This is a genomic window from Blautia sp. HCP3S3_H10_2 (genome assembly GCF_052122375.1).
In the GTDB taxonomy this organism is placed as follows: Bacteria; Bacillota; Clostridia; order Lachnospirales; family Lachnospiraceae; genus Blautia_A.
Genome location: NZ_JBQKCL010000017.1, coordinates 1 through 57,671, shown reverse-complemented (window position 1 = coordinate 57,671; position 57,671 = coordinate 1). Strand labels below are relative to the sequence as shown.

The 57,671-nt window shown below is 42.0% G+C and carries 48 protein-coding genes, 1 tRNA gene, 1 rRNA gene, 5 pseudogenes and 1 riboswitch (1 of these 56 running past the window's edge); of the genes and pseudogenes, 44 read left to right on the top strand and 11 right to left on the bottom strand.

What is annotated here, in order from left to right; all coding sequences use genetic code 11:
- Window positions 1-2,284 carry the 3' portion of a leucine-rich repeat protein gene (locus ACTQWB_RS16045; protein WP_441502440.1) on the top strand. The gene continues 266 nt to the left of window position 1, outside the view, so 2,284 of the gene's 2,550 nt are visible here — the last part of the coding sequence; its start codon lies off the left edge, out of view; its stop codon occupies window positions 2,282-2,284.
- Window positions 2,285-2,390: 106 nt separating this feature from the next.
- On the opposite strand, the gene rsmG is transcribed toward ACTQWB_RS16045, so the two are convergent.
- The 6 genes and pseudogenes from rsmG to ACTQWB_RS16015 form a co-directional block, all read right to left on the bottom strand.
- Entirely contained in the window at window positions 2,391-3,125 is a 735-nt protein-coding gene (gene rsmG, locus ACTQWB_RS16040) for a 16S rRNA (guanine(527)-N(7))-methyltransferase RsmG (RefSeq protein ID WP_441502441.1), read from the bottom strand.
- 100 nt (window positions 3,126-3,225) lie between these two features.
- Window positions 3,226-5,109, bottom strand: a complete 1,884-nt coding sequence (gene mnmG / locus ACTQWB_RS16035) for a tRNA uridine-5-carboxymethylaminomethyl(34) synthesis enzyme MnmG (protein ID WP_441502442.1) — start codon at window positions 5,107-5,109, stop codon at window positions 3,226-3,228.
- A gap of 78 nt (window positions 5,110-5,187) precedes the next feature.
- Window positions 5,188-6,561, bottom strand: coding sequence for a tRNA uridine-5-carboxymethylaminomethyl(34) synthesis GTPase MnmE (gene mnmE / locus ACTQWB_RS16030; RefSeq protein WP_441502443.1), 1,374 nt, complete (start codon window positions 6,559-6,561; stop codon window positions 5,188-5,190).
- A 218-nt stretch (window positions 6,562-6,779) separates the two neighbouring features.
- The gene (jag, locus tag ACTQWB_RS16025; RefSeq protein ID WP_441502444.1) at window positions 6,780-7,757 is read right to left on the bottom strand and encodes an RNA-binding cell elongation regulator Jag/EloR; all 978 of its coding nucleotides are present in this window, start codon (window positions 7,755-7,757) and stop codon (window positions 6,780-6,782) included.
- A 25-nt stretch (window positions 7,758-7,782) separates the two neighbouring features.
- Window positions 7,783-9,066, bottom strand: coding sequence for a membrane protein insertase YidC (gene yidC, locus ACTQWB_RS16020; protein ID WP_441502481.1), 1,284 nt, complete (start codon window positions 9,064-9,066; stop codon window positions 7,783-7,785).
- Between the two features lie 48 nt (window positions 9,067-9,114).
- Window positions 9,115-9,186 (bottom strand): annotated as a pseudogene (locus ACTQWB_RS16015) (DUF6783 domain-containing protein); the annotation flags it as partial.
- On the opposite strand from ACTQWB_RS16015, the pseudogene ACTQWB_RS16010 reads away from it, so the two are divergent.
- Window positions 9,157-9,234: pseudogene (locus tag ACTQWB_RS16010) on the top strand (DUF6783 domain-containing protein); the annotation flags it as partial. The pseudogenes ACTQWB_RS16015 and ACTQWB_RS16010 overlap by 30 nt on opposite strands.
- 52 nt (window positions 9,235-9,286) lie before the next feature.
- Here the strand turns inward: ACTQWB_RS16010 and yidD are convergent.
- From yidD to rpmH, 3 genes are all read right to left on the bottom strand, one after another.
- Window positions 9,287-9,484: a membrane protein insertion efficiency factor YidD gene (yidD, locus tag ACTQWB_RS16005; protein ID WP_441502482.1), complete on the bottom strand. Its 198-nt coding sequence runs from the start codon at window positions 9,482-9,484 to the stop codon at window positions 9,287-9,289.
- Between the two features lie 19 nt (window positions 9,485-9,503).
- Complete coding sequence (rnpA, locus tag ACTQWB_RS16000; RefSeq protein WP_441502445.1) at window positions 9,504-9,893, bottom strand: ribonuclease P protein component; 390 nt, start codon at window positions 9,891-9,893, stop codon at window positions 9,504-9,506.
- A gap of 152 nt (window positions 9,894-10,045) precedes the next feature.
- Window positions 10,046-10,180: a 50S ribosomal protein L34 gene (gene rpmH, locus ACTQWB_RS15995; protein WP_005423866.1), complete on the bottom strand. Its 135-nt coding sequence runs from the start codon at window positions 10,178-10,180 to the stop codon at window positions 10,046-10,048.
- An 828-nt stretch (window positions 10,181-11,008) separates the two neighbouring features.
- Here rpmH and dnaA point away from each other — a divergent pair.
- The 21 genes and pseudogenes from dnaA to ACTQWB_RS15890 all read left to right on the top strand — a co-directional run.
- Window positions 11,009-12,373, top strand: coding sequence for a chromosomal replication initiator protein DnaA (gene dnaA, locus ACTQWB_RS15990; RefSeq protein WP_441502446.1), 1,365 nt, complete (start codon window positions 11,009-11,011; stop codon window positions 12,371-12,373).
- Between the two features lie 278 nt (window positions 12,374-12,651).
- Window positions 12,652-13,767 carry a DNA polymerase III subunit beta gene (gene dnaN, locus ACTQWB_RS15985; protein WP_441502447.1) on the top strand — a complete coding sequence of 372 codons (1,116 nt, stop codon included), beginning with the start codon at window positions 12,652-12,654 and terminating at the stop codon, window positions 13,765-13,767.
- A 17-nt stretch (window positions 13,768-13,784) separates the two neighbouring features.
- Window positions 13,785-14,006, top strand: a complete 222-nt coding sequence (locus tag ACTQWB_RS15980; RefSeq protein WP_441502483.1) for an RNA-binding S4 domain-containing protein — start codon at window positions 13,785-13,787, stop codon at window positions 14,004-14,006.
- A gap of 1 nt (window position 14,007) precedes the next feature.
- On the top strand, window positions 14,008-15,096 hold the full coding sequence (gene recF / locus ACTQWB_RS15975; protein ID WP_441502448.1) for a DNA replication/repair protein RecF: 1,089 nt from the start codon (window positions 14,008-14,010) through the stop codon (window positions 15,094-15,096).
- 121 nt (window positions 15,097-15,217) lie between these two features.
- The gene (locus tag ACTQWB_RS15970; RefSeq protein WP_441502449.1) at window positions 15,218-17,818 is read left to right on the top strand and encodes a tetratricopeptide repeat protein; all 2,601 of its coding nucleotides are present in this window, start codon (window positions 15,218-15,220) and stop codon (window positions 17,816-17,818) included.
- Window positions 17,819-18,041: 223 nt separating this feature from the next.
- Window positions 18,042-18,917 (top strand): 16S rRNA (adenine(1518)-N(6)/adenine(1519)-N(6))-dimethyltransferase RsmA, encoded by an 876-nt coding sequence (rsmA, locus tag ACTQWB_RS15965; protein ID WP_441502484.1) that lies wholly within the window; start codon window positions 18,042-18,044, stop codon window positions 18,915-18,917.
- A 562-nt stretch (window positions 18,918-19,479) separates the two neighbouring features.
- The gene (locus ACTQWB_RS15960; protein WP_441502450.1) at window positions 19,480-19,929 is read left to right on the top strand and encodes a DUF1002 domain-containing protein; all 450 of its coding nucleotides are present in this window, start codon (window positions 19,480-19,482) and stop codon (window positions 19,927-19,929) included.
- Between the two features lie 718 nt (window positions 19,930-20,647).
- Window positions 20,648-21,457 carry a hypothetical protein gene (locus tag ACTQWB_RS15955; RefSeq protein WP_441502451.1) on the top strand — a complete coding sequence of 270 codons (810 nt, stop codon included), beginning with the start codon at window positions 20,648-20,650 and terminating at the stop codon, window positions 21,455-21,457.
- 288 nt (window positions 21,458-21,745) lie between these two features.
- Window positions 21,746-22,402, top strand: coding sequence for a ClpP family protease (locus ACTQWB_RS15950; RefSeq protein WP_441502452.1), 657 nt, complete (start codon window positions 21,746-21,748; stop codon window positions 22,400-22,402).
- 50 nt (window positions 22,403-22,452) lie between these two features.
- On the top strand, window positions 22,453-23,802 hold the full coding sequence (locus tag ACTQWB_RS15945; RefSeq protein WP_441502453.1) for a VirD4-like conjugal transfer protein, CD1115 family: 1,350 nt from the start codon (window positions 22,453-22,455) through the stop codon (window positions 23,800-23,802).
- A 184-nt stretch (window positions 23,803-23,986) separates the two neighbouring features.
- The gene (locus ACTQWB_RS15940; RefSeq protein ID WP_441502454.1) at window positions 23,987-24,892 is read left to right on the top strand and encodes a S1 RNA-binding domain-containing protein; all 906 of its coding nucleotides are present in this window, start codon (window positions 23,987-23,989) and stop codon (window positions 24,890-24,892) included.
- 49 nt (window positions 24,893-24,941) lie between these two features.
- Complete coding sequence (locus ACTQWB_RS15935) at window positions 24,942-26,609, top strand: putative manganese-dependent inorganic diphosphatase (RefSeq protein WP_441502455.1); 1,668 nt, start codon at window positions 24,942-24,944, stop codon at window positions 26,607-26,609.
- A gap of 16 nt (window positions 26,610-26,625) precedes the next feature.
- Complete coding sequence (locus tag ACTQWB_RS15930; RefSeq protein WP_441502456.1) at window positions 26,626-27,240, top strand: flavin reductase family protein; 615 nt, start codon at window positions 26,626-26,628, stop codon at window positions 27,238-27,240.
- A 66-nt stretch (window positions 27,241-27,306) separates the two neighbouring features.
- Window positions 27,307-27,813, top strand: a complete 507-nt coding sequence (locus tag ACTQWB_RS15925) for a shikimate kinase (RefSeq protein WP_441502485.1) — start codon at window positions 27,307-27,309, stop codon at window positions 27,811-27,813.
- Window positions 27,814-27,904: 91 nt separating this feature from the next.
- Window positions 27,905-29,197, top strand: a complete 1,293-nt coding sequence (locus ACTQWB_RS15920; protein ID WP_441502457.1) for a UDP-N-acetylglucosamine 1-carboxyvinyltransferase — start codon at window positions 27,905-27,907, stop codon at window positions 29,195-29,197.
- A 160-nt stretch (window positions 29,198-29,357) separates the two neighbouring features.
- A riboswitch (SAM riboswitch) is annotated at window positions 29,358-29,459 on the top strand.
- A 135-nt stretch (window positions 29,460-29,594) separates the two neighbouring features.
- A complete protein-coding gene (gene metK / locus ACTQWB_RS15915; RefSeq protein WP_441502458.1) occupies window positions 29,595-30,794 on the top strand; it encodes a methionine adenosyltransferase in 1,200 nt (399 codons plus the stop codon).
- A 150-nt stretch (window positions 30,795-30,944) separates the two neighbouring features.
- On the top strand, window positions 30,945-32,102 hold the full coding sequence (locus tag ACTQWB_RS15910) for a sensor histidine kinase (RefSeq protein WP_441502459.1): 1,158 nt from the start codon (window positions 30,945-30,947) through the stop codon (window positions 32,100-32,102).
- Window positions 32,099-32,788 carry a response regulator transcription factor gene (locus ACTQWB_RS15905; RefSeq protein ID WP_441502460.1) on the top strand — a complete coding sequence of 230 codons (690 nt, stop codon included), beginning with the start codon at window positions 32,099-32,101 and terminating at the stop codon, window positions 32,786-32,788. Before ACTQWB_RS15910 ends, ACTQWB_RS15905 begins: the two co-directional genes overlap by 4 nt.
- Before the next feature lie 145 nt (window positions 32,789-32,933).
- On the top strand, window positions 32,934-34,241 hold the full coding sequence (locus ACTQWB_RS15900; protein WP_441502461.1) for a site-specific integrase: 1,308 nt from the start codon (window positions 32,934-32,936) through the stop codon (window positions 34,239-34,241).
- 147 nt (window positions 34,242-34,388) lie between these two features.
- Complete coding sequence (locus tag ACTQWB_RS15895) at window positions 34,389-34,850, top strand: hypothetical protein (RefSeq protein WP_441502462.1); 462 nt, start codon at window positions 34,389-34,391, stop codon at window positions 34,848-34,850.
- Window positions 34,851-35,464: 614 nt separating this feature from the next.
- Window positions 35,465-36,309, top strand: a pseudogene (locus tag ACTQWB_RS15890) (transposase); the annotation flags it as partial.
- A 27-nt stretch (window positions 36,310-36,336) separates the two neighbouring features.
- Here the strand turns inward: ACTQWB_RS15890 and ACTQWB_RS15885 are convergent.
- Entirely contained in the window at window positions 36,337-36,948 is a 612-nt protein-coding gene (locus tag ACTQWB_RS15885) for a hypothetical protein (protein ID WP_441502463.1), read from the bottom strand.
- A gap of 210 nt (window positions 36,949-37,158) precedes the next feature.
- Between ACTQWB_RS15885 and ACTQWB_RS15880 the strand changes: the two genes are divergently transcribed.
- From ACTQWB_RS15880 to ACTQWB_RS15800, 17 genes are all read left to right on the top strand, one after another.
- Window positions 37,159-39,531 (top strand): LuxR C-terminal-related transcriptional regulator, encoded by a 2,373-nt coding sequence (locus tag ACTQWB_RS15880; protein ID WP_441485178.1) that lies wholly within the window; start codon window positions 37,159-37,161, stop codon window positions 39,529-39,531.
- Between the two features lie 22 nt (window positions 39,532-39,553).
- Complete coding sequence (locus tag ACTQWB_RS15875) at window positions 39,554-41,494, top strand: clostripain-related cysteine peptidase (protein WP_441502464.1); 1,941 nt, start codon at window positions 39,554-39,556, stop codon at window positions 41,492-41,494.
- Window positions 41,495-41,625: 131 nt separating this feature from the next.
- On the top strand, window positions 41,626-42,201 hold the full coding sequence (locus ACTQWB_RS15870; protein WP_441502465.1) for an ATP-binding protein: 576 nt from the start codon (window positions 41,626-41,628) through the stop codon (window positions 42,199-42,201).
- Between the two features lie 45 nt (window positions 42,202-42,246).
- Window positions 42,247-42,795, top strand: coding sequence for a hypothetical protein (locus ACTQWB_RS15865; RefSeq protein ID WP_441502466.1), 549 nt, complete (start codon window positions 42,247-42,249; stop codon window positions 42,793-42,795).
- 76 nt (window positions 42,796-42,871) lie between these two features.
- Entirely contained in the window at window positions 42,872-43,000 is a 129-nt protein-coding gene (locus ACTQWB_RS15860) for a hypothetical protein (RefSeq protein WP_441502467.1), read from the top strand.
- Window positions 43,001-43,094: 94 nt separating this feature from the next.
- On the top strand, window positions 43,095-43,430 hold the full coding sequence (locus ACTQWB_RS15855) for a plasmid mobilization protein (RefSeq protein WP_441502468.1): 336 nt from the start codon (window positions 43,095-43,097) through the stop codon (window positions 43,428-43,430).
- Window positions 43,431-43,594: 164 nt separating this feature from the next.
- Entirely contained in the window at window positions 43,595-43,789 is a 195-nt protein-coding gene (locus ACTQWB_RS15850; RefSeq protein WP_441485336.1) for a hypothetical protein, read from the top strand.
- Between the two features lie 411 nt (window positions 43,790-44,200).
- Window positions 44,201-44,539 carry a helix-turn-helix domain-containing protein gene (locus ACTQWB_RS15845; RefSeq protein WP_441502469.1) on the top strand — a complete coding sequence of 113 codons (339 nt, stop codon included), beginning with the start codon at window positions 44,201-44,203 and terminating at the stop codon, window positions 44,537-44,539.
- Window positions 44,540-44,925: 386 nt separating this feature from the next.
- Complete coding sequence (locus ACTQWB_RS15840; protein ID WP_441502470.1) at window positions 44,926-46,395, top strand: aminotransferase class I/II-fold pyridoxal phosphate-dependent enzyme; 1,470 nt, start codon at window positions 44,926-44,928, stop codon at window positions 46,393-46,395.
- A 6-nt stretch (window positions 46,396-46,401) separates the two neighbouring features.
- Window positions 46,402-46,986, top strand: coding sequence for a guanylate kinase (locus ACTQWB_RS15835; protein WP_441502471.1), 585 nt, complete (start codon window positions 46,402-46,404; stop codon window positions 46,984-46,986).
- Window positions 46,987-47,186: 200 nt separating this feature from the next.
- On the top strand, window positions 47,187-48,176 hold the full coding sequence (gene holB / locus ACTQWB_RS15830; RefSeq protein WP_441502472.1) for a DNA polymerase III subunit delta': 990 nt from the start codon (window positions 47,187-47,189) through the stop codon (window positions 48,174-48,176).
- 1 nt (window position 48,177) lies between these two features.
- Window positions 48,178-49,077, top strand: a complete 900-nt coding sequence (locus ACTQWB_RS15825; protein WP_441502473.1) for a PSP1 domain-containing protein — start codon at window positions 48,178-48,180, stop codon at window positions 49,075-49,077.
- Window positions 49,070-49,810, top strand: coding sequence for a tRNA1(Val) (adenine(37)-N6)-methyltransferase (locus ACTQWB_RS15820; protein WP_441502474.1), 741 nt, complete (start codon window positions 49,070-49,072; stop codon window positions 49,808-49,810). The genes ACTQWB_RS15825 and ACTQWB_RS15820 overlap by 8 nt, the downstream gene beginning before the upstream one ends.
- 62 nt (window positions 49,811-49,872) lie before the next feature.
- Window positions 49,873-50,712, top strand: a complete 840-nt coding sequence (gene rsmI, locus ACTQWB_RS15815) for a 16S rRNA (cytidine(1402)-2'-O)-methyltransferase (RefSeq protein WP_441502475.1) — start codon at window positions 49,873-49,875, stop codon at window positions 50,710-50,712.
- Between the two features lie 209 nt (window positions 50,713-50,921).
- The gene (gene gyrB / locus ACTQWB_RS15810) at window positions 50,922-52,844 is read left to right on the top strand and encodes a DNA topoisomerase (ATP-hydrolyzing) subunit B (protein ID WP_441502476.1); all 1,923 of its coding nucleotides are present in this window, start codon (window positions 50,922-50,924) and stop codon (window positions 52,842-52,844) included.
- A gap of 15 nt (window positions 52,845-52,859) precedes the next feature.
- Window positions 52,860-55,409: a DNA gyrase subunit A gene (gene gyrA / locus ACTQWB_RS15805; RefSeq protein ID WP_441502477.1), complete on the top strand. Its 2,550-nt coding sequence runs from the start codon at window positions 52,860-52,862 to the stop codon at window positions 55,407-55,409.
- A gap of 15 nt (window positions 55,410-55,424) precedes the next feature.
- Complete coding sequence (locus tag ACTQWB_RS15800; protein ID WP_441502478.1) at window positions 55,425-55,982, top strand: hypothetical protein; 558 nt, start codon at window positions 55,425-55,427, stop codon at window positions 55,980-55,982.
- Window positions 55,983-56,051: 69 nt separating this feature from the next.
- On the opposite strand, the pseudogene ACTQWB_RS15795 reads toward ACTQWB_RS15800, so the two are convergent.
- Window positions 56,052-56,159, bottom strand: a pseudogene (locus ACTQWB_RS15795) (DUF6783 domain-containing protein).
- Between ACTQWB_RS15795 and ACTQWB_RS15790 the strand changes: the two are divergent.
- The 4 genes and pseudogenes from ACTQWB_RS15790 to ACTQWB_RS15775 form a co-directional block, all read left to right on the top strand.
- Window positions 56,130-56,249, top strand: a pseudogene (locus ACTQWB_RS15790) (DUF6783 domain-containing protein); the annotation flags it as partial. The pseudogenes ACTQWB_RS15795 and ACTQWB_RS15790 sit on opposite strands and share 30 nt — an antisense overlap.
- Window positions 56,250-56,966, top strand: coding sequence for a lysophospholipid acyltransferase family protein (locus ACTQWB_RS15785; RefSeq protein WP_441502479.1), 717 nt, complete (start codon window positions 56,250-56,252; stop codon window positions 56,964-56,966).
- A gap of 159 nt (window positions 56,967-57,125) precedes the next feature.
- A tRNA-Ser gene (locus ACTQWB_RS15780) sits at window positions 57,126-57,213 on the top strand.
- A gap of 348 nt (window positions 57,214-57,561) precedes the next feature.
- Window positions 57,562-57,671, top strand: a 16S ribosomal RNA gene (locus ACTQWB_RS15775); the annotation flags it as partial.

The window sequence follows — 57,671 nt, the reverse complement described above, 5'->3', positions numbered from 1 at the left end:
GTGGGGCGGCTTCTACGCAGGCTCTGATGGCTATTACCTTGTAGAGGGACAGAGTAATACAGCCGAAGACAATTCTGCCGAAGTCATTCGTGTTATCCGCTATGATACTAACTGGAAGCGAAACGGAGCAGCTGCCATCACCAGTAATCCAGATTTATTCGGCGGACAAGTCCGCTATCCTTTCGATTATGGCTGCGTAGAAATGACCGAGACAAACGGTACCCTTTATATTGTAACCGGACACCAGGGGTATGTGGACTCTTCGGTGGGAATGGGTCATCAGGGATTTCTCATGATCGCCGTTGACAAGGCTTCCATGACTGGAAAAATCGTACAATCCGATTTATGGCACTCCTTTGCCCAGTACATAAAATCCAATTCATCTTATTTGTATGTCCTGGAACAAAGCGAAGGATCACGCTGTACCCAGCTTTCCAGATATGATAATAACAGCCTTGAGAAAAAGACCATTGAGCTTTTGTCCTACGGCGGTTCCCGTACTTCCGTCTGGGCACTGCCCTGCTACGCTAGTGTAGACGGTATGGCAGTTTCTTCTGACAGTGTGCTGTGCATCGGAACCACCATTGACCAGAGCAAGTATGACAACGTGGCAAAGGATTCCAGCATTCCGCACAACATTTATCTTACCGTCACACCAACCTCCAATTTCACGAAGGAAGCGACCTCTTTGAAATACCTTACCCATTACACTGGTGACGGAAAAAGCTTCCTTGGAGTCAAAATCACGAAAATTACAGATAACCGATTTATGGTTTCCTGGGAAGAATATGAAGAGGAGATCCCAGATGATGATACCTCTTCCAAATATGCATCCGGCGATGATTCCCTTTCCTCCAGCACTCTTCATTATCTGTTCATTGACGGAAAAGGAAATACGATCAGCAAGGAATATACCACTGCCGCTCCAGTTTCTGACTGTCAGCCAGTTGTGAAGAATTCCAAGGTTGTTTATTACGCATCCAATGAAAATACCGTTAATTTTTACTCCATTGATGCAAATAATGGAAATACCACCAAAAAGATATATCGTATTGCCGGGGACAATGCCACCTGGAGTTTTGCAAATGGAATCCTTACCATTTCCGGACAGGGCGCTATTTCCGTAACAGAAAACGAAAATTATCGTTCTCCAGTTTCTTCTATCGGTGGACAAGTTTTCTATAGTGATACTGCATGGAAGTCCATAAAAAATCAGGTAAAGAAAATTGTTATAAAATCTGGCATTACCAGTATTTGCGAATCAGCCTTTACCCGTCTGCCGGCCTTGAAAGAGGTAGAGGTGGAAAACGGAGTAATCCAGATTGGGGCAAAAGCATTTGCATACTGTGACAATCTGGAAAAAGTTACTCTTCCTGCCAGTGTTACCGTAATTGGAGATGATATCGTATGGACAGGTTCTTACTGGTATGGTGGGTCTCATGTAAATTACGCCACCATATATGCCCCTTACGGTTCTGCTGCCATCACATACGCACAGAAAAATGATATTTCCTATGCCTGTGATCTTTCCAGCGCAGCTGTAACCGGAATCAACTCCAAGTACACCTATACAGGCTCTTCGTTAAAGCCGAAGCCGACCGTTACCCTTGGAAAGAAAAAGCTTACTGCAGATTCCGATTTCAAAGTCACCTATAGCAATAATAAAAACACGGGAACTGCCACAGTAAAAATTACAGGTATTGGAAGCTATTATGGAACTATTACCTTAAATTTCCAGATTGTATCCGCGCAAAATACTCCAACACCGGCTCCTGTTTCAAAAACGTTCAAGGATGCTTATAATACTTACACCGTTAACAAAACCGGTACTACCGTTACTTTAAAGAAGCCAAATTCCAGGGCAATTATCACCGCAACCATTCCTTCTTCCGTAAAAGCGAATGGAAAAACCTATAAAGTAACTGCCATTGCTTCTAACGCTTTCAAAAACTGCCGTAAGCTGAAACAGGTAACCATTTCCAAAAATGTTTCCTCCATCGGTTCTGGCGCATTCCAGGGGTGCAGTTCCCTGCGCACACTGAAAATCGGTTCCAGGGTTTCCTCTATTGGAGCAAAAGCATTCTACGATTGCAAGGCGCTTACATCCATTACCATACAATCCAAGAAGCTCACTTCCGGTTCTGTAGGAAAAAGCGCTTTTACCAAAGCCGGACGAAACAACTATAAAAAACTGAAAGTAAAAGTTCCAAAGAGCAAGCTTTCCACTTATAAGAAGCTTCTCAAAGCCAAAGGATTATCTTCAAAAGCAAAAGTTACCAAATAATTTGCAGATTTATTTCTAAAAAAAGGCTATCGTAAAACGAATGTTTATTCGTCAAACGATAGCCTTTTTATCCTGACTGTCCTTTTATTCTGATATCCTTTTTGTCTTATGCCAAAGGCTCCTTAGACGGCAGTCCCGCCTTTCTGGGATACTTCTTGGCAGTAGGTTTCATCTTCTTTATAACAACAAAAGAACGGTCCATATCCGTGTCCATAAGCGGGAATTTCACCACATCCAGAACCTTTCCACCCAGGATTTTTACAGCATTTTCAGCCTGTGAAAGCTCTTCATCGATCTTTCCTGATTTGTAAGAGATAAAGCTTCCGCCTTCTTTTACAAATGGGATGCAGTACTCGGAAAGGGTACTTAAATTGGCTACTGCACGGGAAACGCAAAAATCATATTTTTCTCTGTGTTCCTTTTGCTTGGCATAATCTTCGGCTCTTCCGTGAACGGCTGTCACATTCTTCAATCCCAGCATACCGATCACTTCATTCAGGAAATTTACCCTTTTATTCAAGGAATCCAAAAGTGTAATCTTCAATTCCGGAAAGGCAATTTTCAACGGAATTCCCGGAAAACCAGCACCGGTTCCAATGTCAATAACAGACTTTCCTGTCAGATTATTCTGATCAAAGCATCCAGCCTTTACAATAGATAAACTGTCCAGAAAATGTTTTAAAATAACCTCATCATACTCTGTGATCGCGGTCAGATTCATCACCTTATTTTTCTCCACAAGGTACTCATAATAAGTGATAAACTGTTTTTTCTGCTCCTCTGAAAGAGCAATTCCAAGCTCCTCAAGTCCCTTCTCAAAGAGGGTTAAATCATATTCCATATAGTGCTCCTTCTATTCTGTAATCCTTGGTCTCCCGTTATGGGCAAACGACTTTTTGCCCCTGACAGCATTAACATTATCTTCATACATATTTCCTTTATCAGTGATTCTTCCCATACTGCTCCATATAAACCAGCAGCACCGAAATATCAGCCGGGGAAACTCCTGAAATTCTGGATGCCTGTCCAATGGAAACCGGTCTGTACAGTTCCAGCTTCTGGCGTGCTTCGATACGCAGACTCTTCACTTTCTCGTAATCCAGATCTTCCGGTATCTTCTTTGCTTCCAGCTTCTTGAACTGCTCTACCTGCTTCATCTGACGGCGGATATATCCGTCATACTTAATATTAATGTTCACCTGCTCCTGCACATCCCAGGCAAGCTCCGGACGATTCTTATCAATAGGAGCCACATCCTCATAAGAAAGCTCCGGTCTGCGAATCAGCTCTGCAAGACTGATTCCAGACTTCAGAAGAGTGCTTCCTTTACTTTCCAGAAGGCTCTGGACAGCCTCCGTCATGCCTACATTTGTGTTCTCCACACGCTGGATTTCTTCCTTGATCAGCCGCTCTTTCTCTACTACTTTTGCATACGTTTCGTCATCTACCAGGCCTACCTCCCAGCCTTTTTTACGAAGCCTTAGATCTGCATTATCCTGACGGAGAAGCAGACGGTACTCCGCTCTGCTGGTCATCATCCTGTACGGCTCATGATTCTCTTTGGTAACCAGATCATCGATCAGGACACCAATATAAGCCTCAGAACGGTCCAGGATCAGCTGCTCTTTTCCAAGTACTTCCATAGCCGCATTGATACCAGCGATCAGTCCCTGGGCTGCTGCCTCCTCATAGCCTGAGCTTCCGTTAAACTGTCCGCCACTGAAAAGTCCCTTGATTTTCTTAAACTCCAGTGTAGGATAGAGCTGCCTTGGGTTAATGCAGTCATACTCGATCGCATAAGCATTTTTCACGATTTTTGCATGCTCCAGACCTGGTACGCTGTGGTACATTGCTTCCTGTACATCCTCAGGAAGGGAACTGGACATACCGCCAATATACATCTCATTTGTATACAGTCCTTCCGGCTCGATAAATACCTGATGTCTCTTTTTATCCGCAAAACGTACTACCTTATCCTCAATGGACGGGCAATAACGGGGACCGGTTCCCTCGATCATACCTGAGTATAACGGAGAACGATCCAGGTTCTCACGGATGATTTCATGGGTGATCTCATTCGTATAAGTCAGCCAGCAGGATTTCTGCTGGATCTGCACGTCCTCAGGATCTGTGGAAAAAGAAAATGGTACCACTCTCTCATCACCGAACTGTTCTTCCATCTTGCTGTAATCAATGGTATTTCCTGCAATTCGTGCCGGCGTTCCAGTCTTGAAACGGAACATTTCGATTCCCAGTTCTTTCAGGGAATCGGTCAGATAATTAGCTGCCTGCAGGCCGTTTGGGCCTGTATAATTGCTTACGTCACCGTAAATACATCTTGCTTTCAGGTAAGTTCCGGTACAGAGAACTACCGCCTTACAATGATAAACAGCACCAGAATAGGTCTTCACTCCGGTAATTTTTCCATCTTCCACCAGAAGCTTTGTTACTTCTCCCTGACGGATCGTAAGGTTCTCCTGATTCTCCAGTGTCTTCCTCATCTCATTGCTATAGGCCTGTTTGTCAGCCTGGGCACGAAGGGAATGAACCGCCGGGCCTTTGGAGCAATTCAGCATTTTGGACTGAATGAAGGTCTTATCAATATTTTTTCCCATCTCACCGCCAAGAGCATCCAGCTCACGTACCAGATGTCCTTTGGAACTTCCGCCTACATTCGGGTTACATGGCATTAACGCAATGCTTTCCGCACTTACTGTAAACATGATGGTGTTCAGTCCCAGTCTGGCACCGGCAAGAGCAGCTTCACAGCCTGCATGTCCAGCGCCTACAACTACGATATCATAATTTTCTTCTAAATTTTTCATCGTAAATCTATCTCCTCATATATTTACAAACCAAATTTCGTAAAGCTTTCTCTCAAAATTTTTTCTGCAGCTGCTTTCTTATTTACCCATACAGAACTTACTGAATATCTCATTTACCAGATCTTCGCCGACCTCTTCCCCTGTGATTTTTCCAAGGCTTCCATACGCAGCCATCAGGTCAATGGAGAAAAAGTCCTCCGGCATTCCATCTTCTATGCTCTGTTTTACCATGGAAAGGCTGTCTGCTGCCTCTTCAAGAGCTTCTTTATGACGGGCATTTGTAATATAAACCTCGTCATTAAAAGAAATTTTTCCACTGAAAAACATAGACTTTATCGTATCTGCCAGTTCTGTAACACCGGTCTCCTCTTTTGCAGAAATTGGAATGACCGGATGAGCTGTCTTTTCCTTCAATGCTTCCATACTTACGGCCGGTACAAGGTCCGTTTTGTTATAAAGCACGATCGCTTTTCTGTCTTTCAGCATCTCCATAATCTCTTCGTCATTTTCATCAAGGGGCGTGGAACTGTCAACTACATACAGAATCAGATCTGCTCCCCTGGCCACTTCACGGGCACGGGAAACGCCGATTTTCTCCACTACATCCTGGGTTTCACGGATTCCGGCAGTATCCACGATTTTTAAAGTGATACCATGAAGGGTAATGTATTCCTCCAGAATATCCCTGGTAGTGCCCTCGATATCCGTTACAATAGCCTTATTTTCCCCTACAAGAAGGTTCAGCAGGGATGATTTACCTGCATTTGGTTTTCCCACAATGACCGTCTCGATTCCTTCCCGGATGATCTTGCCGTCTGCGGAAGTTTTCAACAGCTCCTCAATGGATTTCTGCTCTTTTTCCACAATTCCATGTAATTTCTGTGGATAGCCATCCAGGCTGATATGCTCCGGGTCATCCAGTGCAGATTCGATAAATGCGATCTCATAGATCAGATCACTCCGGATCTCCTTGATTGTCTTCTGCACGGAGCCCTTCAGCTGGCTCATGGAGCTTTTCAGGGCATATTCATTCTTCGCCTGGATCACATCCATAACGGCTTCTGCCTGGGAAAGATCCAGCCTTCCATTTAGAAACGCCCTCTTGGTAAACTCTCCGGGTCCGGCAATTTTGGCGCCGTTTTTCAGAACCGTTTCCAGAACACGGTTCATGGCATAAACTCCGCCATGACAATCAATCTCCACGGTATCTTCTCCTGTGAATGTTTTGGGTGCACGCATGACCATGACCAGAACCTCATCCACAGCTTCTTCCCCATCATAAATATAACCATAATGAATGGTATGAGTGGGCACTTCTTTGATTTTCTTTTTTCCACCCTTAGACCGGTAAATGCGTGATATAACATCCATGGCTTCTGGACCGCTGATCCGGATGATTCCGATTCCCGAAGCACTCACAGCAGTAGATATCGCTGCAATTGTTGTATTCATGTGATCTCCTCCGTATAAAATTTCAATTACTATATCAATTTAAGCCATATAAGTTTTCATTGAATCTCTTTGTAAAGCACATTTTTCTAGTTCTCATTATACAAAAAAAGTTACCCCAGGGAAAGATACTAAAAACAAAAGCATAACGCTTCAGTTCTTCCATCTTTCACCTGGAATAACCTCTTACTCATTCTGCAAATCTTTTATAACAAACTGATTTACCATCTTTTTAATTTCACTACAACGTGACGATATGGCTCTTCGCCCTCGCTGACTGTTTCCACATACTTGTTGCCCTGAAGTGCTGAGTGAATGATTCTTCTCTCATATGGGTTCATCGGCTCAAGTACAACTGGCTTTCTTGTCTTCTTAACCTTGTAGGCAATTCCTCTTGCAAGATTCTCCAGAGTCTCTTTACGGCGTCTGCGGTAATCCTCTGTATCAAGCTTTACTCTGATATAGTTGGCTTTGCCTTTATTTACAACAAGGCTTGTAAGGTACTGAAGGGAATCAAGGGTCTGTCCTCTCTTACCGATCAGAATTCCCATGTCCTCTCCCTCAAAAGCAACTTCCAGGCAGCCATCGTTTGTGTTGTACTTAGAAGTGATTTCTACTTCACCAAGATTCATGGATGCAAATACATCGCGAAGGAAAACGATTGCTCTCTCTTCTACGTCCTTGATCTCAGCCGGATCTGTGATGATCTCAACTGGTTTGGACTGTCTTGGCTTCTCTTCTCTTGGCTCTTTCGGCATTTTTTCTTTTGCCGGTTTTTCTTTTACAGGACGCTCCTTGAAAGCTTTCTCTTTCGCCGGGCGCGGCTGTTTTTCTTTCGGTTCCTTTGCAGCTTTTGGCTCTTTTGCTTCTTTTACAGAAGCTTTTTCGCCTGCCGGCTCACTCTTTGGTTCCGCTTTCTCTGCTTTTACAAAAGGCTTCGCTGGCTTTTTCGTCGGCTCTTCCTTGATTGCGTCAACCTTAACGGTATCTACGATTTCTTTAAGCTCTTCCTCTTCAGAAACTGTATTGATCTTGCGTGCTTTGATGATTGCCGGTTTGCTTCCGATACCAAAAAATCCGGAACTACCTTCAGAAACCACTTCAATATCCAGCTGATCACTGGAGACACCTAATTCGATGCACGCCTTGGTGATTGCTTCGCTTTTCGTTTTTGCTGAAAACTGGATAAACTCCTCCATCTATGAAACCCTCCGTTTCCGACAATTACTTCTTCTTGTTTCTCTCATCAAAATCTCTGACCATATTAGCTTTTGCTGTAATACTTCCAGGTTTTGCATTTCTTGCTTTCTGGTAGGATTCCTCTACTTTTTTATTTCTTTCTGCAGCGTCAGTGTTGCTGGAACCTTTATCAATCTTGGTGTTGATATTTCTGGTGGACTGATTGGCTTGATTGGTAATCTTCTGTGGCGGAAGTCCCTCTTTTTCACGCTGCTTCTCGATTTTCTTCATGTTCTCATTTACCAGGTCGTTGATGTCCATTTTGTCAAGATGACGATTGATCAACAGCTGCTGGACACTTCTTACAACAGCACTGGCGATCCAGTAAATACCAAGACCTACCGGGAAAGTGAAACAGAATACAGCTGACATAAGCGGCATAACTGTGTTCATAGTCTTCATGGAAGCCTGCATGGTATCATTGCTGTCTCCGGAAGCTGCTGCCTGCGGCATAAGCTTGTAGTTCAGTACCTGGGTAGCCCATGCAAGAACCGGAATCAGGATTGCAGCGATCGCAAGGGCAATGGAGGCTCCTGCAAAAGCAGCCTTGATGTAGTTAAGAGGCTGATCTGCAATGTTCAGACCGAAGAAGTTCTGCATTTTGGAAATTTCAGCAGATGTTGTATTGATCGTATCTGCAAATCCCTTAAACTGATCCATGGAAGCAAGATCTTTCCACTGGGAAGGAGATAATGCATAAAGGAAATCAATTACAGAATTGCTGGTAGCTTTTCCATTATCCAGAGCAAGCTGTACACGGGTCATCTTGTTATCTGTGATAAAATTCTGGATCAGATCTGTGTATCCGTTTACACTGATGATCTGATCAACAAGACCGGTAAATACATTCTTTACACTTCCAACATAACCTGGAATTTTGTAAATAACCTGCCATAATGCCATCAGGACAGGAAACTGGATCAACAGCTGTACACAGCTTCCGGTTGGTGAAACACCGTATTTCTGATAAACAAGCTGAGTCTCTTCCTGCATTTTCTGCATGGATACCTGGTCTTTTTTATCTTTGTATTTCTTCTGGATTTTCTGAAGCTCCGGCTGCATGACAGAGCTTAACTTGGAAAATTTCTGCTGCTTGATCTGCAGCGGTGTCATCAGCGCATAAATAATGATACTGAAGATGATAATACAAAGACCCAGGTTCTGAATACCCACCAGATCAAGAACTCTGTAAATAGCGTCCATGATCCAGCCCATAATTGAAGCCAGCTGTCCGATAATCGGGACACTGCTCTTCGTCAATAAAATCATATCCAAGTTTGTTTCCTCCTAGGCTTTTTCGGTGTAACTATTCAATTGTCAAATAATTCTAGAGCGTGTTTGAAAAAGGCTTTCTGCAAGATGTGCGTCACAATTTGTGGGAGATTTTGTCCGATTGAGGGAAGCGTAGCGGGCTACGCTGACTGAAAGAGGGCAAAATATACCTCAAAGTGGGGCGTGCAGATTGCAGGAATGATTTTTCAAACAGGCTCTACGGTACAGGGTCATATCCACCATGTGAAAAAGGATTGCAGCGTAAGATTCTCCATGCTGCAAGAAGCCCGCCCTTTAGCGCACCGTACTTTTCGATTGCTTCTAAACCATATTGAGAACAAGTGGGAATATAAGGACATTTTGTTCTCTTCATCGGCGATATATATTTCTGATAGAGACGGATCATGCGGATCATAATATTCTTTACTTTCACATCATGCCTCCGCTTTCTTCGCTTCGCCTGATTCTTTATGAAGCTCAGCCTCACGGCGGATCTTCATTCTGCCAGCAAGGTGCATAAGTGCACTCTCAATCTCCTGATAGGTCCTGTCCTTGGCATTTGGTCTTGCGACCACTACAATGTCCAGGCCCTGCCGGAATGCTTTCTCGTTCAGGCGGTAACTCTCTCTTATCAGTCTGGTGACTCTGTGGCGTACCACACTATTCCCTACTTTTTTACTTACTGATATTCCCAGACGATTCTCCATGTGCCTGTCATGATTCTCGAGCACGTACATCACCAGATACCGATTTGCCTGTGATGTTCCTTTTCGGTATACTTTTTGGAATTCGTTATTTTTCTTTAAGGAGTCTGAGTATTCCATCTGATTCTCCTTTTGATAATATTTATGTAACTATTCAGAGCCAGCTGGCAAAATGAGACCCATTTCGTCAGTGTGACGTATCCGCCCTGCTCTCAACAATTACATATTTCTTTATAGAAGAAAAGACCACAGTAACTGCGGTCTTAACGGTCTTAAGCAGATAACTGCTTTCTTCCTTTTAATCTTCTGGCAGCTAATACTTTACGTCCGCCCTTTGTGCTCATACGAGCTCTGAAGCCATGGACTTTCGCTCTTGATCTTTTTTTCGGCTGAAATGTCATTTTCATAGGTAAAGCACCTCCTTTATCTATATGGAATTTAAAATTATTAACCTAATCAGAACATCATTTCAATTATATTCATAAACCGCGTCTTCGTCAAGTAAAAATTCTTGCAAAATCAATATTTTTGTTATCCACTTAGTTATCCACACTGGGGATAACCTGTCATTTTAAAAAGGTTTACGTAACATTATCCACATTTTGTGGATAACTTGTGGATAACCTGGGGATTATCAGCAAAAATATCCACTTTTGCATGTTGATTTTATCGCATATACCACAAAAAACAGCATTTTTCGAGGGGATTCGACAGTGGAAAGAGTTATGCACATATTTTTTCATTATCGAAACCCATAAAGCCATGTTATGGTAACCAGAATAGTTATCAACCTTTTTATCCACATTTATCCACACACAAAATGTTGATAACTTTCCTGTTTATTCACAAGATATCCACACGTTTTTTCGGGGAATTTTTTTATATCCACTATGAATTTTTCTAAATTGTGGATGTATTGTGGACAATTCTGCGCTTTTCCCCAGCTATTTTTCCTATTTTCTTATTAAAAATTACATTTTCCAAACATGATTCTATTTCTTTTTCAACTTACTGCATCGCTTTTCTTTCCACTTTGTTTTCTGCGATTCTCTTTTTCCTTCCTTCTCTATAATTTTCCACATAAATTTCCTATATAATAAGATTTTGTCGTTGCGAAAAAACAGGATTTATTATAATATATATAAGGATATTTATGTCCTTTGATGGCTTTTTAACAGGGAAACTGCTTTTTTCCCTGTTATGTTGATAAATCAGATGTATTACGGGAGGAAAAAATGAGCACAGTAATAGAAAAATGGGATGAAATCCTGGAAATTGTGAAAAAGGAGCACGATCTTTCCGATGTTCGCTTCGACACCTGGCTGAAACCCCTCAAGGTTTATGATGTCAGTGGAAATGTAGTTACCATCGTTGCTTCAGACCAGGTACGATTAAGCTACATTAATAAAAATTATAAACTGCCTCTGCAGGTTACCATAAGCGAAGTTACCGGAATGGCCGACTGCGAAGTTAAATTCATCCTTCCGGAAGATGTTCCCGCCAAGAAATCCACTTCCGAGATTACACCTGATCAGAATAGCCGTTTTAAGGAAAGATGCGAAGAAGCAAATCTGAACCCGAAATATACATTCAATACTTTTATTGTGGGAAGCAACAACAAGCTGGCCCAGGCAGCAGCCCTGGCAGTAGCGGAATCTCCGGGAAATACCTACAATCCGCTGTTTATCTACGGTGGTGCAGGACTTGGCAAGACCCATCTTATGCATTCCATCGCCCACTTTATTATTGAAAATGATGATAACAGCAAGGTTCTCTATGTTACCAGTGAGGAATTTACCAACGAACTGATCGAGACTATCCGTAACGGAAATAATACTGCAATGAGTAAATTCCGTGAGAAATACCGTAACATTGATGTCCTTCTGATCGATGATATTCAGTTTATTATAGGAAAGGAATCTACACAGGAGGAATTTTTCCATACATTTAACAGCCTCTACAGCGCAAACAAACAGATCATCATATCTTCTGATAAACCGCCGAAGGATATGGAGATTCTGGATGAACGTTTCCGTTCACGATTCGAATGGGGACTGATCGTAGATATCACACTTCCTGATTACGAGACCCGAATGGCGATTCTTCATAAGAAAGAAGACATGGACGGCTACAATGTAAGCGAAGATGTTATCAAATATATAGCCAATAACATCAAATCCAACATCCGTGAACTGGAAGGTGCCTTTAATAAGGTAGTTGCTTACGCAAAACTGGAGAAAAAAGAGGTTACCCTTGAACTTGCAGAGCAGGCTCTTAAGGATATCATCGCACCCAATGAGAATAAACAGATTACTGCGGACTACATTATTTCTATGGTAGCAGAGCATTTCAATGTAAGTACTGCAGATCTTTGCGGAAATAAAAGAAGTTCCAAGATTGTTATGCCAAGACAGGTCGCAATGTACCTTTGCCGTGAAATCCTGGCAATCCCACTGAAAAATGTGGGCCAGTATCTTGGAAATCGTGACCATACAACCGTTATGCACGGCGTAGAAAAGATTGAAAAAGAGCTCCAGACCAACGAACAGCTGCAGAGCACCATCGATACTTTAAAGAAAAAAATTAATCCACAAACTTAACACATTTTTTCCACATTTCGTGTGTATAAGATGTTGACATTATGTGTATTAATGTGAATAACTTTCGGCCCGAAAATCGCCAATGTGGTTTTACACAGGTTATTCACACCGAAAATCAATGCTTTTACACGAAGTTATCCATATCCGAAACCCTTTTATTCACTGGGCGGAAGTAAGTTTTTCACATATTCACACCCCCTACGGCGGTTACGGCGGATATCTTCTTAAATATATTTAATGAAAAACCCATTTTCGTCAGAAAGGAAGTTATACACATTATGAAAATCATTTGCTCCAAAAATAACTTGTTAAAAAGTGTCAGCATTTCATTAAAAGCAGTACCATCCAAAACAACAATGCCAATTCTGGAATGTATTCTGATCGATGCAACAACAAATCAGATTAAATTTACTACAAATGATATGGAACTTGGAATCGAAACTATTGTTGAAGGTACTATAGAAGAAAAAGGAATGGTAGCATTAAATGCAAAAATCTTCTATGAAATCATCAGAAGACTGCCAGATAATGATGTTACTATTAAAACAGATGAAAAATTCGCTGCAACCATTACTTGCGAGAAAGCGAAGTTCAATATTCCTGGAAAATCAGGTGAAGATTTCGCATATCTTCCGATGATTGAGCGAGATGAGCCCTTAACTATCTCTCAATATACATTAAAAAACATGATTTATCAGACAATATTCTCAATTGCACCTAACGATAACAACAAATTAATGACTGGTGAGCTGTTTGAAATTAAGGATAATTGTCTGAAAATTGTTTCCCTGGATGGACACCGCATTGCCATCCGTAAAATGCCTCTGAAAAAGGATTATTCTGACCGTAAAGTGGTAGTTCCAGGCAAGACGCTCAATGAGATCAGTAAGATCTTATCCGGCGAAATAGATGATGTAGTCAGCATTTATTTTACGAATAATCATATTTTATTTGAATTTGACCAGACCATGGTAGTTTCCCGTCTGATCGAAGGCGAATATTTCCGTATTGACCAGATGCTTTCCAGCGATTATGAGACCAAGCTTTCCATTAACAAAAAAGAATTCCTGGATTGTATCGACCGTGCCACACTTCTTGTAAGAGAAGGCGATAAGAAACCGATCATTATCCATATTACCGATAACAGCATGGAGCTTAAGATCGATTCTGCAATGGGATCCATGAATGAGGATATTGATATTGAGAAAGAGGGAAAAGATATCCTGATCGGATTTAACCCGAAGTTCCTTATCGATGCACTTAAAGTTATTGATGATGAGACAATCGACATTTATCTGGTAAACCCGAAAGCGCCATGCTTTATCAGGGACGAAGAAGAAACTTACACATATCTTATCTTACCGGTTAACATAAATCAGAATCAGGCGAGATAATTGCACATTTGGGAGGCATAAAATTGGAAATCAGGATCAGAGATGAATTTATCAAGCTTGGACAGGCATTGAAGCTTGCCGATCTTGTTTCAGATGGCGTTGAAGCAAAATATGTGATCAACGATGGACTTGTAAAAGTAAATGGAGAGGTGGATACCCGCAGAGGCCGCAAGGTTTATGGCGGTGACGTTATTTCCTATAATGGCCAGGATGTGAAAGTTCTGTCAGGAAACGAGTAATATGGCCTATATTGAATCCATAAAATTAAGCAATTTCAGAAATTATGAGTCACTGGAGCTTTCATTTGACAAGGGAACCAATATTTTCTATGGGGATAACGCCCAGGGCAAAACCAATATTCTGGAATCTGTGTATCTGTGCGGAACCAGTAAATCCCATAAGGGAAGCAAGGATCGTGAGATCATCCGTTTCGATCAGGAAGAGTCTCATATCCGTATGATTGTGGGAAAAGATTCCATGTCCTACAAGATCGACATGCACCTTCGGAAAAATAAGGCGAAAGGTGTGGCAATCAATGGGCTTCCCATAAAAAAAGCAAGAGAGCTTCTTGGAGTGGTGAATCTGGTTTTCTTTTCCCCGGAGGATCTGAATATTATCAAAAACGGTCCGGGAGAGCGGCGGAGATTCATGGATGCAGAGCTTTGCCAGCTGGATAAGCTGTATCTGACTGATCTTGCAGGATATAATCATATTCTGAATCAGAGAAATAAGCTTCTGAAGGATATGTTTAAGCAGCCGGGGCTGGGCGCCACTCTGGACGTCTGGGATATGCAGCTGGTTACTTACGGCCGCAAAATTATCGAAAAAAGAAGAGAATTTGTGGAATCTCTAAATGAGATCATCAAGGAGATTCACAGGAATCTTACTGGTGGTATTGAGAATATTGAAGTGATTTACGAACCAAGTGTGGAAAGTGAAGAACTGGAGCAAAGTCTTTTTCGCAACCGTGAAAGAGATCTCCGTATGAAAATGACTTCATCAGGTCCCCACAGGGATGACCTGATGGTTGCGGTGAATGGAATCGATATCCGAAAATATGGTTCGCAGGGGCAGCAGAGAACAGCAGCCCTTTCCTTAAAACTTTCAGAGATTTATCTGGTGGAGAAGATGATTCATGACAAGCCAGTCCTGCTTCTGGATGATGTGCTTTCCGAGCTGGACAGCAATCGTCAGAATTATCTTCTGGAAAGTATTCATGACATCCAGACCCTGATCACTTGTACTGGTCTGGATGATTTTATCAGTCATCAGTTTAAAATCAATAAAGTGTTTCACGTTGTAGCCGGACAGGTGTATCTGCCAGCATAGCAGCTGAAAACCAGAGTTACATTTTGTAAAATCATATGTACAGGCATGGTATCTGCTGCTGATAAATTAGCTTGCTAAGTATAATATGATATGCTAAACTGGCATTAACTATGGAAAGTTGGTGAAAAATTTGGACAAAGAGGAATTTCGGGTTAAACTTGAAGAGATTAACCATTTAGTAGAACAGAAAGATTACAAAGGAGCCATGAACGTTGTAGACAGCATCGACTGGCGCCGTGTGAAAAATGTTCGTACCCTTTGTGTGGTTGGTGAGATTTACGCTGCCAATAAACGGTATGAGGATAGTAAGGAAATTTTCCTCCTTGCTTATCACAGAGCCTCTATCGGAAAGAACATTCTTTACCGTCTTGTGGAAGTATCCCTGAAGCTGGGACAGATTTCTGAGGCAGTGGAATTTTATCAGGAGTACAGGGAAGTTGCACCTAATGATAACACCCAGTACATTCTGAAATATAAGATCCTGAAAGCGAAGAAGGCTCCGGCTGCTGAGCAGATCAAGGTTCTGGAAGAGTATAAGGAGAAGGAATTTACCGAGAAATGGTCTTACGAGCTTGCCAAACTGTATTATCAGGATGGCGATAAGGAGAAATGCCTTGAGCTTTGTAATGAGATCATTCTCTGGTTTAATGAGGGCAGCTATGTGATGAAGGCCATGGACCTGAAACAGCGCATGGGTGTTCTTACTGGTGAGGAAAAAGAGCGGTATGAGCAGCAGTTTGTACCGAAGCTTCTGAAACCGGAAGATGCAGAGAAGGTTCAGGAGGAAGAGAAGACAAAAGAAGACCAGAGTAATGATGGCATTGAGAGCATTCAGATCAAGAATGAGGACCTGGATGGGGTAGAGAGTCTTCAGGACAAGATTTCCAAGGGACTTCGTGACATTTTCGGTAACCGTAAGATGGACGAGACTGAGGAAAGCATTGTTTCTTCTGAGGAGACAAATGGCGTTCAGGAAGAAATGCTTCGTGATCCGGCTGCTGAGAAAGAATATGAGAGTGTTCCGGAGCTTGAGCCGGAGGCTGGCAAGGTGAAGAATACAGTTCAGAAAGAAATTGCATCAGCGGAAGATGAAAAGGGAGCTGCTGAAGCCGGAAGTGAAATTTCTGAGGAGGTGGAACATTCAGCAGTGGCAGATGCACCTGCAGCTGAAAGTCTGAAAATGCCCACACTGAATATTCCGGATTCCATGAAGAATATGTCTGCAGAAGAGGTGGAAGTACCGAAAGCACCTGCGCAGACGAATCTTTACAGTGATGAAAATGAAGAAACAGAGGAAATAAAAGAAGAGAAACCGGAATTTGATTTCTCCAACTTTAACCTGGAGGATACGATCCTTGCAGCTGCTTCTGCGCAGGGAATTGAAATTCCGGATGAACAGCCAGATGAAGCGAAGGTCCAGGAAGAAAATAAAGAGATCGCTGAGGCTGCCAAGGAAATTTCCGGGAAGCCGCAGAAGGCTGAGAAGAAAGAAAAAGCTGAAGAAATTCCGGAAGAAGTCATTACACCGGATGAGGAAGAAATAGAGACTGAACCGGAAGTGAAGAAGCCGGTTGTGGAGCTTGAAGAAGAGGAATTCCTTTCTGAGGAGGATCTTCAGGCTGCTGAGGATGAATTTATGAATGGTCCGGCTGGACGTAAGGAGGAGTCTTCTGATGATTCCATGTCCGAGGATGAATTTATTGCCAAACTTCTTAAGGAGAGCATTGGAGAAGATGAAGATGTTCCTCCTGTTATAGAGGAGGAAGCTGGAGAAGAAACAGTCGAAAATAAGGATGAGGCCGAAGAAGAATTTGATTCTGAAGATGATTCCGAAGAAGATTTCGATTTCGACGAGGATGATGAGGACGAGACGCCTGAAGAAGAGCTTTCAGAGGAAGAAGAGCTGGAGCAGTTCATCGATTCCATTCAGCCAAAGGAGAAACGCAATCCTGCTGATATCGTTCCAAGAGAAAAAGCTCTTACAGATGACGAGAAGAAGCTGTTTACATATTTTGTGAAAGTTCCGGGAATGAAGGAGCAGCTGATCAGTGCACTTTGTGATGTACAGATGGCTGCAGCTGATAAGACATCCAAAACTGGTAATGTGATCGTTATGGGTGGAAGAGAGACTGGTAAGACAAGACTGATTGCAAGCCTGATTCCTGCAATCTGTAAGGAACTGAATCTGCCGGCTTCCAAAGTGGCTTATGTATTTGCTGACCAGTTAAATGAGATGGATATTGCGAAGGTGGTAAATAAGCTGCGTGGTGGTTTCCTTGTAATCGAAAATGCAAACCAGCTGACTCAGGAAACGGTAGAGATTCTGGATAAAGCCATGGATTTCCGTACAGACGGACTTACTGTTATCATTGAGGATGAGAAGATCGGAATGCGTAAGCTGATCGCAAGATTCCCGAAATTTGCGAAGAAGTTTACATCTATGATCAATATTCCAGTATTTACCAATGATGAGCTTGTAAACTTTGCAAGAGTTTACACCAAAGAGAATGGCTATAAGATCGACCAGATGGGAATGCTTGCATTATACAATCTGATCGGAGTGAATCAGAAGGAAGACCAGCCGATGAACATTGGTGCAGTTAAGGAAATGCTCGATACTGCAATGGCGAAATCCCAGGGGGGACTTCTGAAATTCAACAAGAAGAAGAGAGTAGACCGTGACGGATTTACGGTACTCTATGAGAAAGATTTTGCCAAATAAATAATAAGGATATGTCGCATGGTGGCGACATCTATGAAAGTCAGTTACTCCGTGCCTGCGGCACTCTCGTAACTGCCGACCGAATTCGTAATCTGGGCTCGCCCTACTTACTCATTCGGTTTAGCCTGTCCGATATCCATAAATTCGCTCATGCAAGCAAGAATCATTTATGGCTGCCGTCCAGGAATTTTATCAAAAATATAAAAAGAAAGAGGAAATGAACATGACCAGACCTTATTTAGGAAACCCGAAATATACCATTGAAGTACTTCAAAAGTATAATTTTGCTTTCCAGAAAAGGTTTGGTCAGAATTTTCTCATCGATACTCACGTATTAGAAAAGATTATAGAGGCTTCCCAGATCACGAAGGATGATTTTGTCCTGGAAATCGGACCTGGAATCGGTACCATGACACAGTATCTGGCTGAGGCTGCCAGAGAAGTTGTGGCTGTGGAGATTGACAAAACACTGATTCCCATTCTGGAAAACGATACTTTGAAGGATTGGGATAATGTGACTGTGATCAATGAGGATATCCTGAAGGTGGATATTGCAGCACTTGCACAGGAGAAAAATGGGGGAAAGCCCATTAAGGTGGTTGCCAATCTGCCTTATTATATTACCACACCGATCATTATGGGACTTTTCGAAAATCATGTTCCCATCTCTTCCATCACCATTATGGTGCAGAAAGAAGTGGCAGACAGGATGCAGGTAGGACCTGGAACCAAAGATTACGGGGCTTTATCGCTGGCAGTCCAGTATTATGCGAAGCCGCAGATCATTGCAAATGTTCCGCCGAACTGTTTTATGCCAAGACCGAAGGTTGGAAGTGCTGTGATCCAGCTGGTTCGTTATGAAGAGCCGCCGGTGCAGGTGGAGAATGAGAAGCTGATGTTCAGATTGATCCGTGCATCCTTTAACCAGCGCCGCAAAACTCTGGTAAATGGATTGAAGAATTCGCAGGAGCTGGATTTCTCAAAAGAAGAAATCGAGAAAGCAATGGCAGAAACAGGGATTCCGGTAAATGTAAGGGGAGAGGCACTTACGTTGAAGGAATTCGCGGATCTGGCAAATGCGTTTCATAAATTGAGGTAGATGTCGCATGAAGCGACCCGCCGCAGGCGGAGAATCCTGCAAGGCAGGATTCTTTCTTGTTTTTGAGCAAAGTTTATACAAATAAAAATCACCCGGTGGCTAGTCGGGTGATTTTTATTTTGTCTCAAATATATTTTTTAAAAGGAAGGAGAGTCAATCACTTTTCGTGACTGACATATGAAAAAGAAATTTTATAAAAATAATGTTGGCTGTTATTATTTTTATGATGTTAGTATATCGGGAAAGTTTGAAAGAATCGTGTTTATCTTATGAAAAATTAGTGAACGAAATTAAAAAGATTTGTAACTGATAAACTTTTGTAACTGTTCAGAGCCAAATGGATTTGAACAGTTACAAATTTTTAGATACATTTTACAAATTCGGGAAAATGGTGTAGTATAATATGCTGAAATCTGGGGCAGAGAAGGTTTCCTTATCAGATTGCAGAATGAGAATCTTACTCCAGGAGAATAAAAATTCTTGAGTGGATATGGAAAAAAGCTGGAAATGTGACCAGATTTCGGAACTTTATGAACAGAAAATTAACTAGGAGGTAACTATCATGATAAAAATGAAAAAATCAGCAGCACTTATTCTTGCAGGAGTTCTTGCTTGTTCTATGCCGATGCCGGTTATGGCATCCAGTGATACAGAAGTTGTAGAGAGTCTTCTGGACAGTGGAATTGACTTCCTTGCTTCTGATCCTGGCAAGGCAGTGGACATTATTATGTATGCCAAGGATCTTGTGGATCAGCAGAATATCACAGATGACCAGGTAAGAAGCGCCGTTACCCAGGCTGCAGATCACTTTGGAGTATCACTTTCTGATTCTGACGTGGATTCCCTTGTTTCCGTAGTGCGCAAGGTTCTGGATGCGAAGATTGATGAGGATGCACTTAGAAGTGATGTAAATTCTGTTTACAACAAGCTCCAGGACATGGGTGTTACAAAGGATGATGCCAAGGGTCTTGTTGCGAAACTGATCGATTTTGTTAAAGGATTATTCGAATAAGAATAATAAAATGTGCAAAATGTATAACTTTACCAAGCTAAAGTAAAAATAAGAATGTGTTAATTTTATAAAAAAAGAGGAAAAAGAAAGAATAAATTGTGCAAATAAACCAAAAGTTCATTATTCGTTCATAGTTTGTTCATAAGTATCTGGTACTATATAATCAGTTCGAAAGAACATACACAGAAGACGTTGTAATGACACCATTACACATAAAATTTTTTCATAATAATCGCCCCGGCAGTTACTGCCGGGGCACTCCTCGTTTCAGGGGGGAATATGCGTTGGCATAATGTGCCTGTTTTTGTTATTTATGCATTATAAAACGAAATAATTAATATTTAATAATATATTATTGATGCTTAAAATGAAATATCTTATGATTTAAAATAGAATGTAAATGTTAGTGAAATCCTTGTAAAAACAGGGATTTTTTTATTTATCATAAAATATTACAAATCGTTGTATGTTTTAGAAGTAAAGATAAGTAAATATAAGTTCTTCTTACAACAGAATAAAAGAATATAAAATACAACAAAAAATACAACAGAACAGAATAAAAACATAAAAGAAAAACAACAAAATTATAAAAACATGAATAAAAGATACGGGAGAATAAATGAAGAAAAATAAAAAATAAACTTCAAAATTCTGAAAAAATAAAATTACAACAGAATGAAAATTATCAAAATTTAAAATGAAAAGGAGAAAAACAACAATGAAAAAAATCTACGAAGAAAAAATCACCAACGGAGAACTGGAAAAAAGAATTAAAAATGTGCGCCACGGCGTGCTCACCAACCAGGAGGTTATCTGCAAAGTAATGGAATATATTACAGAATTATCCTTTGCAGATTTCATGTTTTTCAAGCGGGAAGCCTATCAAAATGTAATAGATCGGATGGGCGGCCCGCGGAAAATGGGAACTTATCCGGATCTCACAGTAGGTGAAGTCTGTGAATTTGTTTCAGAGCAATTTCACAGAGATCCATTTTCCAAAAGAACCGGAAGGATCATTGACGACATGCGCGTTCCATACGACATTGTGGATCTGCGTCTGGAAGGAAAGCCAGTACGTGTTTATAAGAATGATACAACAACATGGGACTGCCTGGAAGAAAAAGAAGCTTATTCTGAGCTGGAAGCAGAGAAACCGCTGCCGCTGGAAAAGCGTATGAACAGAATTTACAACTTAAAGAGATTTAAGAAAAAGAAATTCGAATATAATGCGTGGAACGGGATCCTTCCATGTGAATATGGAGATTACTGGCAACAGTTTGTGGCAGGAGCCTCATTGTGGGATATCAATGAGGCTTTGGAAACTATTACAGGTAAAAAGATTACCTGCATCCGCAAACTTTGCGATGATTTCACCAATCCAGATGAAGTGAACATGGATTTCAGTATATCAGAATTTTGCGATTACTTCATCAGGGATATGAACTATCAGGACAAGCTATGGCTGTTCATAGAACCTTTCGCAGAAATTTACCGTACAACAAAAGCGGATAAATGCTGCGGGAGCTAAAGCGAAAGAGCGGATAAATGTTGCGGGAGCTAAAGCGAAAGAGCAGATAAAAGCTGCGGGAGCTAAAGCGAAAGAGCAAATAAAAGCTGCGAGCGCTAAAGTGAAAGAGTAAATAAGAGCTGCGGGAGCTGCGCTGAAAGAAAGGAGGGATAAAAGCCAAAAAAGTCAACAGAAGTGAAAACAACAGAAAAAAATAAAAAAGCATAAGAAAATAAGCGAGAGCTGTAATGAGAAAAAAATAAAAACAACAATAAAAATAAAACAGAAAAAGAAAGGAAATTAAAAATTATGACAACTTATACACCAGGAATTATTAAAGAAACCAGTAACGGATATTTCAGCATTTCCTTAATGGATGAGCTGATGAGCAACAGAGAAATCTACTGCCTGGGAGAAATCAACCAGGAAAGTGCAGGAGCACTGATCCTTCAGCTGAAATACCTGGAACGCCAGGATAGCGAAAAGGAAATTACAATGTACATTAGTAGTCCCGGAGGAGAAGTCTCCAGCGGATTTGCTATATACGATACCATGAAGTCCGTCAAATGTCCTATTCGAACAGTGTGCATGGGAACTGCTGCAAGCTTTGGAGCGGTCCTCTTTGCAGCTGGAGATACCAGGGAAATGTTACCACATTCCAGACTGATGATCCACGATCCTTTGATCGCTGGAAATGGTCTGACCGGCAGCGCCGTCTCCCTGTCGGAAAAAGTGGAGGATCTGATGAAAAACAGGCAGATCCTGGGCGGACTGCTGGCAGCAGAGACAGGCAGAACCATCGATGAAATCTATGAAAAGACAGCAAAAGATACCTGGTTTACAGCAGAAGAAGCGATCCGGTTCGGGCTTGCAGATTCTGCTATCCAGCTAAAGCCAAAGAAAAAGCGGAAACCAGCGGGTGAGAAAGAGAGAAAAAAAGTAGATGAGGAACTGCCATTTAAATAAAACAAATGGCAGTAAAAAACACTAAGAAAAGAAAAAAGGAGATCAAAAAAATGAAAAATAACGTATTTATGAATAAAAGATTACACAACAGAATTCTGGCACAGGACAAGTATATCAACAATAATACCTGGGAGACAGGGCTTAACAACAATGACCTGATCATAGGTGTCAGTGGTGCAGGAAAAACAAGAAGCTATGTAATTCCAAACATTATGGAAAGTGACAACAGCATAATCGTGGTAGATACCAAGAACCAGCTTTACAAAAAGCTGGAACCAGAGCTGAAGAGCCGGGGATTTCTGATATGGAATCTGAACCTTGCGAATATGAGAGATTCAGCCATCGGATATAATCCGCTGAACTACATAGGCAAGGAGCAGGTGATGGTAGACGGCAAAAAGGTGACCCGCTACAACAGTCAGGATATTGAAATGCTGGCCCAGAACATCTGCCCGCTGGAATGCATGAAGGATCCATTCTGGGATTATGCAGCTGCCATGCAGGCATCCACGCTGATCGCGTATATCTTGGAAGCACTTCCGGAAAATGAACATCATCTGGGAAAAGTAGCCAGACTTCAGGAGCTTCTTGGAACAGATACTTTGGATGTACTGATGGAAGAATGGGAACTGCTGCATCCTGAGAGCTTTGCGGTGAAAAAGTGGCATCTTTTTAAGGACACGAAAGCCGCAGACAAGACCAACGCCAGTGCAGCATTCATATTGGGTGAAAAGCTGAGTCCTTTTTCCAATCCTGAATGTGAGCAGCTGTTTATCCACAAGTTCCAGGTGGATTTCAAATACATGGGAACAAGACCGACTGCGTTGTTTATCAATGTCAGTGACAGTAACCGGGCAAATGACAGGCTTCTGAATCTGCTTTATGCACAGGCTCTGCATGAGCTCTGTGAATTTGCAGACTCCCAGGATGATGGAAGGCTTCCTGTACCAGTAAGATTCATTATGGATGACTTTGCATCCAATGCAGTAATTCCGGATTTTGACAAGATCATATCCGTGATCCGTTCCAGGGAAATCTATGTGAGTCTGATCTTACAGAGTCTCACACAGCTGGACTCCATGTATGGCGAGCAGCGTGCGAAGACGATCATCAACAACTGTGATACCTGCCTGTATCTTGGCGGGCAGGATGTAAATACTGCCAAATACATCAGTATTAAAGCTAATAAAACAGCTGATAATATTCTGAATATGCCGGTAGGTGATGCGTGGCTGTTCGTAAGAGGACAGAAACCGCAGCAGGTCACCAAATTCCGGCTGGAACAGTATGATCTGTTTAATCCGGAAACTAAGAATAAGAAGGTACTTACGCAGGAGAATATTGACGAGCTTTTTGGAGGTGATCTGGAAGAAGATTTTCCTATTCTGGAAACGGTATAAAATATATTTGCAGCGAGAGGAGGTGACAAATTAACATTTAAAATTTATTTGCAACTAAAAGGGGGTGTGCTATAATGAAGCCAAAAACATGGGAAAGATACCTGTTTTTGGCTTTATTTTTTTGAAAATATTTTTTGGCTAACGGAGTTTTTCCTATATTGAATTGAGAAAGGAGTCATCAGCTATGGCAGAGACAATGAAAGATTACGAAGCTGAACTTGAAGCTTCTTTTAAGAAAATTGAAGAAGGCGACATTCTCACAGGAACCGTTGTGAGTGTAGATGATAAAGAGATTATTGTAGATTTAAAATATTATGCAGAAGGAATCATTCCGGTAGAGGATTACAGCAGAGAGCCTGGATTTAACGTAAAAGAAGAAGTACATCCGGGAGATGAGGTTTCTGCTACAGTAGTGAGAACAGATGATGGAAACGGCAACATCCTTTTATCCAAGGTTGAGGCGACAGACGTTCTTGCCTGGGATAAATTAAAAGAACTGAAAGCAACTGGCGAGGTTCTGGATGTAGTAGTAAAAGGCGTGGTAAACGGCGGTGCCGTAGCCTATGTAGAAGGCGTGCGTGGGTTTATCCCGGCATCCAAGCTGGCACTTAGCTACGTGGAAGACACCAATGAATATCTGAATAAACATATTCAGGTTCAGGTAATCGATGTAAATAAAGACGATAAGAAGCTGATCCTTTCTGCAAAAGAAATCTTAAGGGAAAAAGCTGAAGAGGAAAGAAAGAATAAAATTTCCAATATCCAGCCAGGCTTTGTAACAGAAGGAACGGTAGAAAGCCTTCAGCCATATGGCGCATTCGTTGATCTTGGAAACGGCGTTTCCGGTCTGGTACACATTTCCCAGATCTGTGAGAAAAGAATCCGTAAACCATCTGAAGTGCTTGCTGTAGGGGATAAGGTGAAGGTAAAAGTCACAGCAGTTAAAGATGGTAAACTGAGCCTGAGCATCAAGGAAGCTACAGATATGATGGCGAAAGAAGTGGAAGAAGAGGAAATTGAGATTCCACAGTCCGGCGAGGAAGCAACTACATCTCTTGGTTCTTTATTCGTAAATATTAAATTGAACTAGTGAACTAGAGCTTGTTTGAAAAGGCTCTAATGTGAAAGGAAGAATGTGAATGAAGAATCAGAAAGTATTTGTAATGGGACATAAGAATCCGGATACGGATTCCATCTGTTCTGCGATTGCGTATGCAGATATCAAAAACAGAACCACCCAGACCAAGCACTACATTCCAAGACGTGCAGGTCAGATCAATGAAGAAACCCAGTATGTGCTGAACCGTTTTGGTGTACAGCCGCCGGCATATCTGGGAAATATCGGAACCCAGGTAAAGGATATGGATATCCGTCCAAAGCCTGATGCAGACCGTACCATGTCCCTGAAAAATGCCTGGGATATGATGCAGAATAAAGGGATTGTTACTCTCCCGATCTGCAACAGTGAAGATGAACTGGAAGGAATTGTAACCATCGGTGACATCGCAGATATTTACATGGATACCAAGGACAGCTATCTTCTTGCTAATGCCAGAACACAGTATAATAAGATCAAGGATACTCTTGATGGTGAGATCGTGGAAGGCAATGGCCACGGTTATTTTACCAAGGGAAAAATCCTAATCGGAACAGCTGATCCGGAGATGATGAAGGACTATATCGAAGAAAATGATATGGTAATTCTTGGAAATCGTAAAGAGGATCAGCTGAAAGCAATTGAACTGAATGTAAGCTGTATCATTGTAGGAATGAATATCCAGGTCTGCGAAGAGGTAATCCAGAAAGCACATGAGAGACAGATCATTATCATCACCTCTCCATACGATACCTACACAATTGCCCGGATGATCAACCAGAGTATTCCGGTAAATTATGTAATGAAAAAAGATAATCTGGTAACTTTCAGCACGGAGGATTTCACAGATGATATTCAGGATGTTATGATTAAGCATCGTCATCGTGCTTTCCCGGTTATCAACAAGCGGGGAAAATGTGTGGGAACAATTTCCAGACGTAATTTCCTGGATATGCACAAGAAGCAGGTTATTCTTGTAGATCATAATGAAAAAGACCAGGCAGTTGATAATATTGAGAAAGCGGAAATTCTGGAGATCATCGATCATCATAAGCTTGGTTCTCTTGAGACCATGAAACCAATTAACTTCAGAAATGAGCCGGTTGGGTGTACAGCAACGATCCTTTACCGGATCTATGACGAGCAGAGACTTGAGATTCCGCCTAAGATCGCAGGACTTCTTTGCGCTGCTATTATTTCTGATACTTTAATGTTCCGTTCACCTACCTGCACACAGCAGGATAAGATCGCAGCAAGTGCGCTGGCCCTGATCGCGGATATTAAGATTGAAGATTTCGCACGGGAAATGTTCAAGGCAGGAAGCAATCTGAAGGATAAAGCTCCTGAAGAAATTTTCTATCAGGATTACAAGAAATTTATTGCAGAGGGCAACGTGGCTTTTGGTGTTGGACAGATCAGTTCCATGGACGAGGAAGAACTGCAGGAGATCAAAGCACGTCTGAAACCATTTATGGTAAGCGAGTGCGGCCGTCATGGAATTACCCGCGTTTACTTTATGCTCACCAATATTATGGATGAATCTTCAGATGTGATCTATTACGGGGAAGGAAGCGAGGAAATGGCTCAGCTTGCGTTCCACCAGGATCCTGAAGATGGCTGTTTCCATCTGAATGGCGTGGTTTCCCGTAAGAAACAGATGATTCCGGCAATGATGGAAGCTGCCCAGATCATGGCAAATGATTTTAACTGATATGAGGAATTAAATTATGGCAAAACAGACCTGGAAACCAGGAAATATGCTTTACCCGCTTCCAGCTGTAATGGTCAGTGTTACAGATGGCGATGGCAATGACAATATTATAACCGTAGCATGGGCAGGAACTGCGTGTACCAACCCGCCTATGGTAAGCATCTCGGTACGTCCCAGCAGATTTTCCTATGATATGATCTGCAAGACAAAGGAATTTGTTCTGAACCTTACCACAGAGGAACTGGCATATGCTACGGATTACTGTGGTGTGCGTTCCGGCAGGGATGTGGATAAATTCCAGGAGCTTCATCTTACCAGGGAAAAAGCGGATTATGTGAAAGCACCTATGATCGGGGAGTCTCCTGTAAACATTGAATGTAAGGTTAAGAAAATTGAAAAGCTGGGCTCCCATCACATGTTTCTGGCAGAAGTTGTGGCAGTACATGCGGATGAAGCTTATATGGATAAAAACAATAAATTTCAGCTGAACCAGTCAAAACTGATGGTATATTCCCATGGAGAATATCTGGGGCTTGGAAAGAAGCTGGGGACGTTTGGATATAGCGTAAAGAAGGGGAAAAAACGCAATAGTTCACGCCGTCAGACAGAGAAAAAAATTGGAAAACAGTAACAAATTCTTAATGGGATTGCAATAATATATCTTTTGTGTTATTATTAAAGGGAATATCGAATGAAAATGAATAATATTACATTAATTGGAATGCCCGGTGCCGGTAAAAGCACACTGGGCGTTGTTCTTGCGAAAATACTTGGATATGAATTTTTAGATTCAGACCTTTTAATACAAAAAGAAGAAAAAAGACGTCTTTATCAGATCATTGATGAAGAAGGAGAAGAAGGTTTCAAGGCCATCGAGAACCGCGTAAATGCATCCATAGAAACAGAGAATACTGTAATTGCTACTGGGGGAAGTGTGGTATATTGCAGTGAAGCGATGGAACACTTGAGATCAATCGGGAAGGTAGTTTACCTCAGACTTTCTCTGGAGTCTCTTGAGAAAAGACTTGGAAATCTTAAGAAGAGAGGAGTTCTTCTTAAAGATGGACAGACGCTGGAGAGTTTATATGAGGAGCGTGTTCCCTTATATGAGAAATATGCAGACATTGTGGTAGATGAAGAAGGGAAAGATTTGGAAGCAAGTCTGCAGGCACTTTTGGAAACACTACAGACAGGGGTTAATTAAGTAACTGTAGATCAGAGGAGAGCTTTGGGGTATTGCAGATGAAATGCGATAGCCCTGTTTGCTCGCGGAGTAAGAATAATAGAGGTGTGTTATGGAACAGTATGTGATTAAAGGTGGAAATCCGCTTGTAGGTGAAGTAGAGATAGCAGGTGCCAAGAATGCAGCGCTGGCTATTTTATCAGCAGCTATTATGACGGATGAGACGATCCTGATCGAGAATCTGCCTGACGTCAGAGACATCAATGTATTACTGGAAGCAATCGCTGGCATCGGTGCGCAGGTTGACAGAATCAATAAGTCAACGGTTAAGATCAATGGTTCTACGATCGGTGATGTAAGTGTAGATTATGAGTATATCAAGAAGATCCGTGCATCTTACTATCTTCTTGGTGCTTTACTTGGCAAATATAAAAGAGCGGAGGTTCCGCTTCCAGGAGGATGTAACATCGGAAGCCGTCCGATCGACCAGCATCTGAAAGGATTCAGGGCACTTGGTGCGAAGGTGGACATCCTTCACGGTGCTATTGTTGCAGAAGCATCTAATCTGCACGGAAGCCATATTTTCCTTGATGTAGTTTCTGTAGGAGCGACCATTAATATTATGATGGCAGCTTCCCTTGCACCTGGACGTACTATTATTGAGAATGCAGCCAGAGAGCCGCATGTGGTAGATGTTGCCAATTTCCTGAACAGCATGGGAGCGAATATCAAGGGAGCTGGTACAGATGTGATCCGTATCAAGGGCGTTGAGAAGCTTCACCGCACAGAGTATTCTATCATTCCGGACCAGATCGAGGCTGGAACCTTTATGTTTGCAGCGGCAGCCACCGGTGGTGACGTTACTGTGAAGAATGTAATCCCGAAGCATCTGGAAGCTACCACAGCCAAGCTTGAAGAGATCGGCTGTGAGGTTCAGGAATTTGATGACGCTGTACGTGTCCGCGCAGTTGGCAAGCTTCACCGTACTCACGTTAAGACTCTTCCATATCCGGGCTATCCTACTGATATGCAGCCGCAGATCGCTGTTACCCTGGCGCTTGCAGAGGGAACCAGCATTGTGACAGAGAGTATTTTTGAGAATCGTTTCAAATATGCAGATGAGCTTTCCAGAATGGGAGCCTGTATTAAAGTTGAGGGTAATTCTGCCATCATTGATGGTGTGAAGAAGCTTACAGGAGCAAGAGTAAGCGCACCGGATCTTCGTGCAGGAGCCGCTCTCGTAATTGCCGGTCTGGCAGCAGAGGGAATTACTATTGTGGATGACATTGTGTATATCCAGCGTGGTTATGAGAACTTCGAGGAGAAGCTCCGCAGCCTTGGCGCTGAGATCGAGCGGGTTTCCAGTGAGAAGGAGATCCAGAAATTCCGTCTGCGTGTAGGCTGATGGAATTACAGATTACGCTGGTAGAAATAGATTATCTACTGTTTTCAGGAGTTTCATTGATAAAAAATAGTCAGATTAGTCATATGATAGCAAATGTCTATTGACAATTATAAGCAATCAGTATATTGTATTGCTTGCAACAGGAAAACTGAAGAATAGCCTTTTATTCAGAGTGGTGGAGATACATAGGATCTATGAAGCCACGGCAACCCCTCGAAAGAGAGGAAGGTGCCAACCTGAGCGAGTGATCGAACAATAAGAGGATTGTTTATATAAAACGTGGTTTTTAAGACAGTCCGCTTGTCCGGGCTGTTCTTTTTTTGCGAAAGCTCATGCATAATGTTGATACAGTGCAGTGTTGGTTTTCGCTCCAGCAAAGAAAGGAAAAAACAAAAGAATGGAAAACAAGGAAAAAATCTTATTTACTTCCGAATCTGTAACTGAAGGCCATCCGGATAAAATCTGTGATGCTATTTCCGATGCGATTCTGGACGCTTTAGTAGCACAGGATCCAATGAGCCGTGTAGCCTGCGAGACTGCTACAACAACAGGTCTTGTTCTGGTTATGGGTGAGATTACTTCTAAGGCAAATATCGATATCCAGTCAATCGTAAGACAGACAATCCGCGAAATTGGTTATACCCGTGGAAAATTTGGATTCGATGCTGATACCTGTGCAGTAATCACAGCACTTGACAAACAGTCCACAGATATTGCAATGGGTGTTGATAAAGCACTTGAGCAGAAAGAAAACCAGATGGATGAGGATGAGCTTGACTCTATCGGCGCTGGTGACCAGGGTATCCAGTTTGGTTACGCTTCCAATGAGACTGAAGAATATATGCCATATGCGATCAACATGGCACACAAGCTTGCCCGTCAGCTTACCAAGGTGCGTAAGGATGGTACTCTGAAATATTTAAGACCAGATGGAAAAACCCAGGTAACCGTAGAATATGATGAGAATGGCAAGCCAAAACGTATTGATGCGGTTGTATGCTCCACCCAGCATGACCCGGAAGTTACTCAGGAACAGATCCACGCTGACATTAAGAAATATGTATTTGATGAGATCATTCCTGCAGACATGGTAGATGAGGACACCAAATACTTTATCAATCCTACAGGACGTTTCGTAATCGGTGGACCGAATGGAGACAGTGGTCTTACAGGACGTAAGATCATCGTTGATACTTATGGTGGAACAGGACGTCACGGCGGCGGTGCTTTCTCCGGAAAAGACTGTACAAAGGTTGACCGTTCCGCAGCTTATGCAGCACGTTATGTTGCTAAGAATATTGTTGCAGCAGGACTGGCTGACAAGTGTGAGATTCAGCTTTCCTATGCAATCGGTGTTGCACATCCGACATCTGTTCATGTAGAGACATTTGGAACAGGTAAAGTATCAGATGCCAAGCTTGTAGAGATCATCCGTGAGAACTTTGATCTTCGTCCGGCTGGAATCATCAAAATGCTTGACCTTCGCCGTCCGATCTACAAACAGACTTCTGCATATGGACACTTTGGCCGTACAGATGTAGATCTTCCGTGGGAGCACCTGGATAAGGTTGAGGATCTGAAGAAATATCTTGCATAAGAGCAGATAAAATAAATAGAAACGGAAATAAAAAAGCCAGAGAGAGACTTGCGGGTTTCTCCCTGGTTTTTTTATAGAAAATTAAGAGATAGAAAGAACAGTTTATGCTATAATTCATATAAATGAAACTAGAAAGAGGATAGAACTGTTATGAAGTTAAAAACAAGAATCGTTCTGGGATTTACCATGATCATTCTCATGCCGCTGCTTCTTTTTGCTGCGACCCTGTATGGCTTCAGCCAGTCACAGGCACAGAAAACGGAGACAGCACAGACGGTGACTGAGAGTGACGGGACCGTATACGATATTTCCATAACAGATTCCACGGACAGTCAGGGCAGAGTCCATCTGATGGCGAAGGATCTGTTTATCAGTGCATTTGCGATCCTGATCTCCGTTGCACTTGTGGTTGGATTATGGGTATATCGCAGCATTGCCGTTCCACTGGTGAAATTAAAGAAGGCGACCCAGAATATAAAAGAGGGAAATCTTGATTTCGTCCTGGATGTGGAGGGAAAAGATGAATTTTCTGAGCTTTGCCAGGACTTTGAGGAAATGCGCCGCCGTCTGAAGGAATCCACAGAAGAGAAAAATCTTATGGAAAAAGAGAATAGAGAGCTGATCAGTAACATTTCCCATGATCTGAAGACGCCTATCACAGCAGTGAAAGGCTATGTGGAGGGAATTATGGACGGTGTGGCAGACACTCCGGAGAAAATGGACCGTTATGTGAGAACCATTTATAATAAGACTAACGAGATGGATCATCTGATCAATGAGCTGACCTTTTATTCCAAGATTGATACCAACCGTATTCCTTATACTTTCAGCAAACTGAATGTGGAGGATTATTTCGCGGATTGTGCAGAAGAGGTTGGTCTGGAGCTGGAGACCAAAGGAATTGAGCTGGTGTATGCAAATTATGTAGAGAAAGATGTTATGGTGATCGCAGATGGCGAGCAGATCCGCCGTGTTATCCATAACATTATCAGTAATGCCATCAAATACATGGACAAGCCCAAAGGAATCATTCAGATCCGCATCAAGGATGTGGGAGATTTTATCCAGATCGAGATCGAAGACAATGGAAAGGGAATCGGTCCGAAAGATCTGCCATATATATTTGACCGCTTTTACCGCACGGATGTTTCACGGAATTCCTCCAAGGGAGGAAGTGGAATCGGTCTTTCCATTGTGAAGAAGATCCTGGAAGACCATGGTGGTAAAGTATGGGCTACCAGCAGACTGGGAATCGGCACGATCATGTATTTCGTGCTTAGAAAATATCAGGAGGTACCAATGAAATGAGCAGAATTCTGATTATTGAAGATGAAGAGGCAATTGCGGAGCTTGAGAAGGATTATCTGGAGCTTTCCGGATTTGAAGTGGTAATATGTAACAGAGGTGATCTTGGACTTGAGAAGGCTCTGAAAGAAGATTTTGATCTGATCATTCTGGATCTTATGCTTCCAGAGGTAGACGGCTTCGAAATCTGCCGCCAGGTAAGGGAAGCCAAGAATACTCCGATCATTATGGTTTCTGCGAAAAAGGATGATATTGACAAGATCCGCGGACTGGGTCTTGGGGCAGATGACTATATGACGAAGCCATTCAGCCCAAGTGAACTTGTAGCCAGAGTGAAGGCGCATATGGAGCGTTATAACCGACTGATCGGCTCTACAGTCCAGAAAAATGACATTATCGAAATCCGCGGGATCAAGATCGATAAGACTGCACGCCGTGTGTGGGTAAATGGAGAAGAGACTACGTTTACCACCAAAGAATTCGATCTGCTTACGTTCCTGGCTGAGAATCCAAACAGAGTATTTACCAAAGAGGAGCTTTTCAGGGAAATCTGGGATATGGAATCTGTGGGCGACATTGCTACAGTTACCGTTCACATTAAGAAAATCCGTGAGAAAATTGAGTATAACAATGCGAAGCCACAGTATATTGAGACAATCTGGGGTGTAGGATACCGCTTTAAAGTGTAATTTGTAAATCAAAAAGCCATTTTCTTTGTATTTAAGCCATTCTTTAACCTTTAAGGAGTGGCTTTTTTCTTTAAAAACTACCCAAAAAACTACCAAAATCGAAAAATATGTCGCGAACGCGTCAGGATGGAGGAAAAGTAGCTTTATGAAGAAAGAATTGTACAAGGAGACCGGATACCCGGGAATTAAGCAGAGAATCAGCGATAACATGTACATCGTGACGATTGATCTGGGACGTCAGCTTCGTTTGAATAAGAAAACAGGGCTGATGGAAATGAAGCAGGCAAAAACTACCAAACACGTAACCACGTTAAAAGAGGCGAAAGCACTTCTGGGAAAAAATAACAAGGAGAAAAAGGAAAGAAAAGTGACAGAAGTGGCTGAAAAAGTGCCCTTCATTCGTGCCCTTGCAGAATATACTGCACATTACAAGGAGAACTGGTCGGATTCCTATATGATGCAAAAACAGTCACAGGCAAAAAGGATGCAGACCTATTTCGGAAATCGTGATGTAAAAAGCATTGATACATTGGATATCGAGGAATTCTTCAAGTGGTGCAGAAGCCCACAACCGGGATTCCCACAGCCACTTAGTAATAACAGCATTCAGAAAATCAGAACACATTTGTATGATCTATGGAAGTATATGAAGAAGAATCAGAAAAAGTATGGAATTCGAGAGAATGTTGTTCTGGATGCTGAGGTCGGAGATATCAAAAAGTTTGAAGCAACGATACTGAACGCAGAACAGGTCAATTATATGATTCAGTATGCAATCAACAATGAAAAAGATTACTCTACATTGGCATTGATAGGTCTCCCGCTTCTCAGTGGACTGCGCCGGGGAGAATTATGTGGTGTGAAATGGAAGAACCTTGATTTTGAAAAACGACTGATTGATGTAGAATATCAGAGATGTCAGATTTCCACAGGCAGTCTGGAGAAAGTGCCGAAGGGCGGGAAAGATGATGGTAATTCCAGAGAAGAGCGTAAACAGAGATATGCGGCACTACCGGATTCTCTGGCAATTCTTCTTGGTTATATTAAGGATCAGCAGGCGGTCTATCTCAGACGCGAGGTTACTCCCGAGGACTATATTTACATGACAAAAGTAAATCTGGTGAATGGATATCTGCCACATCCGGGAAAGCTTAGCAGAAAGTTTTCTGAGTTTCAAAATAGGATGAATAAGGTGCGTGAAAAGGCAGGGTTGGAACCAATTCCCCAGGTAAGACTGCATGATCTGAGGCATACTTTTATCAGTTTGTGTTTAAATGGTGGCGTTAATCAGTTTCAGGTTTCCGCAAACTGCGGACATACCTTTTCCGGAAAAGGGAATTCTATTACAGTATCAGTGTACTGGCATGATGACAACAACAGAGAAGATATAATCACTTTCATTGATAAGATGATTACAGCGAAGCTGGAAATTCTGGATATGAGTGAATACTGATTATTATTTGAAATCTCAGATGCTAAGGTGTCTGGGATTTTTTAAATTTCTAAAAAACTTTTGAGATTTTCCTTTATTTTTATCATTTTCTTTGGCTTTAAAAGGTGAAGGAACTAATACCAATTCACCAAAAGGAGTAATCAGAAAATGAAAAAAGATACGTACGTCGATACTGGAACACCAGGAATTAAACAGAACGTAATTACTAAAAAGTATGTGGTAAGTCTTGATTTTGGACGCCAGCTTCGTATGAACAAGAAAACAGGAAGAATGGAAATGAAGCAGATTAAGACAACCAGAACTGTGAGTACCATGAAGGAAGCAAAAGCAATTCAGGGAAAAAATAATGCGTTAAAGAAAACTAGGAGAACAACCGGTATTACGAGAAAGATTGCATTTGACCAAGTGCTGGATGAATATACGGAATACTATAAAAGTACATGGTCTGATTCCTACATGATGCAGAAACAATCGCAGGCGAAGAGGATGAAAGCATATTTCAGTGATCGAGATGTTCGCACCATTGATACACTTGACATCGAAAAATTCTTTGCATGGTGTAAAGAAAGTCAGCCGGAGATTTTCAGAATTTCTAAACCGTGTGAATAAAGCCAGAGGAAAAGATGGACTGGAACCATTGCCATATGTCCGACTCCATGATATGCGTCATACGTTCATTAGTCTTTGCCTGAATGGAGGAGTAAACAGGTTTCAGGTATCTGCAAATTGTGGACACACATATTCAGGAGAGGATAATAATACAACTGTTTCTACATACTGGCATGATGATGGTAACAGGTCGGAAATCATTGGTTTAATAAATCAAATTATTCAAGTGAATATAGAATAGCAAGTATAAGAGCAGCCCCTGTAAAATCTCTCAAGCGAATTACAGGGGATTTTTTGTGTGAGATGTGACGCTTTTGGCATCCGGAGACCTTGTAGAATAAGGCTTTGTGGGCACGAAAATGAAGAAGATGATATATTTGTCCAGAAAGTTGGAAATGAGGGGTGAAAGCGTCACATTTTCTTGGAGAAACGAGAATGAAGGGCAATGCTTTTGGGTATCGAAATCAGCACAGAATAAAGGAGGTGTGATGGCTGTTGTTGAGCAAAGAGACAAACGTTCCAGTCCTTAATAAATTAATTGGAAAAGTGTTATCCTCTTTATAAAAGAAAAGTTGGCAAGTGCGAACAATATCATTGCTTGATTTTATATTTGTACGTATAAGTGCAGCACTACTGATCCTGAAAGTGGATGGTTTCGCAAAGGGGAGTACAAGAATGTATTTGCCTACGCAATAGAAACTGCCTGTGATAAGAATGGCTAGATTCTTGGTTATACAATCAACCCGGGGAATCAGCATGACAGTAGAACTTTTAAGGGGCTGTATGATAAGATCAAGGATATCGGCATAGAAACACTGGTTGCAGATGCAGGATATAAAACTCCGGCGATTGCAAAGCTTTTGATAGATGCTGGGATAAAACCTCTCTTACCTTACAAAAGACCAATGACCAAAGATGGATTCTTCAAGAAATATGAGTATGTGTATGATGAGTATTATGATTGTTATATCTGTCCCAACAATCAGGTGCTGACATATCGTACAACAAACAGGGATGGATATAGGGAATATAAAAGCTGCGGAGCAATCTGTGCACAATACCCGTATCTTTCACAGTGTACTGAGAGCAGGGATCATGTAAAAACAATAACCCGGCATATATGGGAAGCATACATGGAAATCTGTGAAGACATCCGCCAGACATTGGGAATGAAGGATTTATATGCTCAGAGAAAAGAAACCATAGAAAGACTCTTTGGAACAGCAAAGGAGAATCATGGTTTTCGATATACACAGATGTCGGAAAAGCCCGGATGGAAATGAAAGTCGGGCTTACGTTTGCGTGTATGAACTTGAAAAAGTTAGCAAAGATAAAGGTAAAATGGGGATTGCTGGAAACGAGAAAACTACACAAAAATACAATTTTGGATGCAATTCGTTTGATAAAAGAAATATGGCTCTGGGATTTATATCCCAGAGCCGCTTTGTCTACAGTCTGACATGGCCTGCCGTTGTCAGCCATGTTATTATTCGGTTTCAGTTTCAGTTTCTTCTTCGGATGCTGTCGCACTGAAAGAGCACACAATGTTCTGCGCAATCGGAGCAAAATCACTGTCATCCTCAGGAGCTCCGAGAGTTACGTTGTAAACACCACCCTGATCACCCAGAGTCACGATTCCCATAGTCTGGATACCTTCACTGGCTACAGAATAGGTAACGACCGGAATTTCATTGATGTACATGTAGCCTACTTCTTCAAATCCCTGATCGGTGTAATATGATGCCAGTTCATCCAGAGTGGAAAGCTCGCTCGGCGAATAAGAGATTGCTACGGACTGAGTCTGCTCTTCATTTGCTGCCTGGAAATATATGCCGTTTTCAGGAGCTTCCTCGTTCAGATCTGCATTGACCAGAACATCCCAGTTACTGGGGAGATAGAGATCAAATACATCAAAAGCGGAAATCCATGTTCCCTCATAAACCGTTTCGTCAATCATGGTGGAATCTAAGGATTCTATCTCTTCGCTGCCTTCTTCCATAACCTCTGTTTCTTCAGCAGCCTCTTCTGCCAGTGCCATAACAGGGCATCCGACAAGCATCACGCCGGTCATCATCAGTGCTAAAATTCTTTTTTTCATTGCATTAATCTCCTTTTCCTGTATGTAGTATAATTTTTTTATGTTCCTCATTATACCAACTTATAGAATAAATGGAACTGACCGAAAGTACAGTCTTGGAATAAAAACACGATAAACTGGACTTTTGTACAGTTACTATTTGAAAAAAATCAGTTTATAATAGAATCAGCTATATGGGACAGTATGTTTGGTCAACGGAGGGAAAAATGTGTGTCAAAAAAAGCGGATAGAATTTATGTAATGCCTGAGGCCGCAAAGAAAAAAATGCAGCAGGCGAAAAAGAAAAGGCAGACGGTTTATATCTATGGTGCGACATGTTATGGAAAAACAGAATTTGTAAAGCAATTTTTGAAATTTCGTAATTATGTGTATTTTTCGTGTCAGGACTATGCCAAGATTTTGGATGAAGGGGTTTCCTGGGGAAAAAACTGTGATATTCTTGTCATTGATGATATTCAGGCGGCCTATGGAGACAGGGTAAGACAGAAAATCTGTGAATTGATTTTGGCAGAGAATGTATGGTTGATTTTGATTGGAAGGAGTCCGGTACCATTCTGGATACTGGAATCGTATTTCAAAACGAATATGATGATTATTTCTGAGGATGATATGCGATTGAGAAAATCGGAAATCCGTGAGATGGGACTCAGGCATGGCCTGGAGCTGACAGAAGAAGAATTGGCTTACTCAGAAAAGTATTCGGAAGGGAATGGGTTTGTAGTTCTCCAGACGATGCAGCAGGTACTTGAGGGATATAAAATAGGGCCTGAGTTAACCAGCAGAAATACCGAATTAATGTCAGCTTATATTGAGAAAAATCTTCTTCCCGTCTGGGATAAAGAGGTACTGGATTTTCTGGTTAAAGTAAGCGTAGTTGAGGAGTTTGATCTGGAGCTGGCTGAATTTATCACCGGAAATCCAAGAGTTTGCTCACTTATTGAAAAGAGCAGAGAAACCGGAAATTTTCTATTTCAACATCAGGGTATTTATTACATCAGGCCGACACTGCTGATTTCCCTACGCAGTTATGCAGCAAAAGAATATGGGCGGGAGTGGATCAAAGAACTTCAATATAATGCAGGACTCTATTATGAAATTCACGACAGGCTTTTAGAAGCTCTGAGAATGTACGAGCGAAGCGGAAACGAAAAAAAAATCCGTGATATACTGCTGCGCAATGCAAGACAGAACCCGGCGGCAGGATTTTATTTTGAACTCCGGAACTATTATCTGCGGCTTACTGAAGAAGAGGTGGAAGGTGAACCAGAACTTATGGGGGCTCTCAGTATGCTTTATTCCCTCCTGATGCAGCCGGAGGAAAGTGAATACTGGTATCATAAGCTTGAAAATTATTCAAAAATGGAAAAAGGGATAGCACGACGAAATGCGGAGGCAAGACTGGCTTATTTGACAGTAGCGCTTCCACACAGAGGCATCAAAGGTTTGACAGAGATTCTGGTAAGCATGGCAAAGCTTATTCTATCCTGCGACCTGGCCATACCTGAGTTTTCACTTACCAGCAATCTGCCCAGCGTTATGAATGGAGGGAAGGATTTTTCCGAGTGGAGCAAGCGTGACAGAGAGCTGGCGGCGACAATCGGCAAACCAGTCACCTTTGTACTTGGAAAATATGGAAAAGGACTGGTAAATGAAGCGCTCGGTGAGAGCTTTTTTGAGAAGGGCGAAAACAATTTCGAAACCCTTAGACTGTTGTCCAAGGCACAGATAGAGGCTGAAAATGGTGGAAAAAAAGAGCTGACGTTTGCAATCATAGGGCTGCAAAGCCGACTGCATCTCGTTGGAGGCGATCTTGCCCTCGCACAGAAGCAACTGGACTCTTATGAAAGAAAACTGGATAAAGAAGATGCCAGACAGTTGTTTTTGAATTTGCAGGCTTTTCGATGCAGACTGCATTTTTATGAAAATAATCAGGCTGCAATTCAGGAATGGATAAAAGAGGCACCAGATGAAAACGAAACTTTTTTTATTATGGAGCGATACCGGTATCTGACTAAGGTGCGTTATTATATCTTGCGGGCAGAATATATAAAAGGCCTCTCATTGCTGGAACGACTGCAGTATTACGCAGAGCAGTACGACAGGCCGTACCTGTCCATGGAAGTGGACATTCTGGAAAGTATCATATTGGACCGGATGGGAGAGGAATGGCAGGAATTGTTTCTGAAACTGTTAAAAAAAGCAGGTGAGTACGGTTTTGTCAGAATCATCTCTCAGGAGGGGGCTGCCGTATTTCCTCTTCTGAAAAAAATACGGGTAAATTACAGTCCGGAAACCAGGAAAGAGAAGGAATGGTGGAAGAAGGTTTATACGGAGACGGAAAAGATTGCAAACTATTATCCGGGTTATCTGAATGCAGAAAATGCCGCAATAAAAGACTTCAGCGAACATGCGATCCGTATTCTGCAGCTACAGGCCGAGGGAATGACTATCCGGCAGATCGCCCAGACTATAGGGCTGGCGGAAACAACGATAAAATACCATGCGGCGGAGAATTACCGGAAACTGAATGTAAAAGGAAAAACGGATGCCGTGCAGAAAGCCAAAAGTCTGAAAATAATATGAGATAGTATTTAAGAGGTAGATTATGAAAAACAGAAAAACAAATTTGGTACTGTGCATATGTATGGTGAGCATGATAATAATTACCCTTTTTTCATTTGAAATAGTGGATGCTTCAGAGGAAAGCTGGGCAATCTACTGGTATCTGTGCGGCAGTGATCTGGAAAGTGATTATGGTGCTGCGACGGCAGATCTGATGGAACTGCTGGAAGTTGACCTGCCGGAAAATGTGACTGTAGTGATTGAAACAGGCGGTGCATATAGCTGGCAGAATGAGATAGTGGAAGCCGGATATCTGGAACGCTATGTATATACACAAGAAGGATTCTGGTGTGCGGCGCAGGAAGAATCAGCAAGTATGGGAGATGCCGAGACTCTGTCAGATTTTCTGAAGTTCTGCCATGATAACTATCCTGCCGACCATGAGGCGGTGATTTTTTGGGATCATGGAGGAGGAAGCGTACAGGGTGCAGTTTTTGATGAAATGTATGATTATGATTCCCTGACACTGGATGAGTTTCATGAAGCCTTTGCTCAGGTATATGATCTTTCAGAACAAAATCCCCCTTTGGAACTGGTTGGTTTTGATGCCTGCCTGATGGCTACGATTGACACGGCGGGAAGATTTACGGATGTTGCACGTTATCTGGTGGCAAGTGAAGAAATGGAGCCTGGCTGTGGATGGAATTATTCCGGATGGATGGGAGCACTGGCATCTGACACAGCAATGGATGGTTCCCGGCTTGGGACTGTGATCTGTGATTCCTATCTGGAGGGCTGCATAGAAGAAGGTGTAGGGGATGAGGTCACACTTTCGCTGATTAATTTGTCACTTGTTCCGAATCTGATCGAGATGTATGAAAGGATTGGACAGGAGGCTATCGAACACCAATATGAAGATGCAGCTTTTTATATGGAGTTCAGCAGAGCTGCCATGCAGGCTGAGAACTATGGAGGCAATACGGATTCATCAGGATATGCGAATTTAGTGGATCTGGGAGATCTGATCCGGCAGAATTCACACAATCTGCCCCAATATTCAGAAGAATTGCTGAACGCACTTGAGAGCTGTGTCCTTTATAAAATAAATGGTCCATATAAGAGGGAATCCTCAGGACTCTCGTGTTATTTTTCTTATAACAGTGATGAAGAGGAACTGGAGCAGTATGCAATGCAGTGTGTCAGCTCCTCATTTATCGAGTTTTACGAATATTGCCTGACAGGAGAGGTTACGGAGAGTTTTCAGGAATATCTGGAATCCGGGAACTATACAATAGCCGATTTAGAGGAAGTTCCTGTATTTGAATTTGCTGATATGGATGAAATTCCTGTATATATCGATGAGAATGGATATGCTGCCATTGAACTGGACGAGAATACGGTCAATGCGCTGATTGGAGTTTACTTCCAGCTGGCATATATGGATGAAGAAGATGATATTGCAATCTGGCTGGGCAGTGATAATGATCTGGATGTGGATTGGGAAAATGGAATATTCCGCGACAATTTTCGGGATGTATGGGGAGCCATAGACGGTCACCTGTGTTATATGGAAATTGTTTATGAAGGGGAGGATTACAACCTGTATCTGGTTCCGGTGCTGCTAAATGGCACAGAATATCAGCTTCATGTTGTTTATGATTATCTTGAAAATAAATATGAGATATTAGGTGCCAGAAGGGGACTGGATGACAATGGTATGTCAGACCGTAATCTGGTGAAACTGAGACCGGGAGATCAACTGACTACTTTGCTCTATGTGTCTGACATATCCGGCGATGATGAATTTGAATTATTTGAAGCTGAGGAGTTTGAAGTGACGGAAGATACCGGATTTGCGGAGGAAGATCTGGGAGACGGAAACTTTGCAATGATGTTTCAACTGACGGATTGCCGGGGAAATGACCTCTGGTCAGATGTGGCAGTTTTCAATGTTGAAGACGGATACATATATGTGGAAGAGTAGATGAAATTTCAGGTGACAGATTGGTTCTGTTTGTGTGTCATAGAGAGAGAATCATAAGAAATGACTACGAAAGAGGGAGATTTTGTGAATACGCATACACAGGCAGCGTCTCAGATGACGGAGGAACCAATATGGAAGAGAATCTTATTCTTTGCGCTGCCGCTGATGGTGGGAAATCACTTCCGGATTCTGAAGATTTTGCATTTTTGAGAGATTTAGGACTGATAAAAACAGATGGAGAAATTGAAAAGCTGACAGTTGCTGGACTGTTATTCGTAGGAAAACAGTCATCCATAAGCAGATTGCTGCCATCAGCAGAAGTGATTTATTTACATTACAGTGCAGATAACCTGGAAGAATATGATGCACGATTGGATATGCGTCAGCCGATTGTATCAGTCTTGGATCGACTTACGGAAATTATACAAAACGATAACCGGATTTTGAATGTTCAGATTGGACTGTTCCGGTTGGAGATAGCGGATTTTTCGGAAAAAGTATTTCAGGAAGCATTGTTAAATGCGATGTCTCACAGGGACTATCAGAGTATGAGTGCTGTATATGTAAAGCATTATCCGGATAAAATTGTGATCGAGAATCCAGGTGGATTTTTGGACGGTATCACGGAAAAGAATATCATTACACATCCATCAGCTTCTCGTAACAAGCTAATTGCCGAGACGTTACAGCATTTAAAATATGTGTAGAGCACCGGACAGGGCGTGGATATTATTTATCGGGAAATGGTATCTATGGGAAAACCATATCCGGAATATCATGTGTTTAGCGATGCTGTTTCTTTGACATTGCGTAGTTCGGTTGAAGATATGTCTTTTGTAAAGTTTGTTGTTGCCGAGCAAGAGAAAAAGCAGATTATTTTATCATTAGCGGAGTTAATGATCCTGAGATATGTAACAGAAAATAAGCAAATTAAGTTGTCTGATGCAAAAGACCCGGTACAGCTATCCTTAGAAGATACAAGGAAATGTTGCCTTAATCTGGTAAAACTGGGATTGATAGAAACTGTTGGTAAGGAATATATGCTGACGGCCAGAGTTTATGAAATGGTCAAATCAGATGTACAATATACGCGTGATAAGGTTGTCCAGTATATAAAGGCAAAACAGATGATTGTGGATTATCTTGAAACGAATGGTACCATTACAAATGTATCGATCCAGGAACTCTGTGGATTTACAAAACAGCAGGCCAGAGCAACAATTGATAAAATGCGAAAAGAAAATATTATCGATATGATCGGTAAAGGAAAAGCTTCAAAATATGTTCTTGTTAAGTCATGATACGAGTGTTCACTCGGAAAAACTCGAAAAGCACTCGAAAAAACTCGTATATTTCAATATTGTATGAAGTTCCCAGATGATGGGGAATTTATCCGGCGGTGCACCTGAGGGTGTGCCGCTATTATTTTTAACGGATGAATATTTTTCAAAATTTCCTTTATTTTTGGAAAAAACTTTGTCCTTAGAATATGAAGGGATTGTTTAGTAGAGCAAGGACAGCCAGTGGTGCCCCATCTGACGAAAACAGAACCGGATCCCTGACCAATTCTGAAAAAAGAAAAAAATGAAAGGAAAAAATTATGGAAAACAGAAAAAGAAATATTCAGATGCGCTTCTGGGTTACATCAGAAGAAAAGAAGTTGATCCGTAGAAAAATGTACATGGCAAAGACAAATAATATGGGTGCGTATCTCAGAAAAATGGCAATTGATGGTATCGTTGCGAATGTTGATATGACATACCAAAAAGAAATGTTTCAGGAGATGCACAAGATTGGTGTGAATGTAAATCAGCTTGCAAAAGTTGCAAATACGACTGGTGCAGCAACACCTGAAGATATAGTTGAGGTGAAAGGCATGTTGGATAATTTATGGCATATACTGAAACGTGATGCTCAGTGGATTAAAGAGCAATAGGTTTTGTAAGATTTTAGCCTGAATCTTACTTGCGATAACAGATTCTGTTCCAGATCTGTGCAAAAAACAGAAGGGGGCATTTCATAATGTTTGTCTTTCCTTGCGCAGGGAAGACAATGGAATTACAAAAAATATTAGAAATGTAACGGAAGGAGACAAGTTAAATGGCAGAAATTAATTATCCGGATAAATATAAAAACAAATTGTTTCTTACGGTAAAAGATATGATGGAAATCTTTGGGATTGGAGAAAATCTGGCATATCAGTATTTGAAGGAAGCACCTTTTAGAACGGAAAGGGTCGGATCAAAGATTATGATTTTTTCCAATTCATTCTGGGCATGGTACAACATGCTGTAAGCAGATGAATATTAACGATTGGGAAGCTGAGAATGCTTCCCATTTTTTGAATAGAGAATACAGCTTTTGAAATGGCTGCAACTTCATTTTAATCAAGTCGGTAATGATAATTATTTCTGATCTCCACAAAAAGGAGATCCAGACCTCTACAGAAAATAGTCCAGACCTCCACAGAAAAGAGATCTAGATCTCCACAAAATAGAGGTCTAGACCTCCACGAAAAACACACTAATAATACTAATAATAACAAGACTGATAGGAATAAGACAGATTTATCTATTATAGCGATTCTGCCTCTGTGCATGACACATTTCTTATCCGGAATGAAATAAAGGTAACGCTTTTTGCATTCGGAGACCGCATATAATGGGCTCTGTGGGCGCTATTTTCATATAGGTGGTACCATTGTCCATGAACTCAAAAATGGCAGGGAAAAGCGTTACCTTTTTAAGGAATAATATTTCAAAATGCCTATTGATGCAATGCATAACATATGATAAGCTATTATTGATAGAGGTGGTTATAATCATGGATGTTCAGAAGGAAGTAAAGTCACTTAGAGAAAGTATGAATATGAACAGAAGAGAATTCTGTGAATACTTTGATATCCCGTATCGTACAGTAACTGATTGGGAGGCTGGAAAAAGATCTATGCCAGACTACGTTTTCCGGCTCATGGAATACAAGGCAAGAGCTGAAAAAATGCTTGTAAAAGATCAGGATCGGGAGCCAGTACAGCGCTGCGACTAATGCTCTGGTAAAGTGCGAAGTGGGGTGTTCTTCGGAAAGTATAGTATCCTCATTTGTACTTGAAAAAGAGTAATAATGCAGACGCTTGAGGAGCACTTTCTGAAAAACTTGAAATTTGATGAAAATTCTGGTAGTTTTTAAAAACTACTGCAAAAACTACCAAAGAACCTACCAAAACAAAAAAGGTTAAAGATTCGATTAAAAAAATAAAAAAGGAAAAAAGCGGAATTCTTCCCATAAATAAAGGGTTTTTCCAAGGAAAAACGTGGTAAAAAGAGGGATTCCGGGGTGGTCCAAACGGGCTATAGATTTAAAGTATAAAGAAGACAAAGTGACCTGTAAGATGGACTCATGAAAGTGGAGTCCGTATCGGACTGTGAGGTAAAATGGAAAGACTGTATAAAGAACTGGAGAATTATGGCAAGTCAGATTTTTATCCTTTTCACATGCCAGGCCATAAGAGAAACCAGGCATGTATGGAAGGAGATTTTCCCATTGACCGGGACATTACAGAAATAGATGGATTCGATGATCTGCATCATTCTGAGGGAATCCTGCTGGAAGCGCAGAATGCCTTGTCCAGAATGTATGGAACCAGGAAAAGCTTTTTCAGTGTAAATGGAAGTACAGCCGGACTTCTCACCGCTATTTCTGCCGCAGTAAAAAAGGGCGGTCAGATTCTGGTTGCCAGAAACTGCCATAAAGCTGTTTATCACGCAATTTATCTGAGAGAATTGATTCCCACATACATTTATCCACATTCAGATAACGATTTGGGGATAAATGGCGCCATTTCCGTATCCCGTGTGGAAAGATGTCTGGAAGAAAATCCTGAGATAGAGGCAGTTCTGATCACATCGCCTACTTACGACGGTGTGGTTTCGGATGTGCAGAAAATCGCAGAGACTGCACACAGACATGGCGTACCTTTAATCGTGGATGAAGCCCATGGCGCGCATTTCCGGTTTTCAGAGTATTTTCCAGTGTCAGCAGTTGATCTGGGTGCAGATGTGGTGATCCAGAGCTTTCATAAAACTTTGCCAGCTATGACCCAGACAGCAGTGCTTCACCTGTGCAGTGACCGGGTAAGCGAGAGTCTGATCCACAGATTTTTTGGAATTTACGAGACCAGCAGTCCATCTTATATTTTGATGTCCAGTCTGGATGCCTGTGTGGCAAAGCTGGAGAAGGACAGCCATAAAATGTTTGCTGAATTTACGGATAATCTGGAAGCAGCAAGAGAAACACTGGGAAAATGTAAATATATACGTCTGATTCCTACTGAAGAAAATTTGAAGGAAGCGCAGGAAAAAAGAGAAATTTTTGATTATGACCGCTCGAAACTGCTTCTCTCGACGAAAAACAGTACCTTAAATGGACCGAAGCTTTCCGGAATTTTGCGAAAGAGATATCATATTGAAGTGGAAATGACCACGGAAAATTATGTGCTTGCCCTGGCAGCAGTGGGGGATACGAAAGAGGGATTCCAGAGACTGTGTAAAGCAGTGGAAGAGATTGACAGGCTGGAAGCAGCTAAAATGGAAAGTAAGAGCAGTTCTTATAAGAACAGTTCTTATAAGAGCAGTTCCATGAAGCAGATGATGTCTATTGCCCAGGCAATGGATGCACCATCCCAGCTTTGCATTCTGGAAGAAAGCGTAGGCAAGATCTCTGCTGAGTTCGTATACCTTTATCCACCTGGGATTCCCATTATTGTTCCGGGAGAACAGATTACTGGACTTTTTATTCGGAATGTGAGAAGATACATGGAACAGGGGCTGAATCTTCATGGTCTTTGTGGAGAGAATGATGAGAAAATAAATGTGGTAAGGGAGCAGGCTCTAGAGCCTGTTTGAAAATCTATGGGAAAAATATTTTACATTATGGGAAAGAGTGCATCCGGGAAGGATCATATTTATGCAAGACTGGCTGCACATGAAGAGTTGAAGCTGAAGAAACTGGTGCTGTATACGACGCGGCCAATAAGAGCTGAAGAGGAGAATGGCAGACAGTATTATTTTGTGGATGATAAGAAATTAGAAGAATTCCGTAGTAAGGGAAATCTGATCGAAGCAAGAGCATATCAGACTGTACATGGAATCTGGACTTATTTTACAGCTGATGATGGACAGGTGAATCTGGAAAAGGCAGATTATCTTGGAATCGGTACTTTGGAATCTTATGTAAAAATGAGAGAATACTATGGGAAAGAAGCTCTTTGCCCGGTTTATATTGAGGTTGAGGATGGAGAGCGTCTGGCCAGAGCGTTGAACAGGGAACGAAGTCAGACAACACCAAGGTATGAGGAAATGTGCCGGAGATTTCTTGCAGACCAGGAGGATTTTTCCGAAGAGAAAATTAAGGCAGCAGGAATCAAAAGAAGATTCCAGAATGTCAGTCTGGAAGAATGTGTAGAAGAAATCGCAGATTATATCAGGCTTTCATAAACTCTTTTATATGGCATTGTTCACACATTTGTTTCTGGAATTTCAGAATAAATTCACAAAAAACTATAGCATGATTCTGTGGTACATGATAAAATCAAAGTAACTGTTCAGAGTCAACTTAACAGTTATAAATTAAAAAGAATACATGTAGCTGTAAATATACCAGACAGCAGCGAAAATGATAGGGTGAGGTGATTCCGATGTTAGGGTTTAACGATATAATAGGACATGAAGAGATAATCAGACATTTGAAGAATGCCATACAGACAGAGAAAGTGTCCCATTCGTATATTTTTACAGGTGACCCTGGTTCTGGAAAGAAATTACTGGCAGGAACCTATGCCATGACATTGCAGTGTGAGGAAGGCGGTACAGAGCCTTGCGGACATTGCGATTCCTGTAAGAAGGCTATTGGTAAGAATCACCCGGATATCATTATGGTGACCCATGAGAAGCCAAATGTTATTACAATTGACGAGATCAGGGAACAGGTCATCAATGATGTGGATATCAAGCCATATTGCAGTCCGTATAAGATTTATATTGTGGCGGATGCAGAGCTGATGAATCCCCAGGCGCAGAATGCCCTTCTGAAAACCATCGAGGAGCCGCCGGAATATGCAGTCATCATGCTTCTTACAAGCAATATCGATGCTTTGCTGCCTACGATCCGTTCCAGATGTGTCCGTCTGGATCTGAAAGTAGTAGATGACGGTCTGGTTAAGAAATATCTGATGGAGCATCTTCATGTGCCGGATTACCAGGCTGAGATCGATGCTTCCTATGCACACGGCAGTATCGGAAGAGCGAAGCAGGTTGCTACATCCCAGGATTTTGCAGATATGACCCAGAATGCCCTCCGTATTCTGAAAAATGCAGATGGGATGGAGGTATATGAGCTGACAGAGGCAATCAAGGAGCTTGCAAATGACAAGCAGAACATCAGCGATTATCTGGATCTTTTCCAGTTCTGGTTCCGTGATGTATTGATGTTTAAGGCTACAAGGGAAGTTGATAATCTTGTTTTCAAACAGGAAATAAATTATATAAGGGAACAGGCAAGCCAGCGTTCTTATGAGAATCTGGAGAAAATTCTGGATGCACTGGAGAAGACGAAGGTACGTCTCCGTGCAAATGTAAATACAGAGCTGGCTCTGGAGCTTCTGTTCCTTACGATCAGGGAGAAATAGAATGGCGAAAGTAGTAGGCGTAAGATTCCGGAATGTAGGTAAGATTTATTACTTCAATCCGAAGAACTATAAAGTGAAACCGGGTGATCATGTAATCGTAGAGACAGCCCGCGGTGTTGAGTATGGAAAGGTGGTGCTTGCACCGAAAGAAGTAGCGGATGACCAGGTGGTACATCCTTTGAAGGAAGTACTCCGGGTAGCTACCCAGGATGATGATGACAGAGAGAGGTATAACAGAGAACGTGAGAAAGATGCGTTTAAGATCTGCCAGAAGAAGATCCGCGAGCATGGACTGGAGATGAAGCTGATCGATGCAGAGTATACCTTTGATAATAATAAAGTGCTGTTCTATTTTACAGCAGACGGCAGAATCGATTTCCGTCAGCTGGTAAAAGACCTGGCAGCTATTTTCAAGACCAGGATCGAGCTTCGACAGATTGGTGTAAGAGATGAGACGAAGATTCTCGGGGGAATCGGTATCTGCGGCAGATGCCTTTGCTGCCATACCTACCTTTCGGAGTTTGCACCAGTATCTATCCGAATGGCTAAGGAGCAGAATCTATCACTGAACCAGACCAAGATTTCCGGTGTGTGTGGAAGACTGATGTGTTGTCTGAAAAATGAGCAGGAGACCTATGAGGAGCTGAACCGCAGACTTCCTGGAATCGGAGATACAGTAACCACTCCCGATGGAATCCAGGGTACTGTGCAGAGTGTAAATGTACTCCGCCAGCTTGTAAAAGTAGTTGTAGAAATTGGCGATGAGAAAGAGATTCAGGAATTTCCTGTAGGAGAACTGAAATTCCGTTCCAAGAAAAAGAAAGTAAAAGTATCTGAACAGGAATTAAAGGAACTGCAGGATCTGGAAGATAAAAAGGGAGATTCCAAATTAAATGATTAATGATCTTGTGAAGGAGAACGAACGGGTGGATGACCTGCAGAACGGGTATTATATCATCCAGGATCCCCAGAAATTCTGCTTCGGTATGGACGCTGTTCTGCTGTCTGGATTTGCCAGGGTGAAAAAGGGAGAAAGGGTTCTGGATATGGGAACCGGAACTGGTATTATTCCGGTACTCCTTGCGGCTAAGACTAAAGGGGAGCATTTTACAGGTCTGGAAATCCAGGAGGAGTGCGCCGAAATGGCGTCAAGAAGTGTGAAATATAACAGCCTGGAGGACAGGGTCAGTATCAGACAAGGTGATATTAAGGAGGCTGTCAGCATTTTCGGGGCGGCTTCTTTTCATGTTGTCACATGCAATCCGCCATACATGATCGGACAGCATGGACTGACCAATCCACATATGCCCAAGGCGATTGCCAGACATGAGATCCTGTGTACTCTTGAGGACGTGGTGAGCCAGGCGTCTAAGCTTCTGGGCGACAGAGGCCGTTTTTATATGGTACACAGACCGTTCAGGCTGACAGAGATAATGAATGTTCTCACGAAATATAAGCTGGAACCAAAAAGAATGCAGCTTGTTTATCCTTATATCGACCGGGAGCCGAACATGGTGCTGATAGAAGCATTGAAGGGTGGAAATTCCCGTATCACAGTGGAAAGACCACTGATCGTGTATGAGAAACCTGGTGTTTATACGAAAGAGATTCTGGAAATGTATGATATGATCTAGACCTCGTTGATCTGGCGTATCTGTTAAATAGATTTTGCAATGGTTACAGAAGGGGAAAGAATATGAGCGGTAAATTATATTTATGTGCCACGCCAATAGGAAATCTGGAGGATATCACGCTTCGTGTGCTTCGTGTTCTGAAGGAAGTGGACCTGATCGCTGCGGAGGATACCCGAAACAGCATCAAGCTTCTCAATCATTTTGACATAAAAACACCGATGACCAGTTACCATGAATACAACAAGGTGGAAAAAGCCTATACTCTCATTGAGAAAATGCAGGAAGGGCTGAATGTGGCACTGATCACAGATGCCGGAACTCCTGGAATTTCTGATCCGGGTGAAGTGCTGGCTGCAATGTGCTATGATGCCGGAATTGAAGTGACCTCTCTTCCCGGCCCGGCAGCCTGTATTACTGCACTGACCCTGTCTGGACTTTCTACCCGCAGATTTGCTTTCGAAGCCTTCCTTCCACCAGATAAAAAGGAACGGAAAGCTATTCTGGAAGAACTGAAAAATGAAACCCGCACGATCATTCTTTACGAAGCACCCCATCATCTGGTTGGTACTCTGGAAGAATTGTATCAGGCTTTAGGAAACCGCAGAATGACTCTTTGCCGGGAGCTTACCAAGAAGCATGAAACGGCATTCCGTACTACGATAGAGGACTTGATCGCTTATTACAAGGATCAGAAGCCTCTTGGGGAATGTGTCCTGGTAATTGAGGGACGCAGCAGGAAAGAAATGGTACAGGAGGCCCAGGAATCCTGGAAGGAAATCTCGATAGAAGAGCATATGAAGATTTACGAGGAGAAAGGCCTGTCACGAAAAGAAGCGATGAAAGAAGTGGCAAAGGACAGAGGCGTGTCAAAAAGGGATATTTATCAGGCTCTGATTCAATAAGTAAAAAATGAACAAAAGAAGGGCAGCAGAATCGAAAAATTCTGTTGCCTCTTTTTATGCAAGAAATGGCTTTTAACTGGCAAAAACGGGGATTTTGTGATATAATAAATTTGTATTTTTATGCGCAAAAACAGGAGACAGACAGGCAGCAGAAAGATGCTGCGAGGAAGCTCCTGTGAGTTTTAATAGATCATAGCAGGAGGAATATCATGGGCGAAACAAATACGGAATACGGAGCGGACCAAATCCAGATTCTGGAGGGTCTGGAAGCCGTTCGTAAGAGACCCGGTATGTACATTGGAAGCACATCCAGCCGCGGTCTTCATCATCTGGTATATGAAATCGTGGACAATGCCGTAGATGAGGCACTGGCCGGTTACTGTACAGAAATAAATGTAGCAATCAATCCTGATAACTCCATCACAGTTGTAGATAACGGACGAGGCATTCCGGTAGGAATTAATCATAAAGCTGGTATCCCGGCTGTGGAGGTGGTATTTACCATTCTTCATGCCGGCGGTAAATTCGGTAGTGGAGGATACAAGGTATCAGGTGGTCTTCACGGTGTAGGAGCGTCAGTAGTTAACGCTCTTTCTGAGTGGCTTGAGGTTACTGTCTGCAGAGAAGGCAGGAAATATGAGCAGCGATACGAAAGAGGTAAGACCATGTATCCGCTGAAAGACGTAGGAGAGTGTGGAGATCTTACAGGAACTACCGTTACTTTCCTTCCGGACAAGCAGATCTTTGAAGAGACAGTATACGATTACGATATTCTGAAACAGCGTCTTCGAGAGATGGCATTTCTTACCAAAGGACTGAAGATCGTACTTGTAGATAAGCGAGAAGGCATGGAGCGTGAGAAAACTTTCCACTATGAGGGTGGAATCCGCGAATTTGTCACTTATCTGAACAGAAGCAAAGAAGCTCTGTATCCGGAGATTATTTACTGCGAGGGTGAGAAGGACGGCGTAGCCGTAGAAGTTGCCATGCAACACAATGATTCTTACACAGAGAATACTTACGGTTTTGTAAACAATATCAACACTCCTGAAGGCGGTACCCATATTACAGGTTTCAGAAACGCCATTACCAATACATTTAATGATTACGCCAGAAAGAACAAGCTTCTGAAAGACAGCGAGCCGAATCTTTCCGGTGATGATATCCGTGAGGGCCTGACAGCCATTGTCAGCGTCAAAATCGGCAATCCTCAGTTTGAAGGCCAGACTAAGCAGAAACTGGGCAACAGCGAGGCAAGAGGGGCTGTAGACAGCGTTGTAAGCAAACAGCTGGAGATTTTCCTGGAACAGAATCCTACTGTGGCTAAAGCTACTGTAGAGAAGTCAGTGCTTGCACAGAGAGCCAGAGAGGCAGCACGTAAGGCACGAGACCTTACCAGAAGGAAATCCGCCCTGGACAGCATGTCTCTTCCTGGTAAGCTTGCAGATTGTTCTGATAAGAATCCTGAGAATTGTGAGATTTATATCGTAGAGGGAGATTCCGCGGGTGGTTCTGCGAAGACAGCCCGTAACCGTGCTACACAGGCAATCCTTCCTCTTCGTGGTAAGATCCTGAATGTAGAGAAAGCACGTCTGGACAAGATTTATGCAAATGCAGAGATTAAAGCGATGATCACGGCATTTGGTACCGGAATCCATGATGATTTCGATATTTCCAAGCTGAGATACCATAAGATCATCATCATGACTGATGCCGATGTGGATGGAGCGCATATCGCTACACTGCTTCTTACTTTCCTGTACAGATTTATGCCGGAGCTGATCAAACAGGGATACGTATATCTGGCACAGCCGCCTCTGTACAAAATCGAGAAGAACAAAAAGGTATGGTATGCTTATGATGATGATGAGCTGAATACCATTCTTACAGAAATCGGACGAGACTCCAACAATAAGATCCAGCGATACAAAGGTCTGGGCGAGATGGACGCGGAACAGCTTTGGGAGACCACTATGGATCCGGAGAAGCGTATTCTTCTCCGTGTAACAATGGATGAGGCTGCTTCCTCAGAAATTGACCTTGTATTTACCACCTTGATGGGAGACAAGGTAGAGCCAAGACGTGAGTTCATCGAAGAGAACGCGCGCTTTGTAAAGAATCTGGATATCTAGGGGAGATAGAACAATATGGATGACAAGATTTTTGACCAGGTCCATGAGGTGGATCTGGAAAAAACCATGAAAGAATCTTACATCGAATATGCTATGAGTGTTATTGCCTCAAGAGCACTTCCAGATGTAAGGGATGGTTTGAAACCGGTACAGCGAAGAGTGCTGTATTCTATGATCGAATTGAACAACGGTCCGGATAAGCCACATCGTAAATGTGCCCGTATCGTTGGTGATACCATGGGTAAATATCATCCTCATGGTGACAGCTCTATTTACGGAGCACTTGTAAATATGGCCCAGGACTGGTCTTTCCGCTATCCGCTGGTTGACGGACATGGAAACTTCGGTTCTGTGGATGGTGACGGCGCAGCTGCCATGCGATACACAGAGGCCAGACTGAGCAAGATTTCCATGGAGATGCTTGCTGATATTAACAAAGATACTGTAGACTTCCAGCCGAACTTTGATGAAACTGAGAGAGAGCCTAAGGTGCTCCCATCCCGTTTCCCAAATCTGCTGGTAAATGGTACTACCGGTATTGCCGTTGGTATGGCTACCAATATTCCGCCGCACAATCTTCGTGAGGTTATTAATGCTGTTGTAAAAATTATCGATAATACTGTAGAGGAGCAGAGAGAGACTACTATCGAAGAGCTTCTTGATATTGTAAAAGGTCCTGATTTCCCTACCGGCGCTACAATTCTTGGAAGAAGGGGAATTGAGGAGGCATACCGTACCGGCCGTGGAAAAATCCGTGTGCGAGCCGTGACGAATATTGAGACTCTGCCAAATGGTAAGTCCCGCATTATCGTTACAGAACTTCCATATCTGGTAAATAAAGCACGCCTGATCCAGAAGATTGCGGAGCTTGTCCGTGACAAAAAGATCGATGGAATCACAGATCTGAATGACCATTCCAGCCGTGAGGGTATGCGTATCTGTATCGATCTCCGCAAGGATGCAAATGCTAACGTTGTACTGAACCAGTTGTACAAGCATACCCAGCTGCAGGATACCTTTGGTGTGATCATGCTTTGCGTGGTTCCGCAGGGAGACAGCCTGGTTCCGAAGGTACTGAATCTGAAGGATCTTCTAGAGCATTACCTGGCACACCAGGAGGATGTAGTTACCAGAAGAACCAAATATGATTTAAATAAAGCACAGGAACGTGCCCATATTTTGGAGGGCTTGCTGAAAGCCCTGGATAACATTGATGAGGTTATCCGTATCATTCGTGCTGCCCGTAATGTCCAGATCGCCAAGCAGGAGTTAATGGACAGATTTGAGCTGACAGATGTGCAGGCCCAGGCCATTGTAGATATGCGTCTGAGAGCTCTTACCGGTCTGGAAAGAGAGAAGCTGGAAGCAGAATATGCAGAATTGGAGGAGAAAATCCGCAAATTCCTGGCAATTCTTGCAGACAGAAATCTTCTTCTGCGCGTGGTAAGAGAGGAAATTCTTGCAATTGCTGAGAAATATGGCGATGAGAGAAAAACTTCTATCGGTTACGATGTATATGATCTTTCTACAGAGGATCTGATCCCAAGGGAAAATACTGTCATTACCATGACAAAGCTTGGTTATATCAAGCGAATGACAGTAGATAATTTCCGCAGTCAGAACCGTGGTGGACGTGGAATCAAGGGAATGCAAACCATTGATGATGATTACATCGAAGAACTGCTTATGACCACCACCCATCATTATCTGATGTTCTTTACAAATACGGGACGTGTATACAGGCTGAAAGCATACGAGATTCCGGAGGCAGGAAGAACCGCAAGAGGTACAGCTATTGTAAACCTTCTGCAGCTTATGCCAGGTGAACGTATTACAGCCGTTATTCCTATGCGCAAATTCGAAGAGGGTAAGTATCTGGTTATGGCAACCAAGAATGGTCTTGTGAAGAAAACGCCAATGGAAGAGTATGCAAATGTGCGCAAGACAGGTCTTGTTGCGATCACACTGCGTGATGACGACGAGCTTATCGAAGTGAAAGCTACCGACAATACGAAAGATATTATGCTGGTAACGAAAGATGGTATGTGCATTCGTTTCAAAGAAACTGATGTAAGAAGTACCGGAAGAAGTTCTATGGGCGTACGTGGCATGAACCTCGATCCAGGAGATGAGATTGTGGCAATGCAGCTGAATTCCCAGGGAGATTACCTGTTGGTAGTATCTGAAAATGGTATGGGTAAACGTACTGCCATGAGTGAATTTACCTGCCAGAACCGTGGCGGTAAGGGCGTAAAATGCTATAAGATCACCGAGAAGACTGGTAATGTAATTGGAGCAAAAGCAGTCAATGAAGAGAATGAGATCATGATGATCACCACAGAGGGAATCATTATTCGTATTACCTGTGCCGGAATTTCCATTCTTGGAAGAATCACATCTGGTGTGAAGCTGATCAATCTCGATGAGGGTGTAACAGTAGCCAGTCTTGCCAAGGTACGGGAAAAAGTAGAAGAAAATGCAGCAAATGGCAGCAGTGAGGAGCCTGTTGAAGAACCGGAAGAGGTTATAGAAGAGACTTCACAGGATACAGATGAAGAAGAATAAAAGGAATCTGTAAAAATGAAAAAGAAGACCAGAATATTAATCCTGGGCATTGCTTTGGTTTTGACCATGGCAATGTCCGGGTGTGGTGTAAATCACAAGTCACCAGAAGGAGTTGTAGAGGCTCTTATAAAGAATTACGTAAGTGGAAGCGAAAAAAATGTGAAAAAGTGCTATTCTCAGAATAAAGACACAAACGAACTTCTTCAAAGTGAAATTGATGCCACTTTGAAATATTTCGCTGCCCATAAACCAGGTAAAGTAAAAGTAGAGCAGTGCGATAAGCTTTCCGAAAATGGTGATTATACTTATGTGTATATTATTTATAACCTGGTTTTAGAAAATAGCCAGGAGTATCCTTGTGTGGGAACTTATATGGTTGAGAAAAATTCCGGCAAATATTATGTGATGTCACCTTCTGAGATTACAGATGAGCTGAGAAATCAGGCTGCGACAGATTATGCGAAATTTATGACGACAGATTCTTATAAGAGTTATACAAAAGCATATAATGTATTTATAAAAAAGAATCCGGGATATGAAGAGAAAATTGCGAATAAATTGAACGCAGAATAGAAAGGGGCTGCTGCAGGATGAATGAATCTTGCAGTGGCCTTTTGCCATATTCTGTACATTTTATGAGCTTTACGAATTTGAGCGTGTTTGAAAAATCATTCCTGCAATCTGCACGCCCCACTTTGCGGTATATTTTGCCTTCTTTCAGTTGGCGTAGCCCGCTACGCCGCCTTCAATCAGACAAAATCTCCCACAAATTGTGACGCACATCTTGCAGAAAGCTTTTTTCAAATACGCTCCAGAGCCTGTTTGAAAAGGAGAACGTAAATGAAAAGAATCATTGTTATGGTATTGAAAAATATTTTATTCGTGCCCTACTACTGGATTATGCTGAACTGGTATGCTGCACATGTAGACAAGTATACAGAAGAACAACGCTACGCAATGCTGAAAAAAATCGATCATGCAGCTAATCGTGGCGGAAATCTTCACATAGATGCCCATGGAGTAGAAAACATTCCTTCACAAAATGGGTTTATATTCTATCCGAATCATCAAGGCTTGTATGATGTACTTGCCATAATGGAAGTGTGCCCGGTTCCGTTCTCAGTAGTTGCGAAAAAAGAGGTGGGAAATGTACCATTTTTGAAACAGGTATTTGCCTGTATGAAAGCCTTTCTTATTGACAGAGAAGATATCAAACAGTCTATGCAGGTGATCATTAATGTAACAAAAGAGGTAAAAAAGGGAAGAAACTATCTCATTTTTGCAGAAGGAACAAGAAGTAAGAATGGAAATCATCCACAGGAATTTAAAGGTGGAAGTTTTAAAGCTGCCATGAAAGCAAAATGCCCTATCGTGCCAGTGGCATTGATCGATTCTTACAAAGCTTTTGACACCGGCTCCGCAAAAATGCTGGATGTTCAGATCCATTTTTTGAAACCTATGGAATATGAAGAATATAAAGATATGAAATCGACAGAAATTGCGGCTGAAGTAAAAAGAAGAATCGAAGAGACAATTCAGGCGAATGAGAAACATTGAAAAAGTCATAGAAAAAAAGATATTGAAAAAAGCTTATTGAAAAAAGTAAAAAAATTAAAAAAAGTTGTTGACAAGAAGTAACCTTTTACGTATAATAACAAATGCGTTATGAAAAACGCGCACTCCACAATTTAACATTGGTTAAGTAGTTCGGAGACTGGAGAAGTACTCAAGAGGCCGAAGAGGTGCCCCTGCTAAGGGTATAGGTCGTTAACGCGGCGCGAGGGTTCAAATCCCTCCTTCTCCGTTTTAATTTTTTGAAGAATTTGAAAAATTCGAAAAAAATTAAAAAAAATATTGACAAAGCTTCTAACTTATGATAAAGTAGACAAGTCGTCAACAAGACAAAAAACTTCATCAAAAAAGTTTGAAAAAACATGAAAAAAGTTCTTGACAAACGAAAAGAGATGAGGTAAAATAAGCAAGCTGTCGCAGAGAAATGACAGCGAACAACCTTGATAACTAAACAGTGAAACACATACGATTCTCGAAAATTTCTTTTACAATTATCATTCAAAGAGAATGAACTTTAAAAAACAGTAATGACGAGAGATAACTAAGCTAGTTGGTTGTCTTGAGTGCATCAAACTACATTTTATCAGAGAGTTTGATCCTGGCTCAGGATGAACGCTGGCGGCGTGCTTAACACATGCAAGTCGAACGGGAAACATTTCATTGAGGCTTCGGCGGATTTGGTCTGTTTCT

Bases quoted from the DNA above. Each gene is read 5' to 3' on its own strand.
- ACTQWB_RS15925 (WP_441502485.1), top strand. From the start codon at position 27,307: ATGAATAATATTACATTAATTGGAATGCCCGGTGCCGGTAAAAGCACA.
- ACTQWB_RS15835 (WP_441502471.1), top strand. From the start codon at position 46,402: ATGGGAAAAATATTTTACATTATGGGAAAGAGTGCATCCGGGAAGGAT.
- ACTQWB_RS15900 (WP_441502461.1), top strand. From the start codon at position 32,934: ATGAAGAAAGAATTGTACAAGGAGACCGGATACCCGGGAATTAAGCAG.
- ACTQWB_RS15950 (WP_441502452.1), top strand. From the start codon at position 21,746: ATGACAACTTATACACCAGGAATTATTAAAGAAACCAGTAACGGATAT.
- ACTQWB_RS15940 (WP_441502454.1), top strand. From the start codon at position 23,987: ATGGCAGAGACAATGAAAGATTACGAAGCTGAACTTGAAGCTTCTTTT.
- rnpA (WP_441502445.1), bottom strand. From the start codon at position 9,893: ATGGAATACTCAGACTCCTTAAAGAAAAATAACGAATTCCAAAAAGTA.
- ACTQWB_RS15875 (WP_441502464.1), top strand. From the start codon at position 39,554: ATGAAAAACAGAAAAACAAATTTGGTACTGTGCATATGTATGGTGAGC.
- ACTQWB_RS15870 (WP_441502465.1), top strand. From the start codon at position 41,626: ATGGAAGAGAATCTTATTCTTTGCGCTGCCGCTGATGGTGGGAAATCA.
- mnmG (WP_441502442.1), bottom strand. From the start codon at position 5,109: ATGAAAAATTTAGAAGAAAATTATGATATCGTAGTTGTAGGCGCTGGA.
- ACTQWB_RS15920 (WP_441502457.1), top strand. From the start codon at position 27,905: ATGGAACAGTATGTGATTAAAGGTGGAAATCCGCTTGTAGGTGAAGTA.
- gyrB (WP_441502476.1), top strand. From the start codon at position 50,922: ATGGGCGAAACAAATACGGAATACGGAGCGGACCAAATCCAGATTCTG.
- rpmH (WP_005423866.1), bottom strand. From the start codon at position 10,180: ATGAAAATGACATTTCAGCCGAAAAAAAGATCAAGAGCGAAAGTCCAT.
- ACTQWB_RS15845 (WP_441502469.1), top strand. From the start codon at position 44,201: ATGAACTCAAAAATGGCAGGGAAAAGCGTTACCTTTTTAAGGAATAAT.
- ACTQWB_RS15855 (WP_441502468.1), top strand. From the start codon at position 43,095: ATGGAAAACAGAAAAAGAAATATTCAGATGCGCTTCTGGGTTACATCA.
- ACTQWB_RS15960 (WP_441502450.1), top strand. From the start codon at position 19,480: ATGATAAAAATGAAAAAATCAGCAGCACTTATTCTTGCAGGAGTTCTT.
- rsmA (WP_441502484.1), top strand. From the start codon at position 18,042: ATGACCAGACCTTATTTAGGAAACCCGAAATATACCATTGAAGTACTT.
- mnmE (WP_441502443.1), bottom strand. From the start codon at position 6,561: ATGAATACAACAATTGCAGCGATATCTACTGCTGTGAGTGCTTCGGGA.
- dnaN (WP_441502447.1), top strand. From the start codon at position 12,652: ATGAAAATCATTTGCTCCAAAAATAACTTGTTAAAAAGTGTCAGCATT.
- ACTQWB_RS15955 (WP_441502451.1), top strand. From the start codon at position 20,648: ATGAAAAAAATCTACGAAGAAAAAATCACCAACGGAGAACTGGAAAAA.
- rsmG (WP_441502441.1), bottom strand. From the start codon at position 3,125: ATGGAATATGATTTAACCCTCTTTGAGAAGGGACTTGAGGAGCTTGGA.
- ACTQWB_RS15785 (WP_441502479.1), top strand. From the start codon at position 56,250: ATGAAAAGAATCATTGTTATGGTATTGAAAAATATTTTATTCGTGCCC.
- ACTQWB_RS15860 (WP_441502467.1), top strand. From the start codon at position 42,872: ATGATGGGGAATTTATCCGGCGGTGCACCTGAGGGTGTGCCGCTATTA.
- holB (WP_441502472.1), top strand. From the start codon at position 47,187: ATGTTAGGGTTTAACGATATAATAGGACATGAAGAGATAATCAGACAT.
- jag (WP_441502444.1), bottom strand. From the start codon at position 7,757: ATGGAGGAGTTTATCCAGTTTTCAGCAAAAACGAAAAGCGAAGCAATC.
- ACTQWB_RS15840 (WP_441502470.1), top strand. From the start codon at position 44,926: ATGGAAAGACTGTATAAAGAACTGGAGAATTATGGCAAGTCAGATTTT.
- metK (WP_441502458.1), top strand. From the start codon at position 29,595: ATGGAAAACAAGGAAAAAATCTTATTTACTTCCGAATCTGTAACTGAA.
- ACTQWB_RS15905 (WP_441502460.1), top strand. From the start codon at position 32,099: ATGAGCAGAATTCTGATTATTGAAGATGAAGAGGCAATTGCGGAGCTT.
- ACTQWB_RS15895 (WP_441502462.1), top strand. From the start codon at position 34,389: ATGAAAAAAGATACGTACGTCGATACTGGAACACCAGGAATTAAACAG.
- ACTQWB_RS15910 (WP_441502459.1), top strand. From the start codon at position 30,945: ATGAAGTTAAAAACAAGAATCGTTCTGGGATTTACCATGATCATTCTC.
- ACTQWB_RS15945 (WP_441502453.1), top strand. From the start codon at position 22,453: ATGAAAAATAACGTATTTATGAATAAAAGATTACACAACAGAATTCTG.
- yidC (WP_441502481.1), bottom strand. From the start codon at position 9,066: ATGATTTTATTGACGAAGAGCAGTGTCCCGATTATCGGACAGCTGGCT.
- recF (WP_441502448.1), top strand. From the start codon at position 14,008: ATGGCCTATATTGAATCCATAAAATTAAGCAATTTCAGAAATTATGAG.
- ACTQWB_RS15800 (WP_441502478.1), top strand. From the start codon at position 55,425: ATGAAAAAGAAGACCAGAATATTAATCCTGGGCATTGCTTTGGTTTTG.
- ACTQWB_RS15850 (WP_441485336.1), top strand. From the start codon at position 43,595: ATGGCAGAAATTAATTATCCGGATAAATATAAAAACAAATTGTTTCTT.
- gyrA (WP_441502477.1), top strand. From the start codon at position 52,860: ATGGATGACAAGATTTTTGACCAGGTCCATGAGGTGGATCTGGAAAAA.
- ACTQWB_RS15935 (WP_441502455.1), top strand. From the start codon at position 24,942: ATGAAGAATCAGAAAGTATTTGTAATGGGACATAAGAATCCGGATACG.
- ACTQWB_RS15820 (WP_441502474.1), top strand. From the start codon at position 49,070: ATGATTAATGATCTTGTGAAGGAGAACGAACGGGTGGATGACCTGCAG.
- ACTQWB_RS15825 (WP_441502473.1), top strand. From the start codon at position 48,178: ATGGCGAAAGTAGTAGGCGTAAGATTCCGGAATGTAGGTAAGATTTAT.
- ACTQWB_RS15885 (WP_441502463.1), bottom strand. From the start codon at position 36,948: ATGAAAAAAAGAATTTTAGCACTGATGATGACCGGCGTGATGCTTGTC.
- ACTQWB_RS15930 (WP_441502456.1), top strand. From the start codon at position 26,626: ATGGCAAAACAGACCTGGAAACCAGGAAATATGCTTTACCCGCTTCCA.
- ACTQWB_RS15865 (WP_441502466.1), top strand. From the start codon at position 42,247: ATGGGAAAACCATATCCGGAATATCATGTGTTTAGCGATGCTGTTTCT.
- dnaA (WP_441502446.1), top strand. From the start codon at position 11,009: ATGAGCACAGTAATAGAAAAATGGGATGAAATCCTGGAAATTGTGAAA.
- yidD (WP_441502482.1), bottom strand. From the start codon at position 9,484: ATGATCCGCATGATCCGTCTCTATCAGAAATATATATCGCCGATGAAG.
- rsmI (WP_441502475.1), top strand. From the start codon at position 49,873: ATGAGCGGTAAATTATATTTATGTGCCACGCCAATAGGAAATCTGGAG.